This is a genomic window from Pseudomonas sp. NFACC46-3, from assembly GCF_900114515.1.
GTDB classification, from domain to species: Bacteria; Pseudomonadota; Gammaproteobacteria; order Pseudomonadales; family Pseudomonadaceae; genus Aquipseudomonas; species Aquipseudomonas fluorescens_Q.
This window is the reverse complement of record NZ_FOTH01000029.1, coordinates 1-57,671: the sequence shown is the minus strand read 5'-3', so window position 1 is coordinate 57,671 and position 57,671 is coordinate 1. Positions and strand designations below refer to the sequence as shown.

Here is a 57,671-nt window from a genome sequence, read left to right as displayed (position 1 = left end):
GCAAAAGGTGAACATTGCCCTCAACAGCCTGCCGGCCAATGACTTCACACTGGAAGGCTACACGCCACAGAGCCACCTCAATCGCCTGAGCCTGGGGGTCAGCCACAAGTTGACCAACGACTTGGCGCTACGGGGTGGTTATACACTGCGCAAGGATGATGACATGACCCAGCAAGGGGTAAGCCTGGGCGTCAGCCTGGACTTCTGATCGAGAAAACCTGTGGGAGCGAGCTTGCTCGCGATAGCGGACTGTCAGTCAACTGGTTGGTTGAATATGACGGCCTCATCGCGAGCAAGCTCGCTCCCACACACACTGATCGAGTTGTCGAAGGGTTTTCAATCGTTCGAAGTCTGCTCGGCCAGCGCCACGGCGCGGAACATGGCCCGGCGCTTGTTCAGGGTTTCTTCCCACTCCAGCGCCGGCACCGAGTCGGCGACGATACCGCCGCCGGCCTGTACGTGCAGTTCACCGTTCTTGATGACGGCAGTGCGAATGGCAATGGCAGTGTCCATGTTGCCGTTCCAGGCGAAGTAACCCACGGCCCCGCCGTACACGCCCCGCTTGACCGGCTCCAGCTCGTCGATGATTTCCATCGCGCGGATTTTCGGCGCGCCAGACAAGGTGCCCGCTGGCAGGATCGCCCGCAAGGCGTCCATCGCCGTCAGCCCGGCCTTCAATTGGCCGGTGACGTTGGAGACGATGTGCATCACGTTGGAATAGCGCTCGATGACCATCTTCTCGGTGAGCTTCACCGAGCCGATTTCCGAGACCCGCCCGGTGTCGTTGCGCCCCAGGTCAATCAGCATCAGGTGCTCGGCGATTTCCTTGTCGTCCGACAGCAGATCCTCTTCCAAGGCCCGGTCAGCTTCCTCCGTAGCGCCACGGGGGCGAGTGCCGGCGATCGGCCGCACGGTGATCAGGTTGTCTTCGACCCGCACCAGCACTTCCGGCGAACTGCCCACGACATGGAAGTCGCCGAAGTTGAAGAAGTACATGTAGGGCGTCGGGTTGAAGCAGCGCAGCGCCCGGTAGAGATCGATGGGCGCCGCCTTGAAGTCGATGGACATCCGTTGCGACGGCACGACCTGCATGCAGTCACCCGCGAGGATGTACTCCTTGATGGTATCGACGGCCCGTTCGTAATCGTCCTGGGTGAAACTGGAACGAAACACCGGGTCGGTCGCCGACTGCTTGCTGAAGTCCAGGCCGGGACGCGGAGCGATCGGCTGACGTAACTTTTCCAACAGTGCTTGCAGGCTTTGTTGACCTTGCTCGTAGGCATCTTCCTGGGACGGATCGGCCAGGACGATGGCGTGCATCTTGCCGGCGAGGTTGTCGAAAACGACGACCGCATCGGACACCATCAGCAAAATATCCGGCACGCCCAGCGGATCGGGGTTCGGGCAGGTGCCCAGGCGTTTTTCCACGTAACGCACGCAGTCGTAGCCGAAATACCCCACCAGGCCACCGTTGAAGCGCGGCAGGCCGGGGATGGTCGGCACGTTGTAGCGGGCCTTGAAGGTTTCGACGAACGCCAGCGGGTCTTCAACTTCGAGGCTTTCGATTTCGACACCGTCGTGGGTCACGCTGACGCGATGGTCATGGACCCGCAGCACCGTGCGGCACGGCAGGCCGATGATGGAATAACGGCCCCATTTCTCACCGCCCTGCACCGATTCGAGCAAGTAGGAGTTGGGCTGGTCGGCCAACTTGAGGTAGATCGACAGCGGTGTGTCGAAGTCAGCCAGGGTTTCACAGGCAAGAGGGATGCGGTTGTAGCCGGCAGCGGCTAGACGCAGGAATTCTTCGCGGATCATGGGGTGCCTCGTGGCAAGAGGAGCTGACAGTCAGGTATGCAAACGCGCCGGATAACCGGCCGGGATCACGTCAGGTGCGCCAACGCCAGCGGGCCAGGGCCTTCATGACTTTCATCCAGAGTTTGCGAGTGACCACCACGATGGCGTTTCCAGAAGAGGATTGAACAGCGTCGGGCAACGTTATCTCAGCGGCCGGGTCCAGGCAACCGGGAATTAACAGGCGCAAATCGTCGATGACTAGAGCAGGACACTCTTCTGCGATGGGCCGTCCAGGGTTGTATCCATAGCTCAACCCTACACATTTTACGCCCGCTGCTTTTGCCGCTTGCACGTCGATGACCGAGTCACCGACAAACAACGATTGCGAGGCTGGGATATTCGCCATTTTCATGACAAAAAACAGCGCCGCCGGATCGGGTTTTCTCTGCGGCAAGGTATCGCCACCGATGATCCAGCGAAAATAGCGTCCAATCTTCATCTGATCCAGCAAAGGCGCGACAAAGCGTTCCGGCTTATTGGTAATCAGCGCCATTTCCACACCTTGCTTCTGCAGCCACTTGAGGGTGGAGCGTACGCCAGGATAGACCACGGTCAATTCGTGGCTGCCTTCGTAGGCCTCGTTGAACAATGCCAACGCCCGCTCGGCCTCAGCGTCATCGACACCTTGGGCATCGATGTGATTGGCCAGGGCTCGGCGCACCAGTGTGGGAGTGCCGTTGCCAACCCACTGGCGCACCGCGTCAAGGCCAGCGGCTGGACGTCCGAGCGCGAGCAGCATGTGGTCTACGGCGGCCGCGAGATCTGGAAGCGAATCGATCAATGTGCCATCGAGGTCGAACATCACCAGGCGCGGCAAGGTGCCGGGAAACAGCTGCTCGAAGCCGCTCATGGGCGGGCCAGGGCCAGTTCGGCACGCATCTTTTCAATCACCTCTTTGTAGTCCGGCGCATTGAAGATCGCCGAGCCTGCGACAAAGGTATCGGCGCCGGCGGCGGCGATTTCGCGAATGTTGCCCACGTTCACGCCGCCGTCGATTTCCAGGCGGATGTCACGCCCCGAGGCATCGATCAACGCACGGGCTTCGCGCAGCTTGTCGAGCGTGCCCGGGATGAACTTCTGCCCGCCGAAGCCAGGGTTGACGCTCATCAGCAGGATCATGTCGACCTTGTCCATCACGTACTTGAGCACGTCCAGGGGCGTCGCCGGGTTGAACACCAGGCCGGCCTTGCAACCGCCTTCGCGGATCAATTGCAGGGAGCGGTCAATGTGCTGCGTGGCTTCAGGGTGGAAAGTGATGTAGGTAGCGCCGGCTTCGATGAAGTCACCAACGATGCGGTCCACCGGGCTGACCATCAAATGCGCGTCGATCGGCGCGGTGACGCCGTACTTGCGCAGCGCCGCGCAGACCATCGGGCCGATGGTCAGGTTGGGTACGTAGTGGTTGTCCATGACATCGAAGTGCACGATGTCGGCCCCGGCGGCCAGAACGTTGTCCACTTCCTCGCCCAGGCGGGCGAAGTCGGCAGAGAGAATCGACGGAGCAATAGCGAAGGGCTGCATGACGCACCTGTTTTGAGCGAAATCACGATGGCGCGCATTGTATACCTCAAGATTTGGCGCGCCCACCGTGGCAATCGATCAATACGCCGCGCGGTAGATCTTCTCGATATCGGCGGCGCTCAGTTTGCGTGGATTGTTGCGCATTAACCGTTCTATTCCCGCCGCTTCCACCGCCATGGATGGAATCACGTCCTCGGTCACGCCCAGGCTGCTGAGACCTTGGGGTATTTCCACGGCAGCACACAGCGTAATCATCGCCTCCACAGCCTCATCGGCCGCCTCAAGGTCGCTCAGGTGAGCGGTCTTGAGGCCCATGGCCTCGGCGATGTCACGCATGCGCTCGACACAGGCCATCTTGTTCCAGGTCATGACGTATGGCAGCAACATAGCATTGGCGACGCCATGGGACACGTGAAAACGCCCGCCCAATGGATAAGCCAGTGCATGGACCGCCCCAACCCCGGCATTGCCGAATGCCATGCCGGCCATGAGGCTGGCCGTGGCCATGTCTTCCCGGGCTTGCAGGTGAGCCGGGTTGGCATAGGCCTTGGGCAGCGCGCGGCTGATCAGCTTGATTGCGCCGATGGCCAGGGCATCGGTGATTGGCGAAGCATTGAGCGACAGGTAGGCCTCGATGGCGTGTGCCAGGGCATCAACGCCACTGGCAGCCGTGACGCCGCGCGGACAGGTGAGGGTCATCTGCGGACTGACCAGCGCCACGTCCGGCAACAGATAATCGCTGACGATGCCTTTTTTCAGCTGCGCGGCCTTGTCGGAGAGGATCGCCACGTTGGTGACTTCCGAACCGGTACCGGCCGTGGTGGGGATGGCAATCATGGGCGGGCCTTTGCGCGGCACCTGATCGACGCCGAACATATCCTGCAGCTCGCCGTGGTACCCGGCATAGACGCCCACGCACTTGGCAATGTCGATGGCACTGCCACCGCCGAGACCGATCAGGCCATCATGACCACCGTCGCGATAGGCTTGCATGCAGTCCTCGACAATGGCGATTTCCGGGTCCGGCATGACCCGGTCGAAAATCTCGTAGTCCCGTCCGCCCAGATGTTGCAAGGCCAGTTCCACGGTGCCGGACTTGACCAACGCCGCATCGGTCACGATCAGCGGGTTGTCGACGTCCAGGCGCGTCAACTCCGCCGCCAGTTGCTCGATGGCAGCAGCACCGGTGATCAGTTTATGGGCGATCTTGAATGAGGAAAGACTCATGTGCGCGGCCTCTTATTCGAGTATGGGCTGGCACAAGGATAGCTCGATATTGAAGGTTGTCTGCCATTCAGCTTATGAATACACCGCAACCCCATTGTGGGAACGGGCTTGCTCGCGAATACGTCGGCACATTCAACATTTATGTCGACTGGCAAACCGCATTCGCGAGCAAGCCCGCTTCCACATTCGTCAGGCCTGGGTAGTACGCAGCTTCTCGCTACGCCCACGCAACCACTCCAGGGTCAGCAACAGGATCACCGAGAAGGCAATCAGCAGGGTCGCCGCCGCCGCGATGGTGGGGCTGAGGTTTTCGCGGATACCGCTGAACATCTGCCGTGGCAAGGTTGCCTGCTCGGGGCCGGCCAGGAACAGGGTCACCACCACTTCATCGAACGACGTCGCGAAGGCGAACAGTGCGCCGGAGATCACACCCGGGGCGATCAACGGCAGGGTCACCCGACGAAACGCCGTCAGTGGCGAAGCCCCCAGGCTGGCAGCGGCCCGAACCAGGTTGTGGTTGAACCCTTGCAGGGTCGCCGACACCGTGATGATCACGAACGGTACACCCAGCACGGCGTGGACCACGATCAGCGAGAAGAAGCTGTTGCCCATCCCCAGCGGCGCGAAAAACAGGTAACTGGCCACGCCAATGATCACCACCGGCACCACCATCGGCGAAATCACCAGGGCCATCACCAACGCCTTGCCTGGGAAGTCACCACGGGTCAGGCCGATGGCCGCGAGCGTGCCGAAGACCATCGCCAGCAACGTCGCCGCCGGGGCCACGATGATACTGTTCTTCAGCGCTCGCATCCATTCGGCCGAGGCGAAGAAGTCGTGGTACCACTGCAGCGAAAAGCCTTGCAGCGGGTACACCAGGAAACTGCCGGAGTTGAACGACAGTGGAATGATCACCAGCACCGGCAGGATCAGGAACAACAGAATCAGCCCGCAGAGTGTGCGCAAGCAGTAGAACCACACCCGCTCGACGGGGGACATGTAAGGACTCACCATTTTCGATCTCCCCTTAGCTCAGGCGCAGGCGACTGGCGCCCACCAGCCAGCTGTAAATCAGATAAAGCACGATGGTCGCCAGCAACAGCAGCCCGCCGAGCGCCGTGGCCATGCCCCAGTTGATGCTGGTGTTGGTGTAGAACGCGACGAAGTAGCTGACCATCTGATCGTTCGGGCTGCCCAGCAGCGCCGGCGTGATGTAGTAGCCGATGGCAAGGATGAACACCAACAGGCAACCGGCACCGACCCCGGCATAGGTCTGCGGGAAGTACACCCGCCAGAAACTGGCGAACGGGTGACAGCCCAGGGAAATCGCCGCACGCATATAGGTTGGCGAGATGCCCTTCATCACGCTGTAGATCGGCAGGATCATGAACGGCAGCAGGATGTGGACCATGGAGATGTATACGCCGGTGCGGTTGAACACCAGCTCCAGGGGCTTATCGATGACGCCCATGGCCATCAGCGCACTGTTGATCAGACCACCGGACTGCAGCAGCACGATCCATGCGGCGACGCGTACCAGGATCGAGGTCCAGAACGGTAGCAGCACCAGGATCATCAGCAGGTTGCTCTGGCGCGAAGGCAGGTTAGCCAGCAGGTAGGCCAACGGATAAGCCAGCACCAGGCAGATCGCGGTGATCACCAGGCCCATCCAGAACGTGCGAGTGAAGATATCCAGGTAAATCGCCTGGTCGGGGGTAGCTGGGGCCAGTTCGCCGAGGTCATCGATGCGGTGATCGACGGCCGCCAGCAGGTAATACGGGGTAACGTCGCTGGTGTTGCGGCGGATCACCTGCCAGTACGCCGGGTCGCCCCAACGCTCATCGAGGTTTTCCAAGGCTTCTTTATAGGAAGCCGGCTCGGTGGCAAACGGCAACGCCCGAGCGGTCTTGGTCAGCAGGCTGCGATAGCCGGCCAGTTCCATGTTCAGGCGCTTGGACAAGTCGCCCAAGGTCTGATTCTTGCGGGCTTCGGCCAGGTCTTCACTGGCAGCCTTGTACACCGGCTCGCCCGGCAAACCGCGTCCGTCCCATGCAGCGACGGCGGCGACAGTGCGAGGCATGGCGCCCACCACTTCCGGGTTGCTGACGCTTTTGAACAGCAGCGCCACGATCGGCACCAGGAACACCAGCAACAGAAACAACACCAGCGGCGCGATCAAGGCCTGGGCCTTCCAGCGGTTGATCCGCTCGGCATGCTTGAGCCGTTGCTTGAGGGTGGGGCTGGTGCCCGCGTTCAGTGGAACGGCGATAGCCATGGCGAACTCCGCGAATCTTTTTGATCGTTACAGAGGCGGCGGGCCGCCTCTGTTCTTTTGAAACCGCAACCTGTGCAAGCGAGTCATTGTGGCGAGCGAGCTTGCTCGCGCTGGGCTGCGAAGCGGCCCCAAAATTTTGTCGGCAACGCCAATTTTGTGAGTGCTGCGCACTCAAGCGGGAGCAAGCTCCCTCGCCACAAAGCCCGTTCACCCATGGACGCTTTGGTTACTTGGCCGCCCAGGAGTTGAAGCGCTGCTCCAGTTGCTCACCGTTGTCAGCCCAGAAGCTGACGTCGATCTGCACTTGGTTGGCGATGTTTTCCGGGGTGGTCGGCATGTCCTTCAGGACATCCTTGGCCAGCAACGGTACAGCCTGGGTATTGGCCGGACCGTAGGCGATGTTTTCCGAATAGGTCTTCTGCTGCTGCGGCGCCACCGAGAAGGCGATGAATTTCTTCGCAGCTTCGGCGCGGGTCTTGTCCAGGCCACGTGGGATGGCCCAAGCGTCGAAGTCGTAGATACCGCCGTTCCACACCACTTTCAGGTTGCTTTCTTTCTGTACTGCGGCGATCCGGCCGTTGTAGGCCGAGCTCATGACCACGTCACCGGAAGCCAGGTACTGCGGCGGCTGGGCGCCAGCTTCCCACCACTGGATGTTCGGCTTGAGCTCATCGAGCTTCTTGAAGGCGCGATCCTGGCCGTCTTTGCCAGCCAGTACTTTGTAGACGTCTTTCGGCGCTACGCCATCGGCCATCAAGGCGAATTCCAGGGTGTACTTGGCGCCCTTGCGCAGGCCACGTTTGCCTGGGAATTGCTTGGTGTCCCAGAAATCCGCCCAACTGGTCGGCGCGGTCTTGAGCTTGTCGGCGTTGTAGGCCAGCACGGTCGACCACACGAAGAAGCCCACGCCGCAAGGCTGGATGGCGCCCTTGACGTAGTCTTCGGCCTTGCCGAACAGGGCCGGATCGAGTTGTTCGAACATGTCTTCGTCACAACCACGGGACAATTCCGGGGACTCGACTTCTACCAAATCCCACGAAACGCTCTTGGTATCGACCATGGCCTTGACCTTGGCCATTTCGCCGTTGTACTCGCCAGCCACGATCTTGCCATTGCCGGCCGCTTCCCACGGTGCGTAAAAGGCTTTGACCTGAGCCGCCTTGTTCGCCCCGCCGAAAGACACCACGGTCAGGTCCGGGCCCGCCGCCATCGCGCTTGCCGCACCCATCATGCCCAGTGTCAGGGCTGTGAACTTCAGGGATCTCAACATTTATTGTTCTCTCCACGTGCAGGGTTGGTGTTGGTACAGCAGGGGGCGATCAATTCGCCTCTAGAAGGGGATCGAGCGCACGCACATGCTCGACTTGCCAGCCAAGCGGAACCACGTCGCCAACGGCCAGCCCGGGATCGAGCTCGGCAATCGGTTGCTTCACGAAGAAGTCATTCTTGCCGCAGACTTCCAGGCGAACCCGGACGTGGTCGCCCAGATAGATGAATTCCGCCACCCTCCCTGAGAAGCGGTTGATGCATTGTTCGCTTGCGCCGTTGAGGCTCACCCGTTCCGGGCGGATCGACAGGGTCACCGGCTCGCCAGGCTTGCCGACATTCACCGCCAATGCCTCGACCTTTTCACCGCGTCCCAATTCCACCAGGCAGCGGTCGCCGGTCTGACTGTGCAGACGACCGTTGAGACGGTTGTTTTCGCCGATGAAGTTGGCGACGAAGGTGTTTTTCGGCTCTTCATACAGTGTGCGCGGAGGGGCGATCTGCTGGATCTCGCCCTGGTGGAATACCGCCACGCGGTCAGACATGGTCAAGGCTTCGCCCTGGTCGTGGGTCACGTACACCACGGTGACGCCGAGGCGCTGGTGCAGATGCTTGATTTCCATCTGCATGTGTTCACGCAGCTGCTTGTCCAACGCACCAAGGGGTTCGTCCATCAACACCAGCTGCGGTTCGAACACCAGCGCCCGGGCCAGGGCTACCCGTTGTTGCTGGCCGCCGGACAATTGCGCCGGGTAGCGTTGGGCGAAGCTGTCCAGCTGGACCATGCTCAAGACGCGCTTGACCCGATCACTCACGTCGCTCTTGTTCAGGCCACGCACCGTCAGCGGGAACGCCAGGTTCTCGGCGACGGTCATGTGCGGGAACAAGGCGTAGTTCTGGAACACCATGCCGATGTCGCGCTTGTGCGGTGGCACGTTGTTGATCGAGCGCCCGGCCAGCAGGATCTCACCGGCGGTTGGGGTCTCAAACCCGGCGAGCATCATCAGGCTGGTGGTCTTGCCGGAGCCGGAAGGCCCGAGCAGGGTCAGGAATTCGCCCTTGCGAATGTCCAGGTTGAGGTCTTTGACGATCAGGTTCTCGCCGTCGTAGCTCTTTTGCACACCACGAAAGCTGACCAGCACATCACTGGCCCCCGCGCTTGAATCGACCTGGCTCATACCCGCACCTTTTGTATTGATGACTGCTTGTGAGTCAAGCCTAGTGGAGCCTGGGGCCTGCGCAAATCGGGGCGCAGGAGAGAATCACCTCAGCCGGATGGAAGAGTCGGGGTAGGGATTGCCCTACAGGGATGACGGGATTGGATAAGGGCAGCGGCAAGTGATGAGCGGCAAGCTGCAAGCAGGGGCAAAAAGCGCTGTTGGCGTGTGTCGCAAATGGATATGCCGAGACAAAACCTTGTGGGAGCGCTGAAGCTCAGAGCAACTTGTGCTCCATCGCATACTTCACCAACTCAGCCAATGAGGTGATGTTGAGCTTCTGCATCAGCCGCGCCTTGTGGGTGCTGATGGTCTTGCTGCTCAGGGCCAGTTGCTGGGCGATATCGTTGACGTTGGCGCCCTGGGCCAGGCGTTCGAAGACGGAGAATTCACGCTCGGACAGCAGCGAGTGCAGCGGTCGCGTGTCGGTCAGGCCGACTTCAAAGACCATGCGGTCGGCCAGGTCCGGGTCGATATAGCGTCCGCCGGCCGCGACCTTGCGAATCGCCATGAGCAGCAGGGCCGGGTCGCTGTCCTTGGTCGCGTAGCCGGCGGCGCCGACCTTCAGGGCACGGGCGGCCATTTGCGCTTCGTCATGCATCGACAGCACCAGGATGGCCGGCGGGTTGTTCAGCGCCCGGATCCGTGGGATCGCCTCCAGGCCGTTGACGCCGGGCATGGAAATGTCCAGCAGCACCACTTCGCAGGGCACATGCCGCAAGGTTTCGAGCAACTGCTCACCATTGCTCGCCTCCCCTACCACCACCAGGTCCTTGGCCAGGCCGATCAGTTGCTTGATGCCTTCACGGACGATGGTGTGGTCTTCGGCTACCAGTACACGGATCACATTGTTCTCCAGATTCAGGATCCCTCATCGCGAGCAAGCTCGCTCCCGCAGGGCGTATGTGTACATCTCAATCAATGTGGAGCGAGCTGGCTCGCGATTGGGCCCGCCCAGGCAACCCACCCCATCAGGCCTCATGCAACGGCACCCGCACCGACAGGGTCGTCCCCTCCCCCGGCTCACTCTCCAGGGTCAACTGCCCGCCCATGATCAATACTCGTTCACGCATGCCGACCAGGCCAAAGGAGGTTGGCCGACTCGTATCGGCAATAAATCCTACACCGTCGTCGCTGACGGTCAGACACAATTCGTCGCCCTCCTGAACCAGCGTCAGCTCTACAGTATGCGCTTGGGCATGGCGCATCACGTTGGTCAGCGCTTCCTGGAGAATCCGGAACAGGCCAATGGCCTTGGCGTCGCTCAGGGCCGGCAGGTTGTCCGGCACCTGCACCAGGCATGGGATCTGCGTACGCGCCTCGAAACGCCGAGCCTGCCATTCGATGGCCGAGGCAATGCCAGCATCCAGGATCGGCGGGCGGAGCGCCGTTGCCACATCCCGCACCAGCTGGAACAACTGAGCAATCAGGCGCTTCATGCTATTAAGCCGCTCATGCAGGCCCGGGTCGAGTTGCGCGTAGGCCAATTCGCACATGGATGTTTCTAGCTTCAACACCGTCAGCATCTGGCCCAGCTCGTCGTGGACCTCCCGGGCAATGCGCGCCTTTTCCTCTTCCCGCACACTTTCCAGGTGCGCTGACAATTCGCGCAACTGTTCCCGTGAGCTGGCCAGCTCCAGTTCGATGCGCTTGCTTTCGGTGATGTCCCAGACGATTCCGTCCCAGACATAGGCGCCATCTTCGAGACGGCGGGTGATCGCTTTGATCTCGGCCCAGCGCTCCTGGCCTTCGCGGGTCAGGATGCGGCCTTGCCATGACCAGTCACTGTCGGTGTCCAGCGCCTGGTCCTGAGTGCGGTGGTAATCGGCCTTGTCCTGCGGGTGCACCAGGCTGCGCAGCCCGGTGTCGCTGCGGGCCAGGGTTGCAGGGGAATAACCCACCAGGCTTTCGCTGCCTTCGCTGATGTAGGCAAAGTCGATCTGGCCGGTCACCGGCGCCCGCTCCAGGCGAAAGACCAGGCCTGGCACATTAGCGGCAATACCTTGCAACCGCGCTTCGCTTTCGCGCAACGCCGCCAGCGCTCGTCGGCGCTCGGTCACATCATTGAGGTAGACCACCAGGTATTCAGCGTCGCGAAAGCGCAGGAAGCTCAGAGAAACGTCAGCCGGCAAGATGCTGCCATCGGCTCGCACGCATTCGGTTTCGAAACTCTGCGGCCCATCTTCGCTGGCCCGGGCGCGCTTCCACAGGTTCAGCCAGCGATCCATGTGCAAACCCGGCTCGAAGTCAATCAAGGGGCGGTCGATGATGGCGCCCGAGGCATACCCGAGCATGGTTTCAGCCGCTCGGTTGGCATAACGCACGTGACTGTCCCAATTGACCCAGAGGATGCCGACCGTACTTTGATCGATGGAAAACTGCGTCAGGCGCAAGGCTTCTTCGCTGGCCGTACGCTGAGCGATGTCCTCCCTCGCGGCACGCAGACGACGCTCCAGTGCGCGTTGCTGGCGGCGCTGCCAGAACACGATGGAGACGCTGCTGAGCAGCAGGGCCAGAATCAATAGGGTCAAGTTCTGCCAGAAGCCCGGGGTCTCGGTCAGACGTGGATATTTTGGCTTGAGCCAACGGCTGTGCAATTGCTCCAGCGCCTTGGCCGGGATCGCCTGCAAACCGCTGTCGATGATCTCGGCCAGTTCCGGCCAGTCCCGGCGTGTGGCAACCCGCAGCAACTGCGGCAGGCCGATGTCGCCCACCACCGCCAGCTCGGCGAATTCGGGCTCGACCATCAACCGCCCGAGCTGTGCCTCGTCGACCACCGCGTATCGAGCCTGCTGGGTCAGCAATAATTGCAGGGCCTCGCGCTCCATCGGCACACCTTGCAGATTCAGCGTCGGGTAGTTGCTGCGCAGGTAATCGGCCGTCGCGCTGGGCATGCGCACCGCGACCCGGGCCTGGCTGTCGAGTTTTTCCAACTCCACCCCTTCGGCGCCCTTCTGCGCGCCGACGATCAGTTGCGGCACTCGCATATAGGGATCGGAAAACTGCCAGAGCTTGAGCCCGCCCGGGGATTGGGTCAGGCCCGGAGCTACGTCCACCTCGCCGGCGCGCACCGCTGCTTCCAGTTGTGCCAGGTCCTGGAAATTGCGCCAGGTGAGCTCGACGTTCAACGCCTTGCCCAGCCATTGCATCAACTCGACGTTAGTGCCGGACAAACGCTGCAGGCGCCGGTCGTATTGGGCATAGGGCGCCTGCAATACCAGGCCGACCCGCCATTGCGGATGTTGCACCAACCATTGGCGCTGTCCCGCATTCAATTGCACCCCATGCGTCGACGGTGCGGGCGCGGCCCACGCCATCAAGGGAAGCCATAAACAGCCGATAACCCACAGGCAGCAAAAACGCATCATCGAAGTCTCATGCACTGACAAATACTGACCAACCCATTAGGCTGCCGGAAATACTTCTGGTCATGGAATATCCAATGCCCTCTGTTTATCGCCTGGCGTTGCCAGCATTGTGCCTGTCGCTGATCCTGCCAAGTGCCTTTTCTGTACAGGCCAGTGAAACGGCGCCCGCCGCGCAGCAACCTGCCGAGGAAAAACCCGTCGAGCGCCAACCCTTGCTCGAGCGTAGCCAGGAAGAGGCGACCGCACTTGAACGAAGAGTCCCGGCCCAGGAACAACAACAGTTACAGACCGGCAGCGATGCCTTCCTGGCACTGTGGAAACCGGCCAATACCGGCGACCCCAGAGGCGCAGTCATCATAATCCCCGGCGCCGGCGAAACAGCTGACTGGCCTCAAGCTATCGGCCCTTTGCGGAAAAAGTTGCCAGATGTTGAGTGGAGCAGCCTGAGTATCACCCTGCCGGACCTGCAAAGCGACGTCATTGCACCGCGTGTGGTAGAAACACCGCCAGAGACCAAGCCGACCGACACCGCTGCCGCAGCACCGGACGCCACCACTGCGGCGCCGATCGAACAGGCCGCAGGCGGCGAAGCCGATGCGGCAGATCCCGTCGTCGACCAAACCGATGAAGAACATGCCAAGGCCGACGCCGAGCGCATCTTCGCCCGTATCGATGCAGCCCTGGCCTACGCCGAACAGCAAAGCGCACGCCGTATCGTGCTGCTGGGCCATGGCACTGGCGCTTATTGGGCAGCGCGCTACTTGAGTGAAAAGCAGCCCTCACAAGTCGAACGCTTAGTGATGGTGGCCGCCCAGACCCCGGCCACCGCCAAGCCGGCCCTGGCCGAACTGACCTCGACCTTGAAACTGGCGACCGCCGACATTTTCTACATGGACAAGCCGCTGGATCGAAACGCGGCGCTGGAGCGCTTGCAGGCGAGCAAACGCTTGAAAGGCTCGACCTTCAGCCAGGTGTCCCTCAAGGCCCTGCCGAACCCGGCGGCGGAGCAGGAGCAGCTGTTTCGTCGGGTCCGGGGTTGGTTGAATCCGCAGAAGGCGGGGGAGTAAGGCTGACCCGTTCGGGATGTCGGCGCCCACCCTCCTGTGGCGAGGGAGCTTGCTCCCGTTCGGCTGCGCAGCAGTCGCAATCCGGGTCTTTACGAAGAACCGCAGTGCCCGCTTTGGGGACCGCTTCGCGCTCCAGCGGGAGCAAGCTCCCTCGCCACAGGGGATAGTAGCGCTACCGGAAATTCCGCCGTTCCCGTATCAAGCGATAGGCGTTGTGCAACTCCCGAGTCCTGTCAGTGGCTTCACGCACCTGCAAGGGCGTTGCCCCGCTGCCGGCAATCTTGTCCGGATGGTGGCGACTGAGCAGGCGTCGGTAAGCGCGCTTGATCTGTGACGGTTCGCTGGTGGCGGAAACGCCCAGCAAACGCAACGCCTCCTGATACGTCACCCCACTGCTGGGCAGCGACAGTTTGTGCGGTTCGTAATCGCTGGCCAATGCCTGGACCTGTTGTTGGGTCCAGCCCAGCCACTTGCCCCACCGGGCAATCAATTCACGCTCGCCGACGCCCGCCTTGCCATCAGCCCAAACCATTCGCCAGCAGGCCCGCAGCACGCCTTCCGCCGCATGCGGCTGGGTGCTGAGGCGGCGCAGATAACCGCGTAGGCGGACATCTCCAGACTTGCCCCGGTTGAATGCAGCGATGGCCCGGCGTTGCGCCGATTCGCTCAGGTCCAGGGCCCGCATTTCCTGGCGAGCCTGTTGGATGTGACCGTCGACCACACGCCCATCGCTTTTCGCCAAACGCCCCAGCAACACAAACAACAGTTCATCGTTGCGCAACGCTGGGCGCCCGCCCAGACGCTCACGAAGCTGCTCCCAGCTTTGCACGTTTAGGCGCCTATCCAACGCTTGTCCTAATAACGCACCAAGCATGGCCCCCGGGATGCTGGCTATGGCAAAGCCCGCCCCGGCTCCAATCAGAGTCCCTGGCCACCACATATCAACCGCTCGCTTCTATCAAGGTTTCGACCTGCGCCAAACGTTCATGGGTGCCGACATCGACCCAATGCCCTTTGAGGTGCTCGCCACTGACGCGTCCCTCGGCCATGGCCGCGCGCAACAGCGGTGCGAGCTTGAACGCACCCTCCGCGCAACCGTCGAACAACCGCGGGTGCAGAACGGCGATGCCGCTATAGGTCAGGTTGTCGGCAGGGGCGTGCCTATCGTGAACCTTTCCGTCGACCAGGACGAAATCGCCGTCTGGGTGATGCTCGGGATTATCGACGAGCACCAGGTGCGCCAACCCTTCGAGCGGCCGGCGCAAAGCGCTGAAGTCGTAGTCGGTCCAGACATCGCCGTTCACCACCACAAACGCTTCATCGCCCAGCAGCGGCAAGGCCCGGAAGACTCCACCGCCGGTTTCCAGCGGCTCGCCTTCAGGGGAAAACCGAATGCTCACGCCAAACCGTGCACCATCCCCCAGGTGATCTTCGATCTGCTGACCGAGCCAGGCGTGATTGATCACGATCTCGGTGAATCCGGCCCTGGCCAGCGCCCGCAAGTGGTATTCGATCAAGGGAACACCACCGACGCGAATCAACGGCTTTGGCGTGGTAAGGGTCAAGGGGCGCATGCGTTCGCCCTTGCCTGCCGCCAGAATCATCGCCTTCATGCCGTTGCTCCGGCCGATTGCCGCAGGCTGCCCAGAAGTTCATCGAGCGGTGCCAGTTCCGGACGGCGGGCAATGACCGCTTCTATATAAGCAAAGAATCGCGGCACATCGCCGAGGTAGCGTGGCTTGCCATCACGATGACAAATGCGCGCGAAGATCCCGATGACCTTTAGATGACGCTGCACACCCATCAAATCGCTGGCCCGCAGGAAGTCCTCGAGGTCCGGCTGCACGGGAATGCCGAGGGCGCCGGCCTGCTGCCAGTAACTCTCCAGCCAGCCGCGCACGCGCGCCTCGGGCCAACTGAGGAAAGCGTCCTTGAACAGGCAGGTCACGTCGTAGGTAACGGGACCATAGACGGCATCCTGAAAATCCAGCACGCCGGGGTTCGGCACGCTGAGCATCAGGTTGCGTGGCATGTAGTCCCGGTGCACCAGCACTTTGGGCTGGGCCAGGGCGCTGTCGATCAGCAGCTCGCTGGCCTGCTGCCAGAGCTGCTGCTGGGCCGAATCCAATTCAATCCCCAGCTCGCGCTTGACGTACCACTCGGGGAACAATTCCAGCTCCCGACGCAACAACGCGACATCGTAGCTCGGCAACGGCGCAACCATTGGCAGTTGCTGGAAAGCCAGCAAGGCTTGCAGGGCATCGCGGAATAAATCGTCGGCATTTTCGCCGTTGATCACGTCCAGATAGGTTTGGTTGCCCAAGTCATTGAGCAAAAGAAAGCCGCGCTCAAGGTCTTCGGCATAAATTTTTGGCACGTTAATGCCGGATTTCGCCAGCAAAAAAGCAATATCCACAAAGGGTTTGCAGTTTTCCTGGGGCGGTGGCGCATCCATTACGATCAAACTGCGACCCTCGCCTTCCCAGCGGAAATAACGCCGAAAACTCGCGTCACTGCTGGCGGCGGTCAACGTGGCCGGGGGTACGGGGCCCCAGCCCTGTTGAGTGAAAAGGATCGGCAGTTGTTCATCGAGCCAAACTTTCAGGTGTTGCAAGCGTACATCTTGGTCGGGCATTGCAAGGGTCTCCGACGGCGCTAGCCGTCAAGCGGGTCATGCTTTATTATCCAGCATCTTTTTCAGACCATCGAGAGGCGTGCGGCCCACACCGCGGGCAGATGGCACGCAGGAAGCCCGGACTAATAAGATGGCATTGAAATCCCCCGCGTTTCGTAAAAAATTTCCGTTGCTGGTCACCGGCAGTCTGCTGGCCCTGCAACCCCTGGCCTCTTCATTCGTCGTCGCGGCGCAGCAGTATGACTGCTCCGTCTCCGCTTCGGGTGCCTGGGACTGTGCACCCAAGACACCGGCCGCCGCGTTGCCGCCGCGCCCCGTGCATGACGGCAGTGCGGTTTCCGACAGCGGCGCGGCTCCGGCCGACAGCAGCTCGGGCGAGGAAGCCGGCGAAAAGCCGATGCTCGTTACCGAAGCCAAGGGCCGCGGCCTGAAGTCGCGCAGTGCAGACTACAGTCACCTGGATTGGGTTCCACGGGAGAACCTTACCCCGGCGCAATTGGCTGAAACCGGCCCTTACTGCTCGGGTGCCTATATCGAGCCGACCCGTCCTGGCATGAACGACAAGACGGCCAAGAGCGACGCTCCTACCTTCCTCGGCGCCAAGGCTTCGCGCTATCAACAGGAAGAACAGGTGGCGACGCTGGCCGGCGACGTGGTCATGCGCCAGGGCAGCATGCAGGTCGAGGCCGACGAGGCCAGCCTGTACCAGGCTGAGAACCGCGGTGAGCTGAGCGGTAACGTCCGCGTTCGCGACAACGGTGCACTGATCGTCGGCGACCATGCCGATGTACAGCTGGACACCGGCGAAGCCAAGGTCGACAACGCCGAATACGTGATGCACAAGTCGCGTATTCGCGGTAACGCGCTGTACGCCAAGCGTGCAGAGAATGCGATCATCCGTCTCAAGGACGGTACGTACACCACGTGCGAACCGAACAGCAACGCCTGGACGCTCAAGGGCAACAACATCACCCTGAACCCGGCCACCGGCTTCGGTACCGCGACCAACGTGACGCTGCGGGTCAAGGACTTCCCGGTCCTGTACACACCGTACATCTACTTCCCGATCGACGACCGTCGCCAGTCCGGCTTCCTGCCGCCGACCATCGGCAGCGGCAGCGACACCGGCTTCCTGCTGGTCACCCCGTACTACTTCAACCTGGCGCCGAACTACGATGCCACGTTGTATCCGCGCTACATGGCCAAGCGCGGCCTGTTGATGGAAGGCGAATTCCGCTACCTGACCAAATCCAGCGAAGGTCAGTTCGGTGCTGCGTACCTCAACGACGAGGACGATGAGCGCAGCGGGCAAAGCGACTACGACAAGACCCGCTACATGTATAACTGGCAGCACAAGGGCGGCCTCGACTCGCGCGTGCTGACGGAAGTCGACTACACCAAGATCAGCGATCCTTACTATTTCCAGGATCTTAAAAGCGATCAGATTGGTATCGAGACCAATGATCGCGTCAATCAGCAAGGGATCGTCAGCTATCGGGGGGATAACTACGTTGCCCGCTTGAATGCACAGGCCTACCAGTTGGCGACGATTTCGAAGATCACACCGTACAACCGCCTGCCCCAGATTACGTTCAGCGGTGCTCTGCCGGAGCACCCGTATGGGCTGGATTTCGCATACAAGACAGAGTTGGTGCGGTTTGACCGTGATTTGCGCACTGGCAACTATACCGATGAGGACGGCAACGTCGAGCCGTGGCTGGATACCAACGTTCGCGGCCTGGCACGGGCTAACGGCAATCGCATGAACCTCGCGCCGGTTATGAGCCTGCCGATGACCGCGTCCTATGGCTATCTCAAACCGTCCCTCAAGTACCAATACACCCAATATGATTTGGATCTGGATGGTACGGGCAAGAGCGTCGTTGGAAACGGCTACGACAGCACGCCAAACCGCAGTGTCCCTATCGCCAGCATCGACAGCGGTCTGTACTTCGACCGCAACACGCAATGGTTTGGCACCAACTATCGTCAGACCCTGGAACCACGCCTGTTCTATCTCTATGTACCCGAGAAGGACCAGAGCGACATTCCTATCTTCGATACCAGCGAATCGACCTTTAGCTATTCCTCGTTGTTTCGCGACAATCGCTTCACCGGCTCTGACCGTGTCGGGGACGAGAACAAGTTGTCCTTGGGCGTGACCAGCCGCTGGATTGAAGAGAACGGCTTTGAGCGCCAACGTCTCGCCGTCGGCCAGGCGTTTTATTTCAAGGATCGCAAAGTCCAATTGCCAGGCATTGACTTCGATACTCGAGAAGACGCCAAGTCGGACGTTTCTCCGTACGCACTGGAATACGAATACCACTGGAACCGCGACTGGCGCACCACTGCGACCTACAACTGGGACCCGGACACCCGCAGCCCCCGCTCGGGTAGCGCGATGTTCCATTACCAGCCGGAAGACAACCCGAACAAGGTCATCAATGCCGGTTACCGCTACCGCAACGACCAGGTCCGCTACGACGAGGCGACCGGCCAATGGCAAGTGGGCGGTGGCGACTATGGTCGCCCGGGCGATGCGGACTATGTGAAGGACTACTACAAGATCAAGCAGCACGACTTCTCGGTCATCTGGCCGATCGTGCCACAGTGGAACCTCATCAGCCGCTGGCAGTATGACTACAACCGCAACCGTACCCTGGAAGCCTTCGGTGGTTTCGAATACGACAATTGCTGCTGGAAACTGCGCCTGATCAACCGTTACTGGGTCGACTACGAAGAGTTCAGTCAAGCCGCCCCGGAAAACGAAAAAGGCGACCACGGCATCTTCCTCCAAATTGTTCTGAAGGGACTCGGCGGCCTGACCGGCGCCAAGGTAGAGAGCTTCCTCGACAAAGGCATCCAAGGTTATCGTGAACGTGAAGACCAAGCTTTCTGATTGTCTGCGCCCGCTGATGCTGGGCGCGCTGTTCCTGGGTACCGCGGCCAACGCCGCGGTACAGTCCATCGATAAAGTGGTGGCCATCGTCGACAACGACGTGGTCATGCAGAGCCAGCTGGACCAGCGCGTCCATGAAGTGCAGCAAACCATCGCCAAGCGCGGCGGAGGCCTGCCGCCTCCGGGCGTGCTGGACCAGCAAGTGCTCGAACGCCTGATCGTCGAAAACCTGCAGTTGCAGATCGGCGAACGCTCCGGCATTCGCATCACCGATGAAGAACTGAACCAGGCCGTCGGCACCATTGCCCAGCGCAATAACATGAGCATCGACCAGTTCCGCGCCGCCCTGGCTCGCGACGGCCTCTCCTACGAGGACGCCCGTGATCAGATCCGCCGCGAAATGGTCATCAGCCGTGTGCGTCAGCGCCGTGTGGCCGAACGCATCCAGGTGTCGGAGCAGGAAGTGAAAAACTTCCTCGCCTCGGACCTGGGCAAGATGCAGCTTTCCGAAGAACTGCACTTGGCGAACATCCTGATTCCAACCCCGGAAAGCGCCAACTCCGAAGCGATCCAGAGCGCTTATCGCCAGGCAATGGATGTCTACCAGCAACTCAAGCAAGGCGCTGATTTCGGTCAGATGGCCATTGCCAAGTCGGGCAGCGACAACGCCCTGGAAGGCGGTGACATGGGCTGGAGAAAACCCGCTCAACTGCCGCCTCCGTTCGACCGTGAACTGAGCGCCATGGCCGTGGGCGACATCACCCAGCCAGCACGCACCCCGGGCGGCTTCATTATCCTGAAAGTGCTGGAAAAGCGCGGTGGCGGAACCCAGGTCCGTGACGAAGTCCATGTTCGCCACATCCTGATCAAGCCAAGCGAGATTCGCAGCGAAGCCGAGACCAAGCGCCTGGCGGAGAAACTCTACGACCGCATCGAAGCGGGCGAAGACTTTGCTGAACTGGCGAAGAGTTTTTCCGAAGACCCGGGCTCGGCCCTCAACGGCGGCGACCTGAATTGGGTTGACCCCAATGCACTGGTTCCCGAGTTCCGCCAGGTCATGGCTGACACGCCGCAAGGCCAGTTGTCCAAGCCGTTCAAGAGCCCTTATGGCTGGCACGTGCTGGAAGTCCTTGGCCGCCGCGCCACTGACAGCACCACCCAGGCTCGCGAACAGCAGGCAATGACTGTCTTGCGCAACCGCAAATACGACGAAGAGCTGCAAACCTGGCTGCGTCAGATTCGCGACGAAGCCTACGTTGAAATCAAACTTCCTGGTGCAGACCAGGCAGCGCAGTGAAACCCAAGCGTTTCGCGCTGACCCCCGGCGAACCAGCCGGCATCGGTCCCGACCTGTGCCTGCTGCTCGCCTCGCAAGCCCAGCCACACCCCCTGATTGCCATCACCAGTCGCGACCTGCTCCTTGAGCGGGCCGCGCAACTGGGGCTGGTCGTCAACCTGTTGCCCGTGACCTCGCAGGCCTGGCCGGACGTCCCGGCACCCGCCAACAGCCTGTATGTCTGGGATACGCCCCTGGGTGCTCCGGTCGTCACAGGGCAGTTGGACAAGGCCAACGCCGCGTTCGTCCTCGAGACCCTGACCCGCGCCGGCCAGGGCTGCCTGGACGGTGCCTTCGCCGGCATGATCACCGCACCGGTGCACAAAGGCGTGATCAACGAATCCGGGATTGCCTTTTCCGGGCACACCGAATTCCTGGCGGACCTGACCCACACCGCGCAAGTGGTGATGATGCTCGCTACCCGTGGGCTGCGTGTGGCCCTGGTGACCACTCACCTGCCCTTGCGGGACGTCGCCGACGCCATCACCCCGGAACGCCTGGAGCGGGTCACGCGCATCCTGCACGCCGACCTGCAGGAAAAATTCGGCATCGCCCGGCCGCGCATCCTCGTTTGCGGGCTCAATCCCCACGCGGGCGAAGGCGGACACCTGGGCCGTGAAGAAATCGACATCATCGAACCCACTTTGGAGCGCCTGCGCAGCGAGGGCATGGACCTGCGTGGCCCGCTGCCTGCCGACACTCTGTTTACCCCAAAATATCTGGAGCACTGCGACGCGGTGCTGGCGATGTACCACGACCAGGGCCTGCCCGTGCTGAAGTACAAAGGTTTCGGCGCGGCGGTCAACGTGACGCTGGGCCTGCCGATCATCCGCACCTCCGTGGACCATGGCACTGCCCTGGACCTGGCCGGCAGCGGCAAGATCGATACCGGCAGCCTGCAAGTCGCGCTGGAAACCGCCTACCAGATGGCCGAGACCCATTTATGACCGAGCAATACCAACACCGCGCGCGCAAGCGTTTCGGCCAGAACTTCCTGCATGACGCCGGCGTGATCGATCGTATCCTGCGCTCGATCCGGGCCAAGCCCGACGACCGCCTGCTGGAAATCGGCCCGGGCCAGGGCGCCCTGACCGAGGGCCTGCTCGACAGCGGCGCACAACTGGACGTGGTGGAACTGGACAAGGACCTGGTGCCGATCCTCAACCAGCAGTTCGCCGGCAGAAGCAATTTCAGCCTGCACCAGGGCGACGCGCTGAAGTTCGACTTCAATAGCCTGAACGCTGCACCGAACAGCCTGCGGGTGGTGGGAAACCTGCCGTACAACATCTCCACTCCGCTGATCTTCCACCTGCTGAGCAACGCCGGCCTGATCCGCGACATGCATTTCATGTTGCAGAAAGAAGTGGTCGAGCGTCTCGCCGCCGGCCCTGGCGGTGGTGACTGGGGTCGCCTGTCGATCATGGTCCAGTACCATTGCCGGGTCGAACACCTGTTCAACGTAGGCCCGGGCGCGTTCAACCCGCCGCCGAAGGTCGACTCGGCCATTGTCCGCCTGGTGCCCCATGCCATCCTGCCGCACCCGGCCAAGGATCATCGCCTGCTGGAGCGGGTGGTACGCGAAGCGTTCAACCAGCGCCGCAAAACCTTGCGCAACACCCTGAAACTATTGCTCAGCAGCACCGAAATCGAAGCCGCCGGCGTCGATGGCAGCCTGCGCCCAGAGCAGTTGGACCTGGCAGCGTTCGTGCGCCTGGCCGACAAACTCAGTGAACAGGTCGTCCCGCAAGTCGACGCCAACTGAACGGGTGACGATCGCTATCGGGCAGTACGCCAGTCTGGTCTACTACCCGATACTTGGCCTAGACTGATCTCCTGAGTCGCGCCCGCGTCCCGCTTCGTTTTTAAGGCCTTTTTGCATGTCCGATCCTCGTTACCAGGTCGACGTCAGCGTCACCACCCGTTTTCTGGCAGAACAGTCGCAACCCGAGCATGACCGCTTCGCTTTCGCCTACAGCATTACCGTGCGCAATAACGGCTCCTTGCCGGCCAGGCTACTGTCACGGCATTGGATCATCACCGACGGCGATGGCCATGTCGAAGAAGTGCGTGGCGAAGGTGTGGTCGGCCAGCAGCCGTTGATCGATGCAGGCAAGAGCCACAGCTACAGCAGCGGCACGGTGATGACGACCAAGGTCGGCACCATGCAGGGTACCTACCAGATGCTGGCCGAGGACGGCAAACGCTTCGACGCCGTCATCAAACCCTTTCGCCTGGCCGTGCCCGGAGCCCTGCACTAATGGCCACGTATGCGGTCGGTGACCTGCAAGGCTGCCTCGACCCGCTCAAATGCTTGCTGGAGCGCGTTGCTTTCGATCCTCAAAAAGACACGCTGTGGCTGGTGGGCGACCTGGTCAACCGTGGCCCGCAGTCCCTTGAGACGTTGCGCTTTCTCTACAGCATCCGCCAGTCGCTGGTGTGCGTGCTCGGTAACCACGACCTGCATCTGCTGGCTGCCTGGCAGAACATCGAGCGCCTGAAAAAATCCGACACCTTGAGCGAAATTCTCGACGCCCCCGATTGCGTTGAACTGCTGGAGTGGTTGCGCCAGCAGAAGCTCATGCACTACGACGAGGCGCGCAACCTTGCACTGGTCCATGCCGGCATCCCGCCCCAGTGGTCCCTGCGCAAGGCGCTCAAGTGCGCTGGCGAAGTCGAACAGGCATTGCGTGACGACAACCTGTTCGCCCCCTACCTGGACGGCATGTACGGCAACGAGCCGGTCAAGTGGGACAACGACCTCACCGGCAGCGCTCGTCTTCGCGTCATCACCAATTATTTCACGCGCATGCGCTTCTGCACCCGCGACGGCAAGCTCGATCTCAAGGGCAAGGAAGGTATCGAGACGGCGCCGCCCGGCTATGCCCCCTGGTTCAAGCACAGTGAGCGCAAGACCCGTAACCTGAAGATCATTTTCGGGCACTGGGCCGCACTCGGCGGCCAATCCGACGAACCCGGCGTCTTCGCCCTCGATACCGGTTGCGTGTGGGGCAGTGCCATGACCCTGATGAACGTCGACACTGGCGAGCAACTGCATTGCGATTGCGATGAACAGGGCCACGCCAAAACCCATCACCCGACCACTGCACCATTGCCGGCCGGCACTGCCGTTTGACCGGCGTTGCGCTTCAGCTACAGGAGCCCCTCATGAGCGAATTCAAACGCATCCCCCCGGAACAGGCCCAGGCCCTGCGCGAGCAAGGCGCGGTCGTCGTCGACGTTCGCGACCCAGCCACGTTTGCGGCTCTGCATATCAGTGGCGCCAAGCATCTGGATAACCACTCCATCGCTGACTTCATCCGCGCCGCCGACCTCGATGCGCCGACCGTCGTGGTCTGCTATCACGGCAACTCCAGCCAGAGCGCAGCCGCCTATCTGGTCAGCCAGGGCTTCACCGACGTCTACAGCCTGGACGGCGGCTTTGAGTTGTGGCGTGCGACCTATCCTTCAGAAACAGCGCAAGACAATCACGAATAATTTTTTATGCCGTCCAAGCCCGCGTGAACCGTGGGCTTGAGCGATGGCAGACGAACGGTCTGCCATAACTAATTACGTATTCCACCTTTACCTCCGCGATTCCGAACTATCCTTAGCCTCAGGCCATCCAAAACAGGGGAGAGCCGGTACACCGGCGCGCGGGTCATCGGGAGTCAGCTTTCAAGAGCCTGCATGCTTGAAAGCATTCTGGGGGGTAAAACGGCAACTGGGTTCCCAGCGGCTGTCCAGCATCGACTGATTGATCCGACACCGGCTCCACGTATCGAGCGAGGTGACGTCATGAGCATTTTTAGCCACTTCCAGCAACGTTTCGAGTCCACGCGGCAGGAGGAATACTCGCTGCAGGAATACCTCGAACTCTGCAAGCAGGACCGCAGTGCCTATGCATCGGCTGCGGAGCGTCTGTTGCTGGCCATCGGAGAACCGGAGCTGCTGGATACCTCGACCAACTCGAGGCTCTCGCGAATTTTTTCCAACAAGGTGATTCGCCGCTATCCGGCCTTTGCGGACTTCCACGGGATGGAAGAATGCATCGAACAAATCGTGTCCTATTTCCGCCACGCCGCCCAAGGCCTGGAAGAGAAGAAACAAATCCTTTATCTGCTCGGCCCCGTGGGTGGTGGTAAATCGTCCCTGGCCGAGAAGCTCAAGCAACTGATCGAAAAAGTGCCCTTCTACGCCATCAAGGGCTCACCGGTGTTCGAATCGCCTCTAGGGCTTTTCAACGCCACTGAAGATGGCGCGATCCTCGAGGAAGACTTCGGCATTCCACGCCGCTATCTCAATACCATCATGTCGCCCTGGGCAACCAAGCGCCTGGCCGAGTTCGGCGGTGACATCAGCCAGTTCAAGGTGGTCAAGCTCTACCCATCGATCCTCAACCAGATCGCGGTGGCCAAGACCGAACCGGGTGACGAAAACAACCAGGATATTTCCGCCCTGGTGGGCAAGGTCGATATCCGTAAACTGGAAGAATTCCCACAGAACGACGCCGACGCCTACAGCTATTCGGGTGCACTGTGCCGGGCCAACCAGGGCCTGATGGAATTCGTCGAAATGTTCAAGGCGCCCATCAAGGTGCTGCACCCGCTGCTGACCGCCACTCAGGAAGGCAACTACAACAGCACCGAGGGGCTGGGGGCCATTCCGTTCACCGGCATCCTGCTGGCCCACTCCAACGAATCGGAATGGCATACCTTCCGCAACAACAAGAACAACGAGGCCTTCATCGACCGGATCTACATCGTCAAGGTGCCGTATTGCCTGCGAGTGAGCGATGAGGTGAAGATCTACGACAAGCTGCTGTTCAACAGTTCGCTGTCCAAGGCCCATTGCGCACCCGACACCCTGAAGATGCTTGCCCAGTTCACCGTGCTGTCGCGCCTCAAGGAACCGGAAAACTCCAACATCTATTCGAAGATGCGCGTGTACGACGGTGAAAACCTCAAGGACACCGATCCGAAGGCCAAGTCGATCCAGGAATACCGCGACAATGCGGGGGTCGACGAAGGGATGAACGGGCTGTCCACACGCTTCGCGTTCAAGATCCTGTCCAAGGTCTTCAACTTCGACCCTCACGAGATCGCGGCCAACCCGGTTCATCTGCTGTATGTGCTGGAACAGCAGATCGAGCAAGAGCAATTCCAGGCCGAAACCCGCGAGCGCTACCTGCGTTTCCTCAAGGAATACCTGGCCCCGCGCTACATCGAGTTCATCGGCAAGGAAATCCAGACGGCGTACCTGGAGTCCTACAGCGAGTACGGCCAGAACATCTTCGACCGCTACGTGCTGTACGCAGACTTCTGGATCCAGGACCAGGAATACCGCGACCCGGAAACCGGCGAAATCCTCAATCGCGTGGCCCTCAACGAGGAACTGGAGAAAATCGAGAAACCGGCGGGCATCAGCAATCCGAAGGACTTCCGCAACGAGATCGTCAACTTCGTATTGCGCGCCCGGGCCAACAACAACGGCAAGAACCCAACCTGGCTCAGCTATGAAAAGCTGCGGGTGGTCATCGAGAAGAAAATGTTCTCCAACACCGAAGACCTGCTGCCAGTCATCAGCTTCAACGCCAAGGCCAGCAAGGAGGATCAGCAAAAACACAACGATTTCGTCACACGCATGGTCGAACGTGGCTATACCGACAAACAGGTACGACTGCTCTCCGAGTGGTATCTGCGGGTCCGGAAATCGCAGTAAGCAGCGGCAAGCTTCTAGCTACAGCCTGTAAGGGAACGGCGTTGAGCCCATGGCTCGACGCCACGCCCCTTGCAGCTTGAAGCTTACGACTTGAAGCTCCTCTGGAGGGGCCTATGAGCTATGTGATCGACCGACGCCTTAATGGCAAGAACAAGAGCACGGTGAACCGCCAGCGGTTTCTGCGGCGTTACCGTGACCACATCAAGAAGGCCGTCGAAGAGGCGGTCAGCCGGCGTTCCATTACCGACATGGAACACGGCGAACAGATCAGCATCCCCGGTCGCGACATCGACGAGCCGGTGCTTCACCATGGTCGTGGCGGCAAACAGACCGTCGTGCACCCCGGCAACAAGGAATTCACCAGTGGCGAGCACATCCCCCGTCCCCAGGGCGGAGGCGGCGGCAAGGGACCCGGCAAGGCCGGTAACTCCGGCGAAGGCATGGATGAGTTCGTGTTCCAGATCACCCAGGAGGAATTCCTGGAGTTCATGTTCGAGGACCTGGAGCTGCCGAACCTGGTCAAGCGTAACCTGACCGGCACCGACACCTTCAAGACCGTGCGTGCCGGTATCAGCAACGAAGGCAATCCATCACGCATCAACATCATCCGCACCCTTCGCTCAGCCCACGCCCGGCGTATCGCGCTGTCGGGCAGCAGCCGGGCAAAACTACGCGAGGTGAAGGAAGAACTGGCCCGCCTGAAACGGGAAGAACCCGACAATTTTGGCGACATTCAGGACCTTGAAGCGGAAATCGAGAAACTCAGCGCCCGCATCCATCGCGTACCGTTCCTCGACACGTTCGACCTCAAGTACAACCTGCTGGTGAAACAGCCAAACCCCAGCTCCAAGGCGGTGATGTTCTGCCTGATGGACGTCTCCGGCTCCATGACCCAGGCCACCAAGGACATCGCCAAGCGCTTCTTCATCCTGTTGTACCTGTTCCTGAAACGGAACTACGACAAGATCGATGTAGTGTTCATCCGCCATCACACCAGCGCCCGGGAAGTGGATGAAGAGGAATTCTTCTATTCCAGGGAAACCGGCGGCACCATCGTCTCCAGCGCCCTGAAGCTGATGCAGGAGATCATGGCCGAGCGCTACCCCGCCAACGAATGGAACATCTATGCAGCCCAGGCGTCGGACGGCGACAACTGGAACGACGATTCACCGATCTGCCGTGACATCCTGATCAACCAGATCATGCCGTTCGTCCAGTACTACACCTACGTGGAAATTACTCCACGCGAACACCAGGCCTTGTGGTACGAATACGAACGGATTGCCGAAGCTTTTTCCGACACATTTGCCCAACAGCAATTGGTCTCGGCCGGGGATATCTACCCGGTCTTCCGTGAACTCTTCCAGCGCAGGTTAGTGACATGACCGCCAAAAAAGAGCAGAAGCGCCAGCCTATTTCCACCGGCTCCGAATGGACATTCGAGCTGATCAAGGCCTACGACCGCGAAATCAGCCGTATCGCGGACCGTTATGCCCTCGACACCTACCCGAACCAGATCGAGGTGATCACCGCCGAGCAGATGATGGACGCCTACGCGTCAGTCGGCATGCCGCTGGGCTATCACCACTGGTCCTACGGCAAGCACTTCCTCAGCACCGAGAAATCCTACAGCCGGGGCCAGATGGGGTTGGCCTATGAGATCGTCATCAACTCCGATCCCTGCATCGCCTACCTGATGGAAGAAAACACCATCTGCATGCAGGCCCTGGTGGTGGCGCATGCCTGCTATGGGCACAACAGCTTCTTCAAGGGCAACTACCTGTTCCGCACCTGGACCGATGCCAGCTCGATCATCGATTACTTGGTGTTCGCCAAGCAGTACATCATGCAATGCGAGGAGCGCCATGGTATCGACGCGGTGGAGGACCTGCTGGACTCCTGCCACGCCCTGATGAACTACGGCGTGGACCGCTACAAGCGGCCGTATCCGATTTCCGCCGAAGAAGAACGCCGGCGCCAGAAGGATCGCGAAGAGCACCTGCAAAAACAGATCAACGATCTGTGGCGCACCATTCCCAAAGGTGCAGACAAGTACAACGAAAAAGACAATGCCCGCTTCCCTGCCGAGCCCCAGGAGAACATTCTCTATTTCATTGAAAAACATGCGCCGCTGCTGGAGCCGTGGCAGCGGGAAATCGTGCGCATCGTGCGCAAGATCGCCCAGTACTTCTATCCACAGCGCCAAACCCAGGTCATGAACGAGGGCTGGGCCACGTTTTGGCACTACACGCTGATGAACGACCTGTACGACGAGGGCCTGGTCACAGACGGCTTCATGATGGAATTCCTGACGTCCCACACCAGCGTGGTGTTCCAGCCTGGCTTCGACAGCCCGTACTACAGCGGTATCAACCCTTACGCACTGGGCTTCGCCATGTACCGCGACATCCGGCGCATGTGCGAAAACCCCACCGAGGAAGATCGTCGCTGGTTCCCGGAAATTGCCGGCTCGGACTGGTTGTCCGCCATTAAATTCGCCATGAGCAGCTTCAAGGACGAAAGTTTCATCCTGCAGTACCTCTCGCCCAAGGTGATCCGCGACCTGAAACTGTTCAGCATCCTCGATGACGATCAGAAAGATGACCTGCTGGTACCTGCCATTCACGATGAGGGCGGCTACCGCATCATTCGCGAAACCCTGGCGGCGCAGTACAATCTGGGCAATCGCGAACCCAATGTGCAGATCTACAGCATTGACCGCCGCGGGGATCGCTCGCTGACCCTGCGGCACCAGGCACACAACCGCAAACCACTGGGCGACTCCACCGACGAAGTGCTCAAGCACCTGCATCGCCTCTGGGGTTTCGACATCCACTTGGAAACCCTGCAAGGCGACCAGGTGATGAAAACCCATCACGTCCCCCCCAGAGGCGAACAAGCCGAAGGAGACTACGGTCGCCTGGACCTGGCCGTCATTCATCTTTGATTCCGTTTTCGCCTCCGGACGTCCGACGCAAAGGTTATCCTGTCGGACCAACGGAGGTTTTTTATGCAGATCTATAAAGTCGGCGGCGCCGTTCGCGACCGCCTGCTAGGCATTCCCGTCACCGACATCGATCGGGTCGTGGTGGGTGCCACCGCCGAGGAAATGCTCGCCAAGGGGTTTCGCCCGGTGGGAGCCGATTTTCCGGTATTCCTAGACCCAAAGAGCGGCGAGGAGTACGCCCTCGCCCGCACCGAACGCAAGAGCGGCCGAGGCTATGGCGGCTTCGTGTTCCATGCCAGCCCTGAAGTGACCCTGGAGCAGGACCTGGTTCGCCGGGACCTGACGATCAACGCCATGGCCGAAGATGACCATGGCAACCTGACCGATCCGTACCACGGCCAGCGCGACCTGGAAGCCCGGGTGCTACGCCACGTTTCCCCCGCTTTCGCCGAAGATCCGCTCCGAGTCCTGCGGGTTGCCCGCTTCGCCGCGCGTTATGCTCCGCTGGGCTTCAAGGTGGCGGACGAAACCCTTGAACTGATGCGCCAACTCAGCGAGTCCGGCGAGCTGGAAGCACTGACGGCCGAGCGCAGTTGGAAAGAAATTTCCCGCGCCCTCATGGAAAAACAGCCGCAGGTATTTATCCAGGTCTTGCGCGACTGCACGGCCCTCAAGGTCCTGATGCCAGAGGTCGATGCGCTGTTTGGCGTACCCCAGCCTGAAGCCCATCATCCGGAAATCGACACTGGCGCCCATACCCTGAGCGTGCTGGAACAAGCCGCCCTGCACCAACAACCGCTGACAGTCCGCTGGGCCTGCCTGCTCCATGACCTGGGCAAAGGCCTGACGCCCCAACACGAATGGCCGCGACACATCGCCCATGAGCACACGGGGTTGAAGCTGATCAAAGCGGTCAACGAGCGCTTCAAGGCGCCCCGCGACTGTCAGGAATTGGCGTTACTGGTAGGCCAATACCACACCCATGGTCATCGCGCGCTTGAGCTCAAGGCGTCCACTTTGCTTGAGCTGCTGCAGAGTTTCGATGTGTACCGTCGTCCTCAGCGCTTCGAGGAATTCATCGCAGCCTGTGAGATGGATGCGCGGGGGCGCAAAGGGCTTGAAGACAGAAGTTATCCACAGGCTGATTATTTGCGGGGCGCTGCGGCAGCAGCCCGCGCAGTGGCGGTGCAGCCCTTGCTGGAGAAAGGCTTCAAGGGACCGGAGCTGGGTGAGGCGATCAAGCGCGAGCGCCTCAAGGCGTTGAAGGCCTATAAGGAGGCGGCGAGCTGACGGGCGTTTTCAGGTCAGTTCGCATTCCGGCCGGATGTAACGCCGCCATCGCGAGCAGGCTCGCGATGACGGCAGGCGCCTCACAGCAGATTCGATGGCGTAAGCTGCTGGCCACGCCATTCGAAAGCCACTGGCGCCAGCACCTGGTCGATCTGCGATTCTTCCCACAAAGTGGCGAAGCTTTTGCCGACGCCTGGGTGAATCCGATCCGGCGCGATCAACGACAAAGGCCACAGGACGAAGGCGTTCTTGAGGATTTCCGCACGCGGCAAGATCAACCCATCGAAGTTGCCGACCTGTTCGCCATACAACAACACGTCGATATCCAGCGGCAGCCCCTTGCGGTCCGGCGCATAGCGACCGTTGTCCGCCTCGATGAACTTGAGACGACGATCCAGCTCCATCAGCGGCAGATCCGTGAAGGCCGAGACGACGAAATTGAAGAATGGCCCGCTCTTGATACCCACCGGCTGGCTCTCGAACACGGCCGAACAGCGGATGTCCACCAGGAAACCGGCCAAGGCTTCAAGACCGGCGCACAGATGGGTTTCGCGCTCGATATTGCTGCCGAGCCCGAGAAAAACCTGAGTCAGCGACATCCGCGCTCGATCTCCACACCAACGCCACTGGCCGCCGGTACGGCGCCAGGCTTGGTTAATTTCAGACGCAGCCAGGTGATCTTGAACTCATCCATGAGCTCCTGGGCCAGTCGCTCGGCAAAGGTCTCGACCAATTGGAACTGCGCCTGTTCGGCAAATGCCTGGATGCGCGACGATACGCTGGCGTAGTCGAGTGCCAGGGTCAGGTCGTCGCCCGCGGCGGCCGGACGGTTGTCCCAGGCGAAGCTCAGGTCAAGCCGCAGGCACTGTCGGATGCCTCGCTCCCAGTCGTAGGCCCCGATTACCGTGTCGACTTCCAGGCCCTCGATAAACACTCTGTCCAAGCACTCTTCTCCGCAGCACGACAAGGGCGCAATGCGCCGTTAGAATCAGGGCGTCCTCGCCCGGAATAGTTAGCATGTTTTGGTTACTGGCGATTCTCGCCTACCTGCTCGGCTCGCTGTCCTTCGCCATTTTGCTCAGCCGCCTGACCGGTCGCCCGGATCCGCGAATGAGTGGCTCAGGCAATGCCGGCGCCACCAACATGCTGCGCCTGGCCGGACGCAAACTCGCCATCCTGACCCTGCTGGGCGACCTCTGCAAAGGCCTTGTCCCGGTATTGATCGCCAGCCTCGCAGGGCTCTCGTTGCAGCAACAGGCCTGGATTGGCGTCTGCGCCGTCATCGGCCATCTATTCCCGCTGTACTTTCGCTTTCGTGGCGGCAAGGGTGTCGCCACCGCCGCCGGCATGCTGCTGGGCCTGTACCCGCCCGCCGCCCTGCTGGCTGTCTGTGCCTGGCTGCTGACGTTCTACCTGACCCGCACCAGTTCCCTGGCCGCGCTGATCGCCACGCCGCTGACCCTGCCGTTGCTGGCCTGGCAGGAACCGGCGGCCTTGCTACCGATGACCGCGCTGGTTGCGCTGATCGTCTGGCGTCACCGGGGCAATCTACGCGACCTGTTCGCCGGGCGCGAACGGCATTTTTAAATGACGCTTCACAGGGGCGCCAACTGCTCCATCGGCCAGCGCGCCTGTACGCTGATCGCCAGGCTTTCGTGCTGGCCGGCCTGCAAGCGCTGGCAACCGGCAAAGGCAATCATCGCGCCGTTATCTGTACAGAACTCCGGTCGGGCGTAGTAAACGTCGCCTTTCATGTCGCCGAGCATTTTCTCCAGCGATGTCCGCAAGGCCTTGTTCGCGCTCACGCCGCCCGCGATCACCAGGCGCTTGAGCCCGGCCTGCTTGAGGGCACGCTTGCACTTGATGGTCAAAGTCTCCACCACGGCCTGCTGGAACGCCAGCGAGATGTCGCAACGGGCTTGTTCACTGTCGTCCCCGGCGCTGACGCACTGCTGCCAGGTGTTCAGGGCGAAGGTCTTCAACCCGCTGAAACTGAAATCCAGGCCAGGACGGTCGCACATCGGCCGTGGGAACACGAAACGCCCATCGACCCCTTGCGTCGCAAGCCGGGAAATTTCCGGCCCACCGGGATAATTGAGGCCCATCATTTTTGCAGTTTTGTCGAACGCTTCGCCGGCAGCATCATCGAGCGTCTCGCCGAGCAACTCGTATTGGCCGATGCCATCGACTCGAATGAGCTGCGTATGACCGCCCGATACCAACAAAGCGACGAACGGAAATTGCGGCGGTTGCGACTCCAGCATCGGCGCCAGCAGATGACCTTCCATGTGATGCACGCCCAAGGCCGGAATCCCCCAGGCAAAGGCCAGCGCCTGGGCACAGGAGGCGCCCACCAGCAACGCGCCCACCAGGCCCGGGCCGGCGGTGTAGGCGATGCCGTCGATCTCGGTCGGCACGCAGCTGGCTTCGGCCAGGACCTGACGGATCAAGGGCAGCATGCGCTTGACGTGATCGCGGGAGGCAAGCTCAGGCACCACCCCGCCGTAGGCACGGTGCAGGTCGATCTGGCTGAACAGCGCATCGGCCAGCAGGCCACGTTCACTGTCGTAAAGTGCGACACCGGTTTCGTCGCAGGAGGTTTCTAATCCCAGTACTAGCATGGGTTTGCGCCTTGTAGAGGCTGAATTCGAAGGCGCGCATAATAGTCGCCGCGTTGTGCCCCGACCAGCGGTTTTCGATCAGAGGCTTTGCATTCCGAGCGTTGAGGGGTTAACATCCGCAACCCTTAAAAACCGACGTCTTCAAGTGCTCTTTTGCCGCGAGGATGTTGACCCCGGTAATGAATGAAGGTAGCTCTGGATGCCAGCCGTCAAAGTAAAAGAGAACGAACCCTTCGACGTAGCTCTGCGTCGTTTCAAGCGCTCCTGCGAAAAAGCCGGTGTTCTGGCTGAAGTTCGTAGCCGCGAATTCTACGAGAAGCCGACTTCTGAGCGTAAGCGCAAGGCAGCAGCCGCTGTTAAGCGTCACGCCAAGAAAGTTCAGCGCGAACAGCGCCGCGCCGTACGTCTGTACTAATACACAGACGTCCGTAGCAAGCTTCTGCCAAGCCCGGCCTTCAAGCCGGGCTTATGGCATTTGCGGAATAACGCTTGATGCTTCACTGTCAAATGTCGCAGACGCGACATAGACAACCTGCTTCACCGCGTCAGACCTGGCTCTTTTGCCAGCGGTGCACGTCTTTCCTGACGAGCCTTCCAAGGCTACCGACGAGCACACCCTGATTCCTCTAACGACGATCAGCCCAAGGCACCTGCCTGCGTGTCCGCTTCATGAGCTATCCGAGGCCTGAACAGCCGTTACCGGACTCAGCGCAACACATTCAAACAGTCGAATACTGATAGTTATTAACGTCAGTGGATTATCGGCAGATACACTTCCCGACAGCGATGATGCAGACGACCCGGTCGAGCCACCGATTTAGCGTGCCTCAAACCCAGACCCGGTTACGCCTGCCGATTTCGGGTCCATATTTCGCGCAGTGATGATGAGAACGCCATGGCCGGGCTGATTCCCCAGAGCTTTATTGACGACCTCCTGAACCGCACCGACATCGTCGACGTGGTCAGCTCTCGCCTGCAAATGAAGAAAGCGGGCAAGAACTACACGGCCTGCTGCCCGTTCCATAAAGAAAAAACGCCTTCTTTCAGCGTCAGCCCCGACAAGCAGTTCTACTATTGCTTCGGCTGCGGCGCTGGCGGCAATGCCCTCGGCTTCATCATGGACCACGACAACCTGGACTTCCCCCAGGCCGTCGAAGAACTGGCCAAAGCCGCCGGCATGGAAATACCCCGGGAGGAAAGCGGTCGACAGCACAAGCCACGCCAACCGACCGATTCTCCGCTTTATCCACTGCTGACGGCGGCGGCGGATTTTTATCGCCAGGCCCTCAAAAGCCATCCGGCACGCAAGGCTGCGGTGGATTATCTCAAGGGCCGCGGCCTGACCGGCGAAATCGCCCGGGACTTCGGCCTCGGCTTCGCCCCGCCCGGCTGGGACAACCTGTACAAGCACCTAAGCAGCGATACGCTGCAACAGCGAGCCATGATCGACGCCGGCCTGCTGATTGAAAATGCCGAAACCGGCAAGCGCTACGACCGCTTCCGCGACCGGGTCATGTTTCCGATCCGCGACACACGCGGACGGATCATCGCCTTTGGTGGCCGGGTGCTGGGCGACGACAAGCCGAAATACCTGAACTCCCCGGAAACCCCGGTGTTCCATAAGGGCCAGGAACTCTATGGCCTGTACGAAGCACGCAAGAACAACCGCAACCTCGATGAAATCATTGTCGTCGAAGGCTACATGGACGTTATTGCCCTGGCCCAACAAGGCCTGCGCAACGCTGTGGCGACCCTGGGCACGGCCACCAGCGAAGAGCACATGAAGCGCCTGTTTCGCGTCGTGCCCAACGTGCTGTTCTGCTTCGACGGCGACCAGGCCGGTCGCAACGCCGCCTGGCGCGCCCTGGAGGCGACCTTGCCGTGCCTGCAGGACGGCCGGCGGGCACGCTTCCTGTTCCTGCCCGAGGGCGAGGACCCGGACACACTGGTGCGCTCCGAAGGCACCGATGCGTTCCGTGCGCGGATCAACCAGCACGCACAGCCGTTGGCCGACTATTTTTTCCAGCAATTGACCGAAGAAGCCGATCCACGCTCCCTCGAAGGCAAGGCCCACATGGCCACCCTCGCGGCACCGTTGATCGACAAGGTGCCAGGCGCCAACCTGCGCACACTCATGCGCCAGCGCCTGAGCGAGATCACCGGCCTGAACAGTGAAGCGGTCAATCAACTGGTGCACAGCGCCCCCCAGGAGGCGCCACCAGCTTATGACCCGGGCATCGATTACGACGCGATGCCGGATTTCGCCGACTATCATCAACCTCAGCAGGATTACGCCCCCCAGCAGGAATGGACACCGAAAAAACCCGGCAGTGGCGGCAAGAAATGGGACAAGAAACCCTGGGACAAGAACGGCAAGCGCGGCGATCGCGACCAGCCACGTGCCCCGCGCGTGCCGGCCGCCGTCGAACCACCAACACTGGCCGCCTTGCGCACCTTGCTGCATCACCCGCAACTGGCGGAAAAAGTAGAGGACGCCGGGCACTTCGCCGCCGAGGACCACAGCAATACGCAATTGCTGGTCGCACTCCTTGAAGCCGTGCAGAAGAACCCCAAGCTAAACTCTTTCCAGTTGATTGCACGGTGGCACGGCACCGAGCAGGGGCGCCTGTTGAAGGCCCTGGCCGAGAAGGAATGGCTGATTGAGGGAGATAACCTTGAACAACAGTTTTTCGACACCATTACTAGCTTGTCCGCCCGCCAACGCGAGCGAAACCTGGAACAACTTCTGCGAAAAGCTCGCCAGAGCGAGTTGACCAGCGAAGAGAAAAACCAATTGCGCGACTTACTCAGCCGCAATGTTTGCGCATCAAACCCGACCTCAACTGGCGCGTGAGGTCACAGCTCAGGTATAATCCTCGGCTTGTTTTTTGCCCGCCAAGACCTTCAGTGGATAGGGTGTTATGTCCGGAAAAGCGCAACAGCAGTCTCGTATCAAAGAGTTGATCCTATTGGGTCGTGAGCAGGGCTACCTGACTTACGCGGAGGTCAACGACCACCTGCCGGAGGATATTTCAGATCCGGAACAGGTGGAAGACATCATCCGCATGATCAACGACATGGGGATCAACGTATTCGAGGTTGCTCCAGATAAGGATGCCCTTATGCTGGCCGACGCCGATACCGACGAGGCGGCCGCTGAAGAAGCGGCCGCAGCGTTGGCAGCGGTCGAGACCGACATTGGTCGCACCACGGACCCCGTGCGCATGTACATGCGTGAAATGGGTACGGTAGAGCTCCTCACACGTGAAGGCGAAATCGAAATCGCCAAGCGTATTGAAGAAGGCATCCGTGAAGTGATGGGCGCTATCGCGCACTTCCCTGGCACGGTTGACCATATTCTCTCCGAGTACACCCGCGTCACCACCGAAGGTGGCCGCCTGTCCGACGTCTTGAGCGGTTATATCGATCCGGACGACGGCATTGCGCCGCCTGCCGCCGAAGTGCCGCCACCGATCGACGCGAAAGCCGTCAAGGCCGACGACGACACCGATGACGACGACGCCGAAGCGAGCGACGACGAGGAAGAAGCCGAAAGCGGTCCGGATCCGATCATCGCAGCACAGCGTTTCGGCGCTGTGGCCGACCAGATGGAAATCACCCGCAAGGCGCTGAAAAAGCACGGCCGCAACAACAAGCAGGCGATTGCCGAGCTGTTGGCACTGGCCGAGCTGTTCATGCCGATCAAGCTGGTACCCAAGCAATTCGAAGGCCTGGTCGAACGTGTTCGCAGCGCCCTGGATCGCTTGCGCCAGCAAGAGCGCGCGATCATGCAGCTTTGCGTGCGTGATGCCCGCATGCCGCGTGCCGATTTCCTGCGCCAGTTCCCTGGCAACGAAGTCGACGAAAGCTGGACCGATGCACTGGCCAAGGGCAAGAGCAAATACGCTGAAGCCATTGCCCGCCTGCAACCGGACATCGTTCGCTGCCAGCAGAAGCTCAGTGCGCTGGAGGCCGAGACTGGCCTGAGCATCGCCGAGATCAAGGACATCAACCGTCGCATGTCGATCGGCGAGGCCAAGGCCCGTCGCGCGAAGAAAGAGATGGTCGAAGCGAACTTGCGTCTGGTGATCTCCATCGCCAAGAAGTACACCAACCGCGGCCTGCAATTCCTCGACCTGATCCAGGAAGGCAACATCGGCCTGATGAAGGCGGTGGACAAGTTCGAATACCGTCGCGGCTACAAGTTCTCGACTTATGCCACCTGGTGGATCCGTCAGGCGATCACTCGCTCGATCGCCGACCAGGCCCGCACCATCCGTATCCCGGTGCACATGATCGAGACGATCAACAAGCTCAACCGTATTTCCCGGCAGATGCTGCAGGAAATGGGTCGCGAACCGACGCCGGAAGAGCTGGGCGAACGCATGGAAATGCCCGAGGACAAGATCCGCAAGGTATTGAAGATCGCCAAAGAGCCGATCTCCATGGAAACCCCGATCGGTGATGACGAAGACTCCCATCTGGGTGACTTCATCGAAGACTCCACCATGCAGTCTCCGATCGATGTCGCCACTGTCGAGAGTCTCAAGGAAGCGACTCGCGAAGTACTCTCCGGCCTCACTGCCCGTGAAGCCAAGGTACTGCGCATGCGCTTCGGCATCGACATGAATACCGACCACACCCTTGAGGAAGTCGGTAAGCAGTTCGATGTAACCCGTGAGCGGATTCGTCAGATCGAAGCCAAGGCGTTGCGCAAACTGCGCCACCCGACGCGAAGCGAGCATCTGCGCTCCTTCCTCGACGAGTGACCTTCAAAACCCCCGGCCCTGCCGGGGGTTTTGCTATGCACAGATAAAATCCCCTTCGCTACGCTCCTCAGCACCCTGTTGCCCGTCTACACTCGAATCATCCTCACCAAGCCATGACGAGACAGTGATGCCCAGACTGACGGCCGCGCTTTTGCTGTCATTGATGACCTGGACCGCAACAGCTGGCGCGTTGACGCTCACCGACGAGGAGCTCCGCTGGCTCAAGGACCACCCCGACCTGCGCCTGGGTGTCGATGCCTCATGGCCGCCGTTTGAGTTTCGTGACGACCAGGGCCGCTATCAGGGCTTGGCCGCCGACTACGTCGACATCATTCGTGAACGGCTGGCCATCAAGCTCACACCCATCGAGCCGGTCAGTTGGACCGCCGTGCTGGAGCAGGTCGCACAGGGCAAGATAGACCTTTTGCCGGGCATCATGTCTACACCGGAGCGTCAGAACTACCTGGCATTTACCCGCCCTTACCTGGATTTCCCCATCGTCATCCTGGCCCACCGCGGTGGCGCCCAGCCGCACAACCTCAAGGAACTGTACGGGCTGAAAATAGCCGTGGTGGAGAACTATGCCCCCCATGAATTGCTGCGCAACCACCACCCCGACCTGAACCTCGTGGCGCTGCCCAACGTCAGTTCAGCCCTGCAAGCCCTGGCGATCGACGAGGTGGACGCGGTAGTGGGCGATCTGGCCTCCAGCGTCTGGAGCCTGCGTCAACTCAAGCTCGAAGGCCTTTATGTCAGCGGGGAAACGCCGTATCGCTATCAGTTGGCAATGGCCGTCCCTCGAGACAACAAGATATTGGTGGGCATCCTGGACAAGGTCATGGCGGACATGAGCCCCGCCGAAGTTGCCGAGATCCAGCAGAAGTGGGTCGGCAATGTGCACGACTACCGCCAGCTCTGGTCAGACTTGCTGCTTTACGGCCTGCCTGCGTTGCTGCTCCTGGTCGGCATACTGGCAGTGGTGATTCGCATCAACCGCCGACTCAGCTCGGAAATCGCCCGGCGGGTCGAGCTGGAACAGGAGCTGCGCAGCAGTGAATACCATTACCGTGGGCTGGTGGAGAGCCTGTCGGCCATCGCCTGGGAGGCAAGGGTCAGCGACTTCACTTACAGCTACGTTTCGCCCCACGCCGAAGACTTGCTGGGCTATCCCCTTTCCCATTGGCTGATACCGGGCTTCTGGCGCAACATCATTCATCCCGCCGACCTGATCCGTGCCCAGACCTATTGCGATCATGAAGTGCTGGCGGGTCGCGACCACTGCATCGATTATCGTGTGATCACTGCCGATGGCCGTTGCCTGTGGGTGCGCGATATTGTCAGCCTGATCGAACACGGGCACGAACCGGTGATGCGTGGGCTAATGATCGACATCAGCGAAGCCAAGCGCACCGAGGAAGCCCTGCGCCTTTCGGAGCAGAAATTTGCCTCGGTGTTCCGCCAGTGCCCGGACATCCTGGTGATTGCACGGTTGTTGGACGGTTGCCTGCTGGAGGTCAACAAGGCCTTCGAAGAGCAGATCGGCCTGAGCGCCGCCGAGGTGGTGGGACACAGCGCAACCGAACTGAATATCTGGGGCATCCAGGGCGTGGGGCCGGGCCTGTTGCAGCGCTTGCAGGCCGGTAGCATTCGCAACCTGGAAATGCCCTTCCGCCGTAGCAATGGCCAGGTGTTCACCGGGCTGATCTCCGCCGAGCCCTTCGACCTCGACACGACGCCAGCCCTGGTCGTGGTGGTGCGGGACATCAGCCAGCTCAAGGAAACCCAGCAGCAATTGCAGACATCCGAAGAGAAGTTTGCCAAGGCGTTCCACGCCTCGCCCGATGGCCTGCTGTTGTCCCGGCAAAGCGACGGCCTGCTGATCGAAGTCAACGAAGGCTTCAGTCGCATTACCGGTTTCAACAGTGCCCTGTCGGTGGACCGCTCTACCCTGGACCTGGGCATCTGGGTCAACCTCAACGAGCGAAAGCAGATGCTCGACCTGCTGAAGCGGGACGGCTTCGTCAGGGACTTCAGCTGCCACATCCGTCGCAACGACGGGCAGATCCGGCTCTGCGAAGTCTCCAGTCGCCCGCTGCCCATCGGCAACGAAAACTGCATGCTGACCATCGCCCGGGACATCACCGAACGCCATCTCATGCAGGAGAAACTGCAACAGGCCGCCACCGTGTTCGAAAGCACTGCCGAAGGCGTGCTGATCACCGATACGCAACAGCACATCAGCGCGGTAAACCGAGCCTTCACCGAAATCACCGGCTACAGCGAAACCGAAGCCTTGGGCCATACGCCCCGGTTGTTGGCTTCCGGCCTGCACGACAGCGCGTTTTACGCCGCGATGTGGCATCAGTTGACGGCCGAAGGGCACTGGCAAGGAGAGATCTCCAACCGACGCAAGAACGGCGAGCTGTACCCCAGTTGGCTGACCATCAGCGCGGTGCGCAATCGGGACCGACAGATCACCCATTTCGTCGCGGTCTTCGCCGATATCTCCAGCCTCAAACACGCCCAGGCCCGTCTCGACTACCAGGCCCACCACGACCCGCTGACCGGCCTGCCGAATCGCACGCTGTTCGAAAGCCGCTTGCTGGCAGCTCTCAATGGCCAGCAGGAAAACGGTAGCCAGGGTGCCGTGCTGTTCCTGGACCTGGACCGCTTCAAGCACATCAATGACAGCCTCGGGCACCCGGTCGGCGACCTGTTGCTCAAGGGCATTGCCGTGCGCTTGCGCGAGCAGTTGCGCGACATCGACACCGTGGCGCGCCTGGGCGGCGACGAGTTCATTATCCTGCTGCCGGGCCTGCAACAGCCCAGCGATGCGGAGCACATCGCCCAAAAACTGTTGAACTGTTTTGCCGCTCCGTTCCAGGCCGGCGAGCACGAGTTCTTCATCAGTGCCAGCATCGGTACCAGCCTCTACCCGCAGGACGGCTGCGACGTCGCCACGCTGGTGAAGAATGCCGACGCGGCGATGTACCGTTCCAAGGCCAAGGGACGCAACCGGGTGGAAAGCTATACCCGCGACCTCACCGCCCAGGCCAGCGAGCGAGTGGCCTTGGAGCATGAGCTACGGCGGGCGATTGAACGCAACGAGTTGTCATTGTCCTTCCAACCCAAAATCAGCCTCGTCGACAACCAACTGGTAGGTGCCGAAGCATTGATCCGCTGGACGCACCCCACGTTTGGCGACGTGCCGCCGGAACACTTCATCCCCCTGGCGGAAGAAAACGGCATGATCCTGCAAATCGGCGACTGGGTACTGGAGCGCGCCTGCCGGCAGCTGTGTGAATGGAATGACGCCTACGACAGCCTCGGCCCTCTTTCGGTCAACCTAGCCGGAGCCCAGTTGCGTCAACCCAATCTACTGGGGCGCATCGAACAACTGCTGCGAGAGCACCAGCTCGAACCCGGCTTATTGCAACTGGAAATTACCGAAAACTTCATCATGAGCCAGGCCGAAGAGGCCCTGACAGTGCTGCACCAGCTGAAAAAACTCGGCGTGCAATTGGCCATCGACGACTTCGGCACGGGCTATTCCTCCCTGAGCTACCTCAAGCGCCTGCCACTGGACATCCTCAAGATCGACCAATCCTTCGTCCGCGGCCTGCCCGACGACCCCCATGACGCGGCCATCGTACGGGCAATCATCGCCCTGGGCCGCAGCATGCAATTCACCATCATCGCCGAGGGCGTCGAAACCCTGGCCCAACAGCAATTCCTGACCGAGGAAGGTTGCGAACAGATCCAGGGCTACATCGTCAGCCTGCCCCTGTGCGCCGAGGAGTTCGCCGCAACGTTTCTTCGTGTGCGCGTATCGGATTTTTCGGATAGCACAGCCGAGAAACCGTCGCTATAATCCGCGACCTACTGAGGGCCTATAGCTCAGTTGGTTAGAGCAGAGGACTCATAATCCTTTGGTCCACGGTTCGAGTCCGTGTGGGCCCACCATACAAAAAGCCGCGCATTGCGCGGCTTTTGCATTCTTGAGCCTGTTGACTCTTGCGCCCTAGGCGAAGGTCTTAATAAACGGCTCTGCACACTGCCTGATGGCTGCGACCACATTCGGTGCCTGTTCACAAAGTTCAGTCAAGCGGGCCAGCACTTGTTCCAGTGTTTGCAACTGGTCGTCATCAGTCGAACACTCCCTGGATTTCCTCAAGCGTAGGCATCGCAGCCGGTACCACGGCGAACTCACAATCCAGGGCCCCCAGGACTCGTGCATAGGCAAGCATCCCCACCGACGGGTCACCCTTTTCGATGGCAATGACCTTCTGCCGAGTGACACCTGCCAAGGTAGCGAGATTGGCCTGGGTCAGGCCGCGATTGCGGCGGCGCTTGCGAACCTGCTCGCCCAGACGCATGAGGATGAGGGAATAATCCATGTTATGTATACAAGACAAATAAGATTAAATGTAACGTATACCTAACTTCCCAAAAAATCAAAGCAGATATGCCCTCGAAGTTAACGTGCTCACCTTTCACCGGAACATCCGTCCCCCGAATCGACTTCAAAAGCTCTCCGTTGCTTGACCGCGATAGCAACTTTGGCAACTGGCCGCCCCCTTTCCTTGTTCCTCGACTCACCTGGAAGTAATACTCTGGGGAATTAACGACGGGCGAGGCCCGTTCAACCTTCCTCAAGCGAGATCCCCATCATCGCCAGCCCCAGCCTCTCCCGACTGTTTCTTGAACTGTTCTGGCAACTCGGCATCCTGCTGGTGCCGGCTTTTTTCGTCACGATATTGCCTCCCCCATTGGCTTTGCTGGCGGTGTTGTTCTTCGGCCTGCTGATGGGGTTTGCCGCACGATTCGGTTTTCTGTCGGCCGGGCGAGTCTGTGGCAGGTTGATCGTCGGCGCCGTGTTCGGCCTGGGTTTCAGTGTGGGTCGGGCCTTGCCTGAGTGGTGGGGCATCCTGGCGGCCATCGCCAGCATCGGCGGCGGCCTGGTGTGTGTCAGTGCCTGGGAGCGGCGCCTGGGTTTGGCGTCCGTTTCCGGCAAAGGCGCCAGTGCTTGGGGTGGAAGCGAGCCGCAATTGACGCCTGAAGGCGAGCCGATCCGGGTGTTCAACCACAGTGAAATCGCCATGGGTGGCCCCACTTATTGCGACTATCTGTTTCCCGATGGCGTGCTCCTGCAAGGCCTTGGCTCTTCGTCCATGTTCTCCCGCGACGGGCGCTATTTTGCGGCGACCGTACCGTCCCGGCAGAACTGGGGGCTGGTCGTCCTCGATCGTCAACAGCGCCAGGTGTACCGCTGTGCCGACAGCGAGCTCTGGGAGTTGGACGCTTTTGATCTCGGCGTGTTGAGCGGGCGCCATAGCCCGCTGGTGGACGACAGCGTTCGCGAAATCCGACTGGATGAGTTGCTCCAGACGGCCAGCGTTACCCACCTGGTCGCCTTCGCCGACCTGTGGCTGGACTCCGATTGGCATCCCGAGCAGGTTCAACATACCTTCGAGCGGCGTTCTGTGGACGGCCAGCACTGCCTGCGGGGCGACATTGCCTTGCCCGCGACATTTCGCGACCTGGCCCAGCCGCTGGAACCGCTGGTTTCACCGCGCTACGCCATCAGCGTCAACGGGCAACCGTCCAGCCTGTTGATGGCGGCCGATGCGCCGTTGGTATGGAGCAGCGATCAACGCGCCCTGGTGTGTCTGGCCCAGGAACAAACCCCTCATGCAGACGGCGACCAGTATTGGCTGTGGCAGCTAGACCTGGGCTGGCGCGCCCTGCCCTCGCCTTGGGTGAAGAGCGAAACGGAACCGTCCTTCTATTGGCACGAGTTGCTGGGTCTCGACGCAAGCCATGTGCAGATCGGCTCGTACCTTGACTATCCGCGACCGGGCTCCGGGCGTTATGGCTACCGCTTGGACAGCATCCACGGCGATACCGAGACCCAGGTCGATCATGACGCCCAAGGTCGCGTGCAGGTTGGCGAATTTGCGCTGACCCGCATGACCATCGCCATGCCGTTGGACAGCCAAGGCCAGCGCGGTGACTCGTACATCGAGACGCAGCCGATGCAGGACGGGGTGCGCGCGCGGTTGACCTGGCTTGGCGATAATCCCGATGGGCTGGGCGGTTATCGCTGTCAGATCGGCGACTGGCAATTACCTGGCCGCTGGTTGTTGGACCATCGGGTCTCCGATTGCGGGCGTTACCTGGCCCTGCTGCCCTTCGACGGTGCCACGACGGTCGCAACCCACGGGGTGGTCGCCGATCTGAAGGAACGACAGCTGCTGCAGGGGCCCGCGATGTGGGTCGCCCGCCTGCTCGATTTCCGCGCCGGCCGGCTGAGCCTGGCAGTGGTTGCCGGACGTCTTGATCAAGACCTGGAGAGCAGCGCACTGCAACGCTTCAACATCCCCGCGCCGCAGAGCGATAGCGTCCCTTCGTTCTTTCAATCCGACGAACAATCCCGGCTGTTCTACAACACCGTGGAGCTGCAGGTGAGCGATACACACCTGCACAGCGTTGCCCCTTGGCGCCTGGTGGATTGTCCGCAAGTGGCCAACGCCGACGGTGACTTCATCCAGCCTGCCCCCGACCATCAGGATGCCGCCTGGCTGTTCGGCAGCGAAACGGAATATGCCGACAGTTGGGTGCGTGCACAGGCGCCCCGGCTCGGAGGCCATTTGCTGACAGCCTCAGGCTGCGCGTTGGTTGATCTGGCACCGTCGATGATCTGGTCGACGGATAGCCGTTACCTGGCCCTGACCTGCATGGCAACCGATGTGACAGAACAGTGTGGCAGTTATCGAGGCTGGCAATTGCTGCTCCTGGATGTCCAGGAACACACGTTGCGGGTGCATCCGCAGTGGCTGGGCAATCGGCCGCTGTTTGAAAGCTTCGACGACGAACAGCTGCATGTACGGTGTTTCGAGCGCGATTGGGAAGCAGAGGACAATGACGACCCAGGTTCGGTACAGTCATTGCCTCTGACCCTTTTGCTGCAAGCGCCCGCTGAACAGCTGGTGTGCCAGGACGGTTTCTGGCTCAGGTCTTCGCAAGTACACCTGGCCCCTGCCTGGCGAGCGCTGACCTTACCCGCCATTGGCTATTTCGAACGCGAGAGCCTGTAACATGCTCGCCACCGATGCCCCCGCCGGAGCCCACCTTGCCTGACACCCGCCCTCCCGTCCTCGACGAAATCGACCGCCAACTGATCGCGGCCCTGCAAATCAATGCCCGGGAAAGCGTCGCCATGCTGGCCCGGCAGCTGGGTATCGCCCGGACAACCGTAACTTCGCGCTTGGCGCGCCTGGAAAAGACCAAGGTGATTACCGGATATGGCGTGCGCCTGGGCCAACGGGTGATTGACGGCGGCTTGCAGGCTTACGTCGGCATCAAGGTCCAGCCGCGTTCCGGCAAGGACGTGCTGCGACGCTTGAGCGCCATGGCCCAGGTACAGCAACTGTGCGCGGTCAGCGGTGAGTTCGACTATGTCGCCTGGTTGCGCACGGACTCGCCGGAACAGCTGGACCAGTTGCTGGACCAGATCGGCAGCGTGGACGGCGTGGAAAAGACCACCACCTCGATCATCCTCAGCAGCAAGATCGATCGAGGCCAGCCAGTCTAAGCCCTGCGTACTTGACCTGTGGGAGCGAGCTTGCTTGCAATGGCGGTCTGTCAGTCCATGAAAGCGCTGACTGAACCGACGCTATCGCGAGCAGGCTCGCTCCCACTGGGAACAACGTAAGTTACGGTGTTGGATGGGAGAAATTTTCGATCCTGACCTGCCCCTCCGGGAAGGTCGCGATAATCTCCAATTCCCCCCCCATGGCCCGGATGTAGTTGCGCAATGTGCTGATGTACATGTCTGTACGGCGCTCCATTTTCGAGACTGCCGCCTGGTTGATATGCAGTGCCTTGGCCAAGGCCTCCTGGCTCAACTCCTGTGCCTGACGCAACTCGTGCAACGGCATTTCTGCACGCAACTGCTGATACAGAGCCTGTGCACGCGTCTGGGAGTCAGGCGAACGACGCGCCATCAAATCGGAAAATTTCTTAGCCATGGTCAAAGCCCTCTCTCTCCAATACTTCCAAATGCTCGTCATAGAGGCGTTCGGCCAAAGGCACATATTGCTGATACCAACGGTCCTGGCCGGTCTTGTCTCCCCCGATCAGCAGGATGGCGCAGCGTCGTGGATCAAACGCATAGAGCACACGATAAGGCCTACCTGCATGTTGCACCCGTAACTCACGAAGGTTGCCATGACGCGAACCTTTGATATCACTGGTGTGAGGAAAGCCCAGATACGGCCCGGTATCGCCGAGCAGCATCACCGAAACCTGTACCGAGTCCTGCTCTGGCTCACTGAGACGGTCCCACCACAACTCAAATTCGTCAGTGTATTCAACGTCCCATTTCATACGAATATGCCACCCAGGATATATAACCTCAAGGGAATAACCATAGGAGTTTCGGCGGGTATCTGTTGCTGTTGATCGCGCAGACAATTGTTAGGGCGCGTTTCTGTGGGAGCGAGCTCGCGATGGCGTTAATCCACTCAGCACCTTCATGGACTGACGCACCGCTATCGCGAGCAAGCTCGCTCCCACAGTGGACAGGTTTCGTCATTATGATTTATGAACAGATCAAAATGACTGCCATACGCTCAAAACGACGACATATTGTGTCTTATTAACGTGTTCCACCCTCCCTAGAATGGCTGGCATCTTTCCTATACTCAGACGCGAACACCGCGTCGAGTCGCCCATCAAGGTCAGCCATGAACAAGAACAATCGCCACCCAGCAGACGGTAAGAAGCCCATCACCATTTTCGGGCCGGACTTTCCTTTCGCCTTTGACGACTGGATCGAGCATCCGGCTGGCCTGGGCAGCATACCCGCCCACAACCACGGTACCGAAGTGGCGATTGTCGGGGCCGGGATCGCCGGCCTGGTGGCGGCGTACGAGCTGATGAAGCTGGGTCTCAAACCCGTGGTCTACGAGGCGTCGAAGATGGGTGGGCGCCTGCGCTCACAAGCGTTCAATGGCGCCGAAGGGGTGATCGCCGAGCTGGGCGGCATGCGTTTTCCGGTGTCCTCCACCGCGTTCTACCATTACGTCGACAAGCTGGGGCTGGAGACCAAACCATTCCCCAACCCGCTGACCCCCGCGTCCGGCAGCACGGTCATCGACCTGGAAGGCCAGACCTACTACGCACAGAAACTGGCGGACCTTCCCGCACTGTTCCAGGAAGTCGCCGACGCCTGGGCCGATGCGCTGGAGGATGGCTCGCGCTTCGGCGACATCCAGCAGGCGATCCGCGACCGCGACGTGCCACGCCTCAAGGCGCTGTGGAACACCTTGGTGCCACTGTGGGACGACCGCACCTTCTACGACTTCGTCGCCACCTCCAAGGCCTTCGCCAAGCTCTCTTTCCAGCACCGCGAAGTGTTCGGCCAGGTCGGTTTCGGCACCGGCGGCTGGGATTCGGACTTCCCCAATTCGATGCTGGAAATCTTCCGTGTCGTGATGACCAACTGCGACGACCACCAGCACCTGGTGGTCGGCGGCGTCGAGCAGGTGCCCCACGGCATCTGGAACCACGTGCCGGAACGCTGCGCGCACTGGCCGCAAGGGACCAGCCTGAATTCGCTGCACCTGGGTGCCCCACGCAGCGGTGTGAAGCGCATTGCCCGTGCGGCTGATGGCCGATTCAGCGTGACCGACGTCTGGGACAACACCCGCGAGTACGCCGCTGTGCTGGTCACCTGCCAGAGTTGGCTGCTGACCACCCAGATCGAATGTGAAGAAGCGCTGTTCTCGCAAAAAATGTGGATGGCCCTGGACCGCACCCGCTACATGCAATCGTCGAAGACCTTCGTGATGGTCGACCGGCCATTCTGGAAGGACAAGGATCCGGAGACCGGCCGCGACCTGATGAGCATGACCCTGACCGACCGTCTTACCCGTGGCACCTACCTGTTCGACAACGGGGACGACAAGCCAGGGGTGATTTGCCTATCGTATTCCTGGATGAGCGACGCGCTAAAAATGCTCCCGCACCCGGTGGAAAAACGCGTGAAGCTGGCCCTCGATGCCCTGAAGAAAATCTATCCCAAGGTGGACATCGCCGCGCGGATCATCGGCGATCCGATTACCGTGTCCTGGGAAGCCGACCCGCATTTCCTCGGCGCGTTCAAGGGCGCCCTGCCCGGCCACTATCGCTACAACCAGCGTATGTATGCGCATTTCATGCAGGACGACATGCCGGCCGAACAACGCGGGATCTTTATCGCCGGTGATGACGTCTCATGGACACCGGCCTGGGTCGAAGGCGCGGTACAGACCTCACTCAATGCCGTGTGGGGAATCATGAAGCACTTCGGCGGTGAAACTCACGCCGAGAACCCGGGTCCTGGTGATGTGTTCCACGAGATCGGTCCGATCGCCCTGCCCGAATAAAAGGAGTTTTCGATGCGCGTAGCCCTCTACCAATGCCCACCGCTGCCACTGGATCCGGCCGGCAACCTGCACCGCCTGCACCAGGTGGCGCTGGAAGCCAGGGGCGCCGATGTGCTGGTGCTGCCGGAGATGTTCATGACCGGCTACAACATCGGCGTCGACGCGGTGAATGTATTGGCCGAGGTCTACAACGGCGAGTGGGCGCAACAGATCGCCCGCATTGCCAAGGCCGCCGGCCTGGCGATTGTCTACGGCTACCCTGAGCGCGGCGAAGACGGGCAGATCTACAACGCCGTGCAGCTGATCGACGCCCAGGGTGAGCGCCTGGCCAACTACCGTAAGAGCCACCTGTTCGGCGACCTCGATCACGCCATGTTCAGCGCCGGCGACGCCGCATTGCCCATCGTGGAGCTCAATGGCTGGAAGCTTGGCCTCCTGATCTGCTACGACCTGGAATTTCCGGAAAATGCCCGACGCCTGGCCCTGGCCGGCGCCGAGCTGATCCTGGTGCCGACCGCCAACATGCAACCTTACGAATTCATCGCCGACGTCACCGTGCGGGCCCGGGCCATCGAGAACCAGTGTTTCGTGGCGTACGCCAATTACTGCGGCCACGAAGGTGAATTGCAGTATTGCGGCCAAAGCAGTATCGCCGCACCGAATGGCAGCCGCCCGGCGCTTGCAGGGCTGGATGAGGCCTTGATCGTCGCAGAACTGGATCGACAACTGATGGACGACTCCCGCGCGGCCTACAACTACCTGCACGATCGCCGCCCTGAGCTTTACGACGACCTGCACAAACACTGATTGAGGATTGAGAACGCGGCCTAATCCGCTAGCATGAGCGCATCTTTGTTCTGGAAGCGCTCATGCCGGCCCCCGACTCCCTCCGCCCCCACACTGAAACCCTGGCCAACGGCTTGCGGGTGACATTGCGTCACGTCCCAGGCCTCAAGCGCAGCGCTGCAGTACTGCGAGTCGCGGCTGGCAGCCATGACGCGCCCCTGGCCTGGCCGGGATTGGCGCACTTGCTCGAGCATCTGTTCTTCCTCGGCACCGAGCGTTTTCCCGCTGGGGAGAACCTGATGGCCTATGTGCAGCGCCATGGCGGCCAGGTCAATGCACGCACCAGCGAACGCACCACGGATTTTTTCTTCGAATTGCCACCCGCAACCTTCGCCGAGGGACTGGAACGGCTGGGGGACATGCTCACTCACCCACGCCTGGATGAGGCCGATCAGTTGCGCGAACGAGAAGTGCTGCACGCCGAGTTCATCGCCTGGTCCCAGGATGCAGCAGCCCAGCGGCAGCTTGCCCTGCACGACGGCCTGTCGGCGACCCATCCGCTGCGGGGTTTTCATGCCGGCAATCGCGACAGCCTCGCGGTGGCGCAAAGCGAATTCCAAAGCGCCTTGCACGACTTCTATCGCCGCTTTTACCAGAGCGGCCAGATGACCTTGAGCCTGGCCGGCCCGCAAAGCATCGACGCCTTGAAAGCGCTGGCTGAACAGTTCGGCAGGCACCTACCTGGCGGTGAAGCGCTTGCCAGGCCGGCACCACCAAGTTTGATGGCATCGTCCCCGACAAGTTATCAACAGGCCCGCGAGGGTTGCCTTGATCTGCTGTTCGCCTTCGAAGATTTACCGGCCGCCTCGCCTCAAGCCCTGGACTTTCTCTGTATGTGGCTGAACTCCAGCAAACCGGGCGGCTTGCTCGCCACGTTGCGTCAGCGCGGCCTGGCTGACAGCCTCAAGGCCACCGCGCTGTATGAGTTTGCCGGGCAGGCGCTACTGCACCTCGAATTCAAGCACGCCAACGCTCCGGCATCGGCGCAAATCCAGCCGTTGCTGCACGACTGGCTGGGGTTCTTTGCCGCCCAGGACGACTGGGCGCCGTTGCGCCAGGAATTCACCGCACTGTTGCAGCGCCGGCAGGAGACAGGATCGGCCTTGCAGGTGGCCCGCTGGGACGGTGAAGGACGTGACGGGCCGCTGTTGGCAAACGACCTCGTGAGGCTCAGGGAAATCCTCAGGCAACTGCACCCCGCCGATAACGTCGTGGAACCCTGGCAGTTGCCCGCACCCAATGCGTTCCTGCAAACGCCAAGCGAAGCGCCCCGCGCCGGGCTGATACGCGGCCAGACCAGCGCCCACCGCGGCTTGCGAACCTTCGCCCAGGACCGCTCCCGGGGGCGTCGGGAACGCTCACCCATGCAGTTCAGCCAGGCGCTGCCAGACAACGGTCGTGAAGGCGCGGTGTACCTGCGCTGGCAACTGGCGACCCAGACACCGCAGGACTTTCAATCCAGGCTCGACCGGCACCTGCAGGATGTGCGAGAGGATGCTCGCCAGGCCGGCGTGGATGTCAGCTTCCAGTCCTCCGGTAATCAATGGCTACTGAAACTGGTTGGCTTACAGGCGCCGATACCGTTGGTGCTCGAACACGTTCTGACGAAGCTTGCGCAACCGCTGCCAATGGCCCTGGCCAGTCAGGAACCCCCGCCGATGCCGATTCGGCATCTGTTGAAGGCGCTGCCAGATCACTGCCACCCCAACCGCCAAGCGTCAGCGTTGCCAATGCCCGACAGCGACCAAAGCGTGTGGACAACGGCCCGATGGGACGGGCTGTGCATCGGCCTGTCGGCGGCCACCCAAGGGCCGTTGGGCCCTGCGCTGGCCCGAGTGCCGGGCATTGCCGGCGATGAAGCCAGCCTGGCGCCGGCACCTCACGGGCAACGCCTCTGGCATACACTCCAGACTCACGGCGAAGAACCGGCCGTGTTGCTGTTTTGCCCGACAGCCACCCTGACGCTGGCCGACGAAGCCGCCTGGCGATTGCTGGCACAGCTGTGTCAGACGCCGTTCTATCAGCGCCTGCGCGTCGAGTTGCAGTTGGGCTATGCGGTGTTCAGTGGGTTGAAGCAGATCGACGGGCAAACCGGGATATTGTTCGGCGTCCAATCGCCCAGCCTTTCGGCGACGCAACTGAGCGCCCACATCGAACAGTTCCTGGCCGGGTTACCGACGTTGCTCCAGCAACTCGATGATGTTTCCCTGACCGGCCAGCAGCAGGCGCTTGCCGCCCAACTCCAGAGCACCGCCCTGCCCTGCGCCCAGGCCGCCGAGCTGCTCTGGCAGGGCAAGCTGGCCGGCCACCCGTCGGATTATCTTGAACAACTCTCCGCTGCCATCGTGTACCTGGATCGCACGCAGCTACAAAGAGCCGCCCAACGTCTGATCGAGGCTGAAGGGGGATGGTATTGCCTGAGCAACGGAGCCTGTCCGGGAGAGCGCTGGCAAGCGCCGCAGTGATCATTGCAGCGGCCGTAATGAGCTTTCTTCGAGAATCGCGGCGAACGATCTGTCAGATTTAGTAACATAGCCGCCTAAGCATCTGAACATCTCCGCGCGGAGGTGGACTATATGTATAGGTCTCAACCGTTCCAACTAACGAAAGCATCCCAACCAAAGGAGTATTCCCATGTCCTGGTCCAAACCCGCATATATCGACCTGCGTATCGGTTTCGAAGTCACCATGTACTTCGCCAGCCGTTGAATGCTGCAGGCGGTTAAGCACGCAGCACTACGCCTCGGCCAGCCGAGGCGTTTTTATTTCGGTTTGCAGATGGAGCAGCCATGTTCGTCCAGATTCTAGGTTCTGCCGCCGGTGGCGGTTTCCCCCAGTGGAACTGCAACTGCGCCAATTGCGCAGGTTTTCGCGACGGCAGCCTGCGGGCCCAGGCGCGCACCCAATCGTCCATCGCCCTGTCCGATGACGGTGTGAACTGGGTGCTGTGCAACGCCTCCCCGGACATTCGCGCCCAGCTCCAGGCGTTCGCCCCGATGCAGCCGGGCCGGGCCCTGCGCGACACCGGCATTGGCGCGATCATCCTGATGGACAGCCAGATCGACCACACCACCGGCCTGCTCAGCCTGCGCGAAGGGTGCCCGCACCAGGTCTGGTGCACCGACATGGTCCATGAAGACCTGAGCACAGGCTTTCCGCTGTTCAACATGCTGACCCACTGGAACGGCGGGTTGAGCTGGAACCGTATCGAACTCGACCAATCGTTCACCATCCCGGCCTGCCCGAACCTGCGCTTCACCCCGCTGCCCCTGCGCAGCGCCGCACCGCCCTATTCACCGCACCGCTTCGACCCGCACCCGGGCGACAATATCGGGCTGATCGTCGAAGACCTTCGCACGGGAGGCAAACTGTTCTATGCCCCGGGCCTGGGCAAGGTCGACGAGTCGTTGCTGGAGATCATGGCCGGCAGCGATTGTCTGCTGGTGGACGGTACGATGTGGGACGACGATGAAATGCAGCGCCGTGGCGTCGGCACCCGCACTGGCCGGGAAATGGGCCACCTGGCACAGAATGGGCCCGGCGGGATGCTGGAAGTGCTGGAGCGACTGCCCAATCAGCGCAAGATCCTTATTCATATCAACAACACCAACCCGATCCTCGATGAAGACTCCGTCGAACGGGCCGAGCTGGTGCGGCGCAATGTCGAAGTGTCTTACGACGGCATGAGTATTGAACTGTAGGAGCAACGGAAATGACTGACACCCCCCTGTCCCCCGCCGAGTTCGAAGCTGCCCTGCGTGCCAAGGGCGCGTATTACCACATCCATCACCCCTATCACGTGGCGATGTATGAGGGCCGCGCGACTCGCGAGCAGATCCAGGGCTGGGTCGCGAACCGTTTTTACTATCAGGTCAACATCCCGCTCAAGGATGCCGCAATCCTGGCCAATTGCCCGGACCGGGAGATCCGCCGTGAGTGGATCCAGCGCCTGCTCGATCATGACGGCGCGCCCGGCGAAGACGGCGGTATCGAAGCCTGGCTGCGGCTGGGCCAGGCGGTGGGCCTGGACCCCGATCAACTGCGCTCCCAGGAATTGGTGCTGCCAGGTGTGCGTTTCGCCGTGGACGCCTACGTCAACTTCGCCCGGCGGGCCTGCTGGCAGGAAGCCGCCAGCAGCTCGCTGACCGAACTGTTCGCCCCGCAGATCCACCAGTCGCGCCTGGACAGCTGGCCGCAGCATTACCCGTGGATCGACCCAGCCGGCTATCAATACTTCCGCACCCGCCTGGGCCAGGCCCGGCGTGACGTGGAGCATGGCCTGGCGATCACCTTGCAGCACTACACCACCCGCGCAGGGCAAGAGCGAATGCTGGAGATTCTCCAGTTCAAACTGGACATCCTCTGGAGCATGCTCGACGCCATGAGCATGGCCTATGAATTGAACCGCCCGCCCTACCACAGCGTGACCGACCAACGGGTTTGGCACAAAGGAATTACCTTATGAGTTTTAACCGCAGCCAAACCCCACGCTGGCGCCCTGGCTATCGCTTCCAGTACGAACCGGCACAGAAAGGCCATGTGCTGCTCTATCCTGAAGGCATGATCAAGCTGAACGACAGCGCTGCGCTGATCGGCGGGCTGATCGACGGTGAACGGGATGTCGCGGCCATCGTCGGCGAGTTGGCGAAGCAGTTTCCCGACGTGCCGGAACTCGGTGACGACATCGAGCAATTCATGGAGGTCGCCCGTGCACAGCACTGGATCGAACTTGTCTGAGACCAACGGGCTGCCGCCCAAGCCTGAAGTCGGCCTGCCGCTGTGGCTGCTGGCCGAGCTGACCTACCGTTGCCCGCTGCAATGCCCATATTGCTCCAACCCGCTGGACTTCGCCGAACAGGGCCAGGAGTTGAGCACCGAGCAATGGTTCAAGGTCTTTCGCGAAGCCCGCGAGATGGGCGCCGCGCAGCTGGGCTTTTCCGGCGGCGAGCCGTTGGTGCGCCAGGACCTGGCCGAGTTGATCGGCGAGGCGCGCCGGCTGGGTTTCTATACCAACCTGATCACTTCCGGCATCGGCCTGACCGAGCAGAAAATCAGCGACTTCAAGAAGGCCGGCCTCGACCATATCCAGATCAGTTTCCAGGCCAGCGACGAGCAGGTGAACAACCTCCTGGCCGGCTCGAAGAAAGCCTTCGCGCAAAAACTGGAAATGGCCCGGGCGGTGAAAGCCCACGGCTACCCGATGGTGCTGAACTTCGTGACCCATCGGCACAACATCGACAAGATCGATCGCATCATCGAACTGTGCATCGCTCTGGAGGCCGACTTCGTCGAGCTTGCCACGTGCCAGTTCTACGGCTGGGCGCAGCTCAACCGCGTCGGCCTGCTGCCCACCCGGGAGCAACTGGTACGCGCCGAGCGTGTCACCAACGAATACCGCGCCAAGCTGGAAGCGCAAGGCAATCCGTGCAAGCTGATCTTCGTCACGCCGGACTACTACGAAGAACGCCCCAAGGGCTGCATGAACGGCTGGGGCAGCATTTTCCTCACCGTCACGCCGGACGGCACGGCATTGCCCTGTCACGGTGCCCGCCAGTTGCCGGTGCAATTTCCCAACGTGCGCGACCACAGCATGCAGCACATCTGGTACGACTCATTCGGCTTCAACCGCTTCCGCGGTTATGACTGGATGCCCGAACCGTGCCGCTCCTGCGATGAAAAAGAAAAGGACTTCGGCGGCTGCCGCTGCCAGGCGTTCATGCTCACCGGCGACGCCAGCAACGCCGACCCGGTGTGCAGCAAATCCGAACATCACGGGGTGATCCTGCAGGCGCGTGAAGACGCCGAGCACGCCACGCAAACCATCGAACAATTGGCCTTTCGCAATGAACGAAACTCGCGCCTCATCGCCAAAGGCTGAGCCTTTCAGCGCCGCCCAGGCCGTTGCCGCCGGCACCGACTTCGCCGAACTGCAGCTCGGGCCTTTGGGCCTGTTCTGGAATGAATACCGCCCCGCAGACGGTGCCTGCCGGATCTGGCATTGGCAAGACGCCATGCCCCGCTGCCTGACACCGGACGGGTTCAGCGCGCGCAGCCGGGTCTATGAATACGGCGGTGGATCATTCTGCCTGAGCCATTACGGTGTGCTGTTCGTCAATGAGGCCGACCAGCAGCTGTACCACCAATCCCTGAACGACGAACGCCCCATAGCGCTGACCTCGGGTGACTGCCGTTATGGGGATCTGAGCTTCGCCGACGGCCAGGTACTGGCGGTGGAAGAACAGGCCAACCAGCATCGCCTGGTGTCGATCGGGCTGGTGGATCATCAGCGACATCTGCTGGCCGAAGGTGCGGATTTCTACGCGTCACCCACCGTGAGCCCGGACGGCCAGCGGCTCGCCTGGATTGAATGGAGCCGCCCGCATCAACCCTGGACCGCAACGCGCTTGATGCTGGCCGAGCGCAATACCGCGGGTTGGGGTGCGCCGCGCTGTGTCGCGGGCAACGGTGAAGAAGAGTCCATCCAGCAACCGCGCTTCGATGCGGCCAGTCGTCTTTATTGCCTGACTGATCGCGGGGGTTACTGGCAGCCTTGGGTGGAGTCGGCCCAGGGCCTGGAACCGCTGCCTGCCGCCCAAGCCGATCACGCCCCAGCGCCGTGGCAACTGGGTGGTTGCACCTGGCTGCCGCTGGGCGAACACACGTACCTGGCCAGCTGGACCGAGGCGGGTTTTGGACGCCTGGACCTGTGCCACATTGACGATGTCGCTGAGGACTTCACCGGCACCTACACCCGCTTTCGCAGCCTGGCGCTGGATGAGCGGTTCATCTACGCCGTTGCCGCCTCGCCGACCGGCCCATCGGCGGTCATTGCCATTGAGCGGCATAGTCATGAAGTGGCGGTGCTGGCCGGCGGCGTCGCGCCATTGCCCGTCGAACAGATCAGCCGGCCCCGCACCCTGCGATACCCCTCAGGCTCAAGTGAAGCCCATGGGTTCTTTTATCCGGCCATGACTGCCATCGAGAAACCGCCGCTGGTGGTGTTTATCCACGGCGGACCGACCTCAGCCTGCTACCCCATCTTTGATCCGCGTATCCAATACTGGACCCAACGCGGTTTCGCCGTCGCCGACCTCAATTATCGAGGCAGCAGTGGTTATGGCCGGGCGTATCGACAGGCGCTGCACTTGAACTGGGGGGTGGTGGATGTCGAGGATGCTTGCGCGGTGGTCACGTATCTGGACGAACAAGGCCTGATCGATGGTCGCTGCGCATTCATTCGGGGCGGCAGTGCCGGTGGATATACAACCCTGTGCGCCCTGGCGTTCCATGAGGTGTTCCGGGCCGGCGCCAGCCTCTATGGCGTCAGCGACCCCGTCGCCCTCGGCCGCACGACGCACAAGTTCGAAGGGGATTACCTGGACTGGCTGATCGGCGACCCGCAACACGATGCCGAACGCTACCGCGCCCGGACGCCGCTGCTGCATGCCGGGCGGATTCGCGTACCGGTGATCTTCTTTCAAGGCGAGCTGGACGCCGTGGTCGTGCCACAGCAGACCCGGGACATGGTCAGGGCTTTGGAGCAGAACCGCGTTACGGTCGAAGCGCACTACTACCCGGATGAGCGTCATGGTTTTCGCAAGGCGGCGAACCAGGCTCATGCGCTGGAGCATGAGTGGTTGTTTTATCGCAGGGTGATCGATTGCGGTCTATGACAACGGCGCTCATTGTGGCGAGGGAGCTTGCTCCCGCTCGATTGCGCAGCAATCGCAAAAACATTGGGACCGCTGCGCGCTCCAGCGGGAGCAAGCTCCCTCGCCACAGATAAATCCCCTCATGGCCTCAGCGCTTGGCGATGATGTACACCGCATGCACGATGCCAGGGATATAACCCAGCAGCGTCAGCAGGATATTCAGCCAGAAAGCCCCGCCAAAACCCACCTGCAGAAACACCCCCAATGGCGGCAGCAGGATGGCGATAATGATACGAATGAAATCCATGGATAACTCCCTGATCGACGATGGCCAAATTGCCATATAGCTCATTGACCCCAGGCCGCTCGCCAGGGTTCAGTGAAACGCAACCAGAAGCAGCCCCGATGGAGGACGCCTGCCAGGAACAAAAAACGCAGGATCGAGTAGGAGGCGGATTTGCATCCGCCGTCCTCTCACACCACCGTACGTACGGTTCCGTATACGGCGGTTCAGGTTATGCAGATAAGCCGTTGATCGTGTCCAGTATCGAGACCAGTCCGAGTTGGTTCCACAGTTTCTTCGGCAGCGCCTGATTCATATGCGACGCCCCCGAGTTCCACCATGGGCCGCGGCCATTCGACGTTGACTTGCAGGCACGAGCTTCGCCAAGCCCCAAGCGCATTAAGTTGCGCGCCCTCGTCGAGGGCTGCTTCCATTGGCGCCAGATGG

Annotated in this window: 49 protein-coding genes, 1 tRNA gene and 1 pseudogene (1 of these 51 running past the window's edge); 30 read left to right on the top strand and 21 right to left on the bottom strand. The window is 60.9% G+C overall.

Going from position 1 to position 57,671, the window contains the following annotated elements:
• Positions 1–208, top strand: partial view of an esterase EstP gene (gene estP / locus BM300_RS23675; protein WP_092464201.1) — the final stretch only. The gene continues 1,700 nt to the left of window position 1, outside the view; 208 of the gene's 1,908 nt are visible here — the last part of the coding sequence; the start codon falls outside the window, past its left edge; it ends in the stop codon at positions 206–208.
• Between the two features lie 128 nt (positions 209–336).
• Here the strand turns inward: estP and trpE are convergent, their stop codons facing one another.
• The 10 genes from trpE to BM300_RS23625 all read right to left on the bottom strand — a co-directional run bounded on the left by trpE (position 337) and on the right by BM300_RS23625 (position 12,731).
• The gene (gene trpE / locus BM300_RS23670; RefSeq protein WP_092221562.1) at positions 337–1,818 is read right to left on the bottom strand and encodes an anthranilate synthase component I; all 1,482 of its coding nucleotides are present in this window, start codon (positions 1,816–1,818) and stop codon (positions 337–339) included.
• 70 nt (positions 1,819–1,888) lie between these two features.
• A complete protein-coding gene (locus BM300_RS23665; protein WP_092221560.1) occupies positions 1,889–2,707 on the bottom strand; it encodes a phosphoglycolate phosphatase in 819 nt (272 codons plus the stop codon).
• Positions 2,704–3,378, bottom strand: coding sequence for a ribulose-phosphate 3-epimerase (rpe, locus tag BM300_RS23660; RefSeq protein ID WP_072342494.1), 675 nt, complete (start codon positions 3,376–3,378; stop codon positions 2,704–2,706). Before rpe ends, BM300_RS23665 begins: the two co-directional genes overlap by 4 nt.
• 78 nt (positions 3,379–3,456) lie before the next feature.
• On the bottom strand, positions 3,457–4,605 hold the full coding sequence (locus BM300_RS23655; protein WP_063324120.1) for an iron-containing alcohol dehydrogenase: 1,149 nt from the start codon (positions 4,603–4,605) through the stop codon (positions 3,457–3,459).
• Between the two features lie 189 nt (positions 4,606–4,794).
• Complete coding sequence (locus BM300_RS23650) at positions 4,795–5,619, bottom strand: ABC transporter permease (RefSeq protein WP_063324119.1); 825 nt, start codon at positions 5,617–5,619, stop codon at positions 4,795–4,797.
• A 13-nt stretch (positions 5,620–5,632) separates the two neighbouring features.
• On the bottom strand, positions 5,633–6,880 hold the full coding sequence (locus BM300_RS23645; protein WP_018607201.1) for an ABC transporter permease: 1,248 nt from the start codon (positions 6,878–6,880) through the stop codon (positions 5,633–5,635).
• Positions 6,881–7,106: 226 nt separating this feature from the next.
• The gene (locus BM300_RS23640; RefSeq protein WP_003206153.1) at positions 7,107–8,150 is read right to left on the bottom strand and encodes an ABC transporter substrate-binding protein; all 1,044 of its coding nucleotides are present in this window, start codon (positions 8,148–8,150) and stop codon (positions 7,107–7,109) included.
• 49 nt (positions 8,151–8,199) lie between these two features.
• The gene (locus BM300_RS23635; protein ID WP_092146421.1) at positions 8,200–9,324 is read right to left on the bottom strand and encodes an ABC transporter ATP-binding protein; all 1,125 of its coding nucleotides are present in this window, start codon (positions 9,322–9,324) and stop codon (positions 8,200–8,202) included.
• Positions 9,325–9,580: 256 nt separating this feature from the next.
• Entirely contained in the window at positions 9,581–10,210 is a 630-nt protein-coding gene (locus BM300_RS23630) for a response regulator (protein ID WP_003206156.1), read from the bottom strand.
• A 124-nt stretch (positions 10,211–10,334) separates the two neighbouring features.
• Positions 10,335–12,731, bottom strand: coding sequence for a PAS domain-containing sensor histidine kinase (locus BM300_RS23625; protein ID WP_092221558.1), 2,397 nt, complete (start codon positions 12,729–12,731; stop codon positions 10,335–10,337).
• 74 nt (positions 12,732–12,805) lie between these two features.
• Here BM300_RS23625 and BM300_RS23620 point away from each other — a divergent pair, with 74 nt between their 5' ends.
• Positions 12,806–13,798, top strand: a complete 993-nt coding sequence (locus tag BM300_RS23620; RefSeq protein WP_092464199.1) for an alpha/beta hydrolase family protein — start codon at positions 12,806–12,808, stop codon at positions 13,796–13,798.
• Between the two features lie 172 nt (positions 13,799–13,970).
• On the opposite strand, the gene BM300_RS23615 is transcribed toward BM300_RS23620, so the two are convergent.
• The 3 genes from BM300_RS23615 to BM300_RS23605 are packed head-to-tail and all read right to left on the bottom strand — an operon-like array spanning position 13,971 to position 16,433.
• A complete protein-coding gene (locus BM300_RS23615; RefSeq protein ID WP_072342471.1) occupies positions 13,971–14,738 on the bottom strand; it encodes a TerB family tellurite resistance protein in 768 nt (255 codons plus the stop codon).
• A 1-nt stretch (position 14,739) separates the two neighbouring features.
• Complete coding sequence (gene murU, locus BM300_RS23610; protein WP_092464197.1) at positions 14,740–15,411, bottom strand: N-acetylmuramate alpha-1-phosphate uridylyltransferase MurU; 672 nt, start codon at positions 15,409–15,411, stop codon at positions 14,740–14,742.
• Positions 15,408–16,433, bottom strand: coding sequence for an aminoglycoside phosphotransferase family protein (locus tag BM300_RS23605; RefSeq protein WP_063324112.1), 1,026 nt, complete (start codon positions 16,431–16,433; stop codon positions 15,408–15,410). The genes murU and BM300_RS23605 overlap by 4 nt, the downstream gene beginning before the upstream one ends.
• Positions 16,434–16,563: 130 nt before the next feature.
• On the opposite strand from BM300_RS23605, the gene BM300_RS23600 reads away from it, so the two are divergent.
• From BM300_RS23600 to BM300_RS23550, 11 genes are all read left to right on the top strand, one after another.
• On the top strand, positions 16,564–19,332 hold the full coding sequence (locus tag BM300_RS23600; protein ID WP_063324111.1) for an LPS-assembly protein LptD: 2,769 nt from the start codon (positions 16,564–16,566) through the stop codon (positions 19,330–19,332).
• The gene (surA, locus tag BM300_RS23595; RefSeq protein WP_139197732.1) at positions 19,313–20,629 is read left to right on the top strand and encodes a peptidylprolyl isomerase SurA; all 1,317 of its coding nucleotides are present in this window, start codon (positions 19,313–19,315) and stop codon (positions 20,627–20,629) included. Before BM300_RS23600 ends, surA begins: the two co-directional genes overlap by 20 nt.
• On the top strand, positions 20,626–21,615 hold the full coding sequence (gene pdxA, locus BM300_RS23590) for a 4-hydroxythreonine-4-phosphate dehydrogenase PdxA (protein ID WP_063324110.1): 990 nt from the start codon (positions 20,626–20,628) through the stop codon (positions 21,613–21,615). Before surA ends, pdxA begins: the two co-directional genes overlap by 4 nt.
• Positions 21,612–22,430 carry a 16S rRNA (adenine(1518)-N(6)/adenine(1519)-N(6))-dimethyltransferase RsmA gene (gene rsmA / locus BM300_RS23585; RefSeq protein WP_092464195.1) on the top strand — a complete coding sequence of 273 codons (819 nt, stop codon included), beginning with the start codon at positions 21,612–21,614 and terminating at the stop codon, positions 22,428–22,430. The genes pdxA and rsmA overlap by 4 nt, the downstream gene beginning before the upstream one ends.
• Before the next feature lie 115 nt (positions 22,431–22,545).
• Positions 22,546–22,926, top strand: a complete 381-nt coding sequence (gene apaG, locus BM300_RS23580) for a Co2+/Mg2+ efflux protein ApaG (protein ID WP_003206172.1) — start codon at positions 22,546–22,548, stop codon at positions 22,924–22,926.
• Positions 22,926–23,801 carry a symmetrical bis(5'-nucleosyl)-tetraphosphatase gene (locus BM300_RS23575; RefSeq protein ID WP_003206174.1) on the top strand — a complete coding sequence of 292 codons (876 nt, stop codon included), beginning with the start codon at positions 22,926–22,928 and terminating at the stop codon, positions 23,799–23,801. The genes apaG and BM300_RS23575 overlap by 1 nt, the downstream gene beginning before the upstream one ends.
• A gap of 32 nt (positions 23,802–23,833) precedes the next feature.
• A complete protein-coding gene (gene glpE, locus BM300_RS23570; protein WP_092464193.1) occupies positions 23,834–24,163 on the top strand; it encodes a thiosulfate sulfurtransferase GlpE in 330 nt (109 codons plus the stop codon).
• A gap of 300 nt (positions 24,164–24,463) precedes the next feature.
• Positions 24,464–26,386 carry a PrkA family serine protein kinase gene (locus tag BM300_RS23565; protein ID WP_003206178.1) on the top strand — a complete coding sequence of 641 codons (1,923 nt, stop codon included), beginning with the start codon at positions 24,464–24,466 and terminating at the stop codon, positions 26,384–26,386.
• A gap of 113 nt (positions 26,387–26,499) precedes the next feature.
• Positions 26,500–27,771, top strand: a complete 1,272-nt coding sequence (locus BM300_RS23560; protein ID WP_025215799.1) for a YeaH/YhbH family protein — start codon at positions 26,500–26,502, stop codon at positions 27,769–27,771.
• The gene (locus tag BM300_RS23555; protein ID WP_063324107.1) at positions 27,768–29,333 is read left to right on the top strand and encodes a SpoVR family protein; all 1,566 of its coding nucleotides are present in this window, start codon (positions 27,768–27,770) and stop codon (positions 29,331–29,333) included. The genes BM300_RS23560 and BM300_RS23555 overlap by 4 nt, the downstream gene beginning before the upstream one ends.
• A gap of 63 nt (positions 29,334–29,396) precedes the next feature.
• The gene (locus tag BM300_RS23550; protein ID WP_063324106.1) at positions 29,397–30,623 is read left to right on the top strand and encodes a multifunctional CCA addition/repair protein; all 1,227 of its coding nucleotides are present in this window, start codon (positions 29,397–29,399) and stop codon (positions 30,621–30,623) included.
• An 80-nt stretch (positions 30,624–30,703) separates the two neighbouring features.
• On the opposite strand, the gene folK is transcribed toward BM300_RS23550, so the two are convergent.
• Together folK and folB are read right to left on the bottom strand one after the other, a co-directional pair.
• A complete protein-coding gene (gene folK / locus BM300_RS23545; RefSeq protein ID WP_057449623.1) occupies positions 30,704–31,222 on the bottom strand; it encodes a 2-amino-4-hydroxy-6-hydroxymethyldihydropteridine diphosphokinase in 519 nt (172 codons plus the stop codon).
• The gene (gene folB / locus BM300_RS23540) at positions 31,213–31,566 is read right to left on the bottom strand and encodes a dihydroneopterin aldolase (protein ID WP_003206187.1); all 354 of its coding nucleotides are present in this window, start codon (positions 31,564–31,566) and stop codon (positions 31,213–31,215) included. Before folB ends, folK begins: the two co-directional genes overlap by 10 nt.
• 74 nt (positions 31,567–31,640) lie before the next feature.
• Between folB and plsY the strand changes: the two genes are divergently transcribed.
• Positions 31,641–32,210, top strand: a complete 570-nt coding sequence (plsY, locus tag BM300_RS23535; protein ID WP_003206189.1) for a glycerol-3-phosphate 1-O-acyltransferase PlsY — start codon at positions 31,641–31,643, stop codon at positions 32,208–32,210.
• Between the two features lie 8 nt (positions 32,211–32,218).
• Here the strand turns inward: plsY and tsaD are convergent, their stop codons facing one another.
• Positions 32,219–33,244 carry a tRNA (adenosine(37)-N6)-threonylcarbamoyltransferase complex transferase subunit TsaD gene (gene tsaD, locus BM300_RS23530; RefSeq protein WP_072342444.1) on the bottom strand — a complete coding sequence of 342 codons (1,026 nt, stop codon included), beginning with the start codon at positions 33,242–33,244 and terminating at the stop codon, positions 32,219–32,221.
• A gap of 199 nt (positions 33,245–33,443) precedes the next feature.
• Here tsaD and rpsU point away from each other — a divergent pair, with 199 nt between their 5' ends.
• The 5 genes from rpsU to BM300_RS23505 all read left to right on the top strand — a co-directional run bounded on the left by rpsU (position 33,444) and on the right by BM300_RS23505 (position 41,976).
• Positions 33,444–33,659 carry a 30S ribosomal protein S21 gene (rpsU, locus tag BM300_RS23525; RefSeq protein ID WP_002551877.1) on the top strand — a complete coding sequence of 72 codons (216 nt, stop codon included), beginning with the start codon at positions 33,444–33,446 and terminating at the stop codon, positions 33,657–33,659.
• 480 nt (positions 33,660–34,139) lie between these two features.
• On the top strand, positions 34,140–36,098 hold the full coding sequence (gene dnaG / locus BM300_RS23520) for a DNA primase (RefSeq protein ID WP_072342441.1): 1,959 nt from the start codon (positions 34,140–34,142) through the stop codon (positions 36,096–36,098).
• 67 nt (positions 36,099–36,165) lie between these two features.
• The gene (gene rpoD / locus BM300_RS23515; RefSeq protein WP_063324103.1) at positions 36,166–38,013 is read left to right on the top strand and encodes an RNA polymerase sigma factor RpoD; all 1,848 of its coding nucleotides are present in this window, start codon (positions 36,166–36,168) and stop codon (positions 38,011–38,013) included.
• A gap of 127 nt (positions 38,014–38,140) precedes the next feature.
• Entirely contained in the window at positions 38,141–41,884 is a 3,744-nt protein-coding gene (locus BM300_RS23510) for a bifunctional diguanylate cyclase/phosphodiesterase (RefSeq protein ID WP_092464191.1), read from the top strand.
• Between the two features lie 15 nt (positions 41,885–41,899).
• Positions 41,900–41,976 (top strand) — tRNA-Ile (locus tag BM300_RS23505).
• Between the two features lie 182 nt (positions 41,977–42,158).
• Here the strand turns inward: BM300_RS23505 and BM300_RS23500 are convergent.
• A complete protein-coding gene (locus BM300_RS23500; protein ID WP_170845954.1) occupies positions 42,159–42,410 on the bottom strand; it encodes a helix-turn-helix transcriptional regulator in 252 nt (83 codons plus the stop codon).
• 360 nt (positions 42,411–42,770) lie between these two features.
• Here BM300_RS23500 and BM300_RS23495 point away from each other — a divergent pair, with 360 nt between their 5' ends.
• A complete protein-coding gene (locus BM300_RS23495; protein ID WP_256575856.1) occupies positions 42,771–45,110 on the top strand; it encodes a hypothetical protein in 2,340 nt (779 codons plus the stop codon).
• A gap of 35 nt (positions 45,111–45,145) precedes the next feature.
• Positions 45,146–45,607, top strand: coding sequence for an Lrp/AsnC family transcriptional regulator (locus BM300_RS23490; RefSeq protein WP_060743121.1), 462 nt, complete (start codon positions 45,146–45,148; stop codon positions 45,605–45,607).
• Positions 45,608–45,728: 121 nt separating this feature from the next.
• Here BM300_RS23490 and BM300_RS23485 read toward each other — a convergent pair whose 3' ends face one another.
• Entirely contained in the window at positions 45,729–46,043 is a 315-nt protein-coding gene (locus BM300_RS23485) for an XRE family transcriptional regulator (protein WP_092464187.1), read from the bottom strand.
• Positions 46,036–46,401, bottom strand: a complete 366-nt coding sequence (locus BM300_RS23480; protein ID WP_092464185.1) for a type II toxin-antitoxin system RelE/ParE family toxin — start codon at positions 46,399–46,401, stop codon at positions 46,036–46,038. The genes BM300_RS23485 and BM300_RS23480 overlap by 8 nt, the downstream gene beginning before the upstream one ends.
• A gap of 359 nt (positions 46,402–46,760) precedes the next feature.
• Between BM300_RS23480 and BM300_RS23475 the strand changes: the two genes are divergently transcribed.
• From BM300_RS23475 to BM300_RS23435, 9 genes are all read left to right on the top strand, one after another.
• Complete coding sequence (locus tag BM300_RS23475) at positions 46,761–48,443, top strand: flavin monoamine oxidase family protein (protein ID WP_063324094.1); 1,683 nt, start codon at positions 46,761–46,763, stop codon at positions 48,441–48,443.
• Positions 48,444–48,455: 12 nt separating this feature from the next.
• Positions 48,456–49,250 carry a carbon-nitrogen hydrolase family protein gene (locus tag BM300_RS23470; protein ID WP_063324093.1) on the top strand — a complete coding sequence of 265 codons (795 nt, stop codon included), beginning with the start codon at positions 48,456–48,458 and terminating at the stop codon, positions 49,248–49,250.
• Positions 49,251–49,312: 62 nt separating this feature from the next.
• Positions 49,313–51,754, top strand: a complete 2,442-nt coding sequence (pqqF, locus tag BM300_RS23465; RefSeq protein WP_092464183.1) for a pyrroloquinoline quinone biosynthesis protein PqqF — start codon at positions 49,313–49,315, stop codon at positions 51,752–51,754.
• A gap of 169 nt (positions 51,755–51,923) precedes the next feature.
• Positions 51,924–51,998, top strand: coding sequence for a pyrroloquinoline quinone precursor peptide PqqA (gene pqqA, locus BM300_RS23460; RefSeq protein ID WP_003177660.1), 75 nt, complete (start codon positions 51,924–51,926; stop codon positions 51,996–51,998).
• 80 nt (positions 51,999–52,078) lie between these two features.
• The gene (gene pqqB, locus BM300_RS23455) at positions 52,079–52,990 is read left to right on the top strand and encodes a pyrroloquinoline quinone biosynthesis protein PqqB (protein ID WP_092146387.1); all 912 of its coding nucleotides are present in this window, start codon (positions 52,079–52,081) and stop codon (positions 52,988–52,990) included.
• Positions 52,991–53,001: 11 nt separating this feature from the next.
• The gene (pqqC, locus tag BM300_RS23450; protein WP_092146385.1) at positions 53,002–53,754 is read left to right on the top strand and encodes a pyrroloquinoline-quinone synthase PqqC; all 753 of its coding nucleotides are present in this window, start codon (positions 53,002–53,004) and stop codon (positions 53,752–53,754) included.
• Positions 53,751–54,026: a pyrroloquinoline quinone biosynthesis peptide chaperone PqqD gene (gene pqqD, locus BM300_RS23445; RefSeq protein ID WP_063324089.1), complete on the top strand. Its 276-nt coding sequence runs from the start codon at positions 53,751–53,753 to the stop codon at positions 54,024–54,026. Before pqqC ends, pqqD begins: the two co-directional genes overlap by 4 nt.
• The gene (gene pqqE, locus BM300_RS23440) at positions 53,998–55,167 is read left to right on the top strand and encodes a pyrroloquinoline quinone biosynthesis protein PqqE (RefSeq protein ID WP_092146383.1); all 1,170 of its coding nucleotides are present in this window, start codon (positions 53,998–54,000) and stop codon (positions 55,165–55,167) included. The genes pqqD and pqqE overlap by 29 nt, the downstream gene beginning before the upstream one ends.
• On the top strand, positions 55,133–56,962 hold the full coding sequence (locus BM300_RS23435) for a S9 family peptidase (protein WP_092464180.1): 1,830 nt from the start codon (positions 55,133–55,135) through the stop codon (positions 56,960–56,962). Before pqqE ends, BM300_RS23435 begins: the two co-directional genes overlap by 35 nt.
• 127 nt (positions 56,963–57,089) lie before the next feature.
• Here the strand turns inward: BM300_RS23435 and BM300_RS23430 are convergent, their stop codons facing one another.
• Together BM300_RS23430 and BM300_RS31200 are read right to left on the bottom strand one after the other, a co-directional pair.
• Entirely contained in the window at positions 57,090–57,248 is a 159-nt protein-coding gene (locus BM300_RS23430; protein WP_003177654.1) for a YqaE/Pmp3 family membrane protein, read from the bottom strand.
• 208 nt (positions 57,249–57,456) lie between these two features.
• Positions 57,457–57,671, bottom strand: a pseudogene (locus BM300_RS31200) (group II intron reverse transcriptase/maturase); the annotation flags it as partial.

What these genes read in the sequence shown, in the direction of transcription:
- trpE (WP_092221562.1), bottom strand. Translation starts at nt 1,818, where the DNA reads ATGATCCGCGAAGAATTCCTGCGTCTAGCCGCTGCCGGCTACAACCGC.
- BM300_RS23665 (WP_092221560.1), bottom strand. Translation starts at nt 2,707, where the DNA reads ATGAGCGGCTTCGAGCAGCTGTTTCCCGGCACCTTGCCGCGCCTGGTG.
- rpe (WP_072342494.1), bottom strand. Translation starts at nt 3,378, where the DNA reads ATGCAGCCCTTCGCTATTGCTCCGTCGATTCTCTCTGCCGACTTCGCC.
- BM300_RS23655 (WP_063324120.1), bottom strand. Translation starts at nt 4,605, where the DNA reads ATGAGTCTTTCCTCATTCAAGATCGCCCATAAACTGATCACCGGTGCT.
- BM300_RS23650 (WP_063324119.1), bottom strand. Translation starts at nt 5,619, where the DNA reads ATGGTGAGTCCTTACATGTCCCCCGTCGAGCGGGTGTGGTTCTACTGC.
- BM300_RS23645 (WP_018607201.1), bottom strand. Translation starts at nt 6,880, where the DNA reads ATGGCTATCGCCGTTCCACTGAACGCGGGCACCAGCCCCACCCTCAAG.
- BM300_RS23640 (WP_003206153.1), bottom strand. Translation starts at nt 8,150, where the DNA reads ATGTTGAGATCCCTGAAGTTCACAGCCCTGACACTGGGCATGATGGGT.
- BM300_RS23635 (WP_092146421.1), bottom strand. Translation starts at nt 9,324, where the DNA reads ATGAGCCAGGTCGATTCAAGCGCGGGGGCCAGTGATGTGCTGGTCAGC.
- BM300_RS23625 (WP_092221558.1), bottom strand. Translation starts at nt 12,731, where the DNA reads ATGATGCGTTTTTGCTGCCTGTGGGTTATCGGCTGTTTATGGCTTCCC.
- BM300_RS23620 (WP_092464199.1), top strand. Translation starts at nt 12,806, where the DNA reads ATGCCCTCTGTTTATCGCCTGGCGTTGCCAGCATTGTGCCTGTCGCTG.
- BM300_RS23615 (WP_072342471.1), bottom strand. Translation starts at nt 14,738, where the DNA reads ATGTGGTGGCCAGGGACTCTGATTGGAGCCGGGGCGGGCTTTGCCATA.
- murU (WP_092464197.1), bottom strand. Translation starts at nt 15,411, where the DNA reads ATGAAGGCGATGATTCTGGCGGCAGGCAAGGGCGAACGCATGCGCCCC.
- BM300_RS23605 (WP_063324112.1), bottom strand. Translation starts at nt 16,433, where the DNA reads ATGCCCGACCAAGATGTACGCTTGCAACACCTGAAAGTTTGGCTCGAT.
- BM300_RS23600 (WP_063324111.1), top strand. Translation starts at nt 16,564, where the DNA reads ATGGCATTGAAATCCCCCGCGTTTCGTAAAAAATTTCCGTTGCTGGTC.
- rsmA (WP_092464195.1), top strand. Translation starts at nt 21,612, where the DNA reads ATGACCGAGCAATACCAACACCGCGCGCGCAAGCGTTTCGGCCAGAAC.
- apaG (WP_003206172.1), top strand. Translation starts at nt 22,546, where the DNA reads ATGTCCGATCCTCGTTACCAGGTCGACGTCAGCGTCACCACCCGTTTT.
- BM300_RS23575 (WP_003206174.1), top strand. Translation starts at nt 22,926, where the DNA reads ATGGCCACGTATGCGGTCGGTGACCTGCAAGGCTGCCTCGACCCGCTC.
- glpE (WP_092464193.1), top strand. Translation starts at nt 23,834, where the DNA reads ATGAGCGAATTCAAACGCATCCCCCCGGAACAGGCCCAGGCCCTGCGC.
- BM300_RS23565 (WP_003206178.1), top strand. Translation starts at nt 24,464, where the DNA reads ATGAGCATTTTTAGCCACTTCCAGCAACGTTTCGAGTCCACGCGGCAG.
- BM300_RS23560 (WP_025215799.1), top strand. Translation starts at nt 26,500, where the DNA reads ATGAGCTATGTGATCGACCGACGCCTTAATGGCAAGAACAAGAGCACG.
- BM300_RS23555 (WP_063324107.1), top strand. Translation starts at nt 27,768, where the DNA reads ATGACCGCCAAAAAAGAGCAGAAGCGCCAGCCTATTTCCACCGGCTCC.
- BM300_RS23550 (WP_063324106.1), top strand. Translation starts at nt 29,397, where the DNA reads ATGCAGATCTATAAAGTCGGCGGCGCCGTTCGCGACCGCCTGCTAGGC.
- folK (WP_057449623.1), bottom strand. Translation starts at nt 31,222, where the DNA reads ATGTCGCTGACTCAGGTTTTTCTCGGGCTCGGCAGCAATATCGAGCGC.
- plsY (WP_003206189.1), top strand. Translation starts at nt 31,641, where the DNA reads ATGTTTTGGTTACTGGCGATTCTCGCCTACCTGCTCGGCTCGCTGTCC.
- tsaD (WP_072342444.1), bottom strand. Translation starts at nt 33,244, where the DNA reads ATGCTAGTACTGGGATTAGAAACCTCCTGCGACGAAACCGGTGTCGCA.
- rpsU (WP_002551877.1), top strand. Translation starts at nt 33,444, where the DNA reads ATGCCAGCCGTCAAAGTAAAAGAGAACGAACCCTTCGACGTAGCTCTG.
- dnaG (WP_072342441.1), top strand. Translation starts at nt 34,140, where the DNA reads ATGGCCGGGCTGATTCCCCAGAGCTTTATTGACGACCTCCTGAACCGC.
- rpoD (WP_063324103.1), top strand. Translation starts at nt 36,166, where the DNA reads ATGTCCGGAAAAGCGCAACAGCAGTCTCGTATCAAAGAGTTGATCCTA.
- BM300_RS23510 (WP_092464191.1), top strand. Translation starts at nt 38,141, where the DNA reads ATGCCCAGACTGACGGCCGCGCTTTTGCTGTCATTGATGACCTGGACC.
- BM300_RS23500 (WP_170845954.1), bottom strand. Translation starts at nt 42,410, where the DNA reads ATGGATTATTCCCTCATCCTCATGCGTCTGGGCGAGCAGGTTCGCAAG.
- BM300_RS23485 (WP_092464187.1), bottom strand. Translation starts at nt 46,043, where the DNA reads ATGGCTAAGAAATTTTCCGATTTGATGGCGCGTCGTTCGCCTGACTCC.
- BM300_RS23480 (WP_092464185.1), bottom strand. Translation starts at nt 46,401, where the DNA reads ATGAAATGGGACGTTGAATACACTGACGAATTTGAGTTGTGGTGGGAC.
- BM300_RS23475 (WP_063324094.1), top strand. Translation starts at nt 46,761, where the DNA reads ATGAACAAGAACAATCGCCACCCAGCAGACGGTAAGAAGCCCATCACC.
- BM300_RS23470 (WP_063324093.1), top strand. Translation starts at nt 48,456, where the DNA reads ATGCGCGTAGCCCTCTACCAATGCCCACCGCTGCCACTGGATCCGGCC.
- pqqF (WP_092464183.1), top strand. Translation starts at nt 49,313, where the DNA reads ATGCCGGCCCCCGACTCCCTCCGCCCCCACACTGAAACCCTGGCCAAC.
- pqqB (WP_092146387.1), top strand. Translation starts at nt 52,079, where the DNA reads ATGTTCGTCCAGATTCTAGGTTCTGCCGCCGGTGGCGGTTTCCCCCAG.
- pqqC (WP_092146385.1), top strand. Translation starts at nt 53,002, where the DNA reads ATGACTGACACCCCCCTGTCCCCCGCCGAGTTCGAAGCTGCCCTGCGT.
- pqqD (WP_063324089.1), top strand. Translation starts at nt 53,751, where the DNA reads ATGAGTTTTAACCGCAGCCAAACCCCACGCTGGCGCCCTGGCTATCGC.
- BM300_RS23435 (WP_092464180.1), top strand. Translation starts at nt 55,133, where the DNA reads ATGAACGAAACTCGCGCCTCATCGCCAAAGGCTGAGCCTTTCAGCGCC.
- BM300_RS23430 (WP_003177654.1), bottom strand. Translation starts at nt 57,248, where the DNA reads ATGGATTTCATTCGTATCATTATCGCCATCCTGCTGCCGCCATTGGGG.